This is a genomic window from Serratia symbiotica (assembly GCF_000821185.2).
Classification (GTDB): Bacteria; Pseudomonadota; Gammaproteobacteria; order Enterobacterales; family Enterobacteriaceae; genus Serratia; species Serratia symbiotica.
Genome location: NZ_CP050855.1, coordinates 3,272,927 through 3,330,597, shown reverse-complemented (window position 1 = coordinate 3,330,597; position 57,671 = coordinate 3,272,927). Strand labels below are relative to the sequence as shown.

At 54.7% G+C, this 57,671-nt stretch carries 23 protein-coding genes, 4 tRNA genes, 2 rRNA genes and 11 pseudogenes (2 of these 40 running past the window's edge); 10 read left to right on the top strand and 30 right to left on the bottom strand.

Going from position 1 to position 57,671, the window contains the following annotated elements; all coding sequences use genetic code 11:
• The 5 genes and pseudogenes from SYMBAF_RS16335 to SYMBAF_RS16315 form a co-directional block, all read right to left on the bottom strand.
• Positions 1-522 (bottom strand): annotated as a pseudogene (locus SYMBAF_RS16335) (IS256 family transposase); it reaches 687 nt to the left of the window's first position.
• Between the two features lie 192 nt (positions 523-714).
• Entirely contained in the window at positions 715-999 is a 285-nt protein-coding gene (locus SYMBAF_RS16330) for a type II toxin-antitoxin system RelE/ParE family toxin (protein WP_040264115.1), read from the bottom strand.
• Positions 992-1,234 (bottom strand): type II toxin-antitoxin system ParD family antitoxin, encoded by a 243-nt coding sequence (locus SYMBAF_RS16325; RefSeq protein WP_071837557.1) that lies wholly within the window; start codon positions 1,232-1,234, stop codon positions 992-994. Before SYMBAF_RS16325 ends, SYMBAF_RS16330 begins: the two co-directional genes overlap by 8 nt.
• Positions 1,235-1,633: 399 nt before the next feature.
• Positions 1,634-2,491 (bottom strand): annotated as a pseudogene (locus tag SYMBAF_RS16320) (integrase core domain-containing protein); the annotation flags it as partial.
• A pseudogene (locus SYMBAF_RS16315) lies at positions 2,491-2,715 on the bottom strand (transposase); the annotation flags it as partial. The pseudogenes SYMBAF_RS16315 and SYMBAF_RS16320, both read right to left, overlap by 1 nt.
• Positions 2,716-2,903: 188 nt before the next feature.
• Between SYMBAF_RS16315 and SYMBAF_RS16310 the strand changes: the two are divergent.
• A complete protein-coding gene (locus tag SYMBAF_RS16310; protein WP_040264112.1) occupies positions 2,904-3,872 on the top strand; it encodes an IS110 family RNA-guided transposase in 969 nt (322 codons plus the stop codon).
• A gap of 126 nt (positions 3,873-3,998) precedes the next feature.
• Here the strand turns inward: SYMBAF_RS16310 and SYMBAF_RS16305 are convergent, their stop codons facing one another.
• Genes SYMBAF_RS16305 through tamA form a run of 3 tightly spaced genes read right to left on the bottom strand, consistent with a single transcriptional unit; the run spans position 3,999 to position 9,885 of the window.
• On the bottom strand, positions 3,999-4,349 hold the full coding sequence (locus tag SYMBAF_RS16305; RefSeq protein ID WP_040264111.1) for a gamma-glutamylcyclotransferase family protein: 351 nt from the start codon (positions 4,347-4,349) through the stop codon (positions 3,999-4,001).
• A gap of 2 nt (positions 4,350-4,351) precedes the next feature.
• On the bottom strand, positions 4,352-8,170 hold the full coding sequence (gene tamB / locus SYMBAF_RS16300; protein ID WP_040264109.1) for an autotransporter assembly complex protein TamB: 3,819 nt from the start codon (positions 8,168-8,170) through the stop codon (positions 4,352-4,354).
• Complete coding sequence (gene tamA / locus SYMBAF_RS16295; RefSeq protein ID WP_040264107.1) at positions 8,167-9,885, bottom strand: autotransporter assembly complex protein TamA; 1,719 nt, start codon at positions 9,883-9,885, stop codon at positions 8,167-8,169. Before tamA ends, tamB begins: the two co-directional genes overlap by 4 nt.
• 274 nt (positions 9,886-10,159) lie before the next feature.
• Here tamA and msrA point away from each other — a divergent pair, with 274 nt between their 5' ends.
• Both msrA and paeA read left to right on the top strand, forming a co-directional pair.
• Positions 10,160-10,801 (top strand): peptide-methionine (S)-S-oxide reductase MsrA, encoded by a 642-nt coding sequence (gene msrA, locus SYMBAF_RS16290; RefSeq protein ID WP_040264105.1) that lies wholly within the window; start codon positions 10,160-10,162, stop codon positions 10,799-10,801.
• A gap of 168 nt (positions 10,802-10,969) precedes the next feature.
• Positions 10,970-12,301 carry a polyamine export protein PaeA gene (gene paeA / locus SYMBAF_RS16285; protein WP_040264103.1) on the top strand — a complete coding sequence of 444 codons (1,332 nt, stop codon included), beginning with the start codon at positions 10,970-10,972 and terminating at the stop codon, positions 12,299-12,301.
• A gap of 71 nt (positions 12,302-12,372) precedes the next feature.
• Here the strand turns inward: paeA and SYMBAF_RS16280 are convergent, their stop codons facing one another.
• Positions 12,373-12,579, bottom strand: a complete 207-nt coding sequence (locus tag SYMBAF_RS16280; protein WP_040264101.1) for a DUF1107 domain-containing protein — start codon at positions 12,577-12,579, stop codon at positions 12,373-12,375.
• 781 nt (positions 12,580-13,360) lie between these two features.
• Positions 13,361-14,131, bottom strand: a pseudogene (locus tag SYMBAF_RS16275) (IS3 family transposase); the annotation flags it as partial.
• Here SYMBAF_RS16275 and SYMBAF_RS16270 point away from each other — a divergent pair.
• The 4 genes and pseudogenes from SYMBAF_RS16270 to SYMBAF_RS16260 all read left to right on the top strand — a co-directional run.
• A pseudogene (locus SYMBAF_RS16270) lies at positions 14,121-15,142 on the top strand (IS3 family transposase); the annotation flags it as partial. The pseudogenes SYMBAF_RS16275 and SYMBAF_RS16270 sit on opposite strands and share 11 nt — an antisense overlap.
• 37 nt (positions 15,143-15,179) lie before the next feature.
• A pseudogene (gene pilL2, locus SYMBAF_RS16265) lies at positions 15,180-16,086 on the top strand (PFGI-1 class ICE element type IV pilus protein PilL2); the annotation flags it as partial.
• A 4-nt stretch (positions 16,087-16,090) separates the two neighbouring features.
• A pseudogene (locus SYMBAF_RS17990) lies at positions 16,091-16,228 on the top strand (SAM-dependent DNA methyltransferase); the annotation flags it as partial.
• 604 nt (positions 16,229-16,832) lie between these two features.
• Positions 16,833-33,029, top strand: a complete 16,197-nt coding sequence (locus SYMBAF_RS16260; RefSeq protein ID WP_185899908.1) for a non-ribosomal peptide synthetase — start codon at positions 16,833-16,835, stop codon at positions 33,027-33,029.
• Between the two features lie 117 nt (positions 33,030-33,146).
• Here the strand turns inward: SYMBAF_RS16260 and SYMBAF_RS16255 are convergent.
• Positions 33,147-34,342: pseudogene (locus tag SYMBAF_RS16255) on the bottom strand (IS256 family transposase).
• A 77-nt stretch (positions 34,343-34,419) separates the two neighbouring features.
• Between SYMBAF_RS16255 and SYMBAF_RS17985 the strand changes: the two are divergent.
• Positions 34,420-34,671: pseudogene (locus SYMBAF_RS17985) on the top strand (IS4 family transposase); the annotation flags it as partial.
• 72 nt (positions 34,672-34,743) lie between these two features.
• Here SYMBAF_RS17985 and rpoC read toward each other — a convergent pair.
• From rpoC to SYMBAF_RS16190, 13 genes are all read right to left on the bottom strand, one after another.
• Positions 34,744-38,970 (bottom strand): DNA-directed RNA polymerase subunit beta', encoded by a 4,227-nt coding sequence (gene rpoC / locus SYMBAF_RS16250; protein WP_040264642.1) that lies wholly within the window; start codon positions 38,968-38,970, stop codon positions 34,744-34,746.
• A 118-nt stretch (positions 38,971-39,088) separates the two neighbouring features.
• A complete protein-coding gene (rpoB, locus tag SYMBAF_RS16245) occupies positions 39,089-43,117 on the bottom strand; it encodes a DNA-directed RNA polymerase subunit beta (protein ID WP_040264641.1) in 4,029 nt (1,342 codons plus the stop codon).
• A 331-nt stretch (positions 43,118-43,448) separates the two neighbouring features.
• Positions 43,449-43,814, bottom strand: coding sequence for a 50S ribosomal protein L7/L12 (gene rplL / locus SYMBAF_RS16240; protein WP_006709800.1), 366 nt, complete (start codon positions 43,812-43,814; stop codon positions 43,449-43,451).
• Positions 43,815-43,879: 65 nt separating this feature from the next.
• The gene (rplJ, locus tag SYMBAF_RS16235; protein WP_006709801.1) at positions 43,880-44,377 is read right to left on the bottom strand and encodes a 50S ribosomal protein L10; all 498 of its coding nucleotides are present in this window, start codon (positions 44,375-44,377) and stop codon (positions 43,880-43,882) included.
• Positions 44,378-44,704: 327 nt separating this feature from the next.
• Entirely contained in the window at positions 44,705-45,409 is a 705-nt protein-coding gene (rplA, locus tag SYMBAF_RS16230) for a 50S ribosomal protein L1 (protein WP_040264640.1), read from the bottom strand.
• Positions 45,410-45,412: 3 nt separating this feature from the next.
• On the bottom strand, positions 45,413-45,841 hold the full coding sequence (gene rplK, locus SYMBAF_RS16225; RefSeq protein ID WP_040264639.1) for a 50S ribosomal protein L11: 429 nt from the start codon (positions 45,839-45,841) through the stop codon (positions 45,413-45,415).
• Positions 45,842-46,003: 162 nt separating this feature from the next.
• Positions 46,004-46,549 (bottom strand): transcription termination/antitermination protein NusG, encoded by a 546-nt coding sequence (nusG, locus tag SYMBAF_RS16220; protein WP_006709804.1) that lies wholly within the window; start codon positions 46,547-46,549, stop codon positions 46,004-46,006.
• Position 46,550: 1 nt separating this feature from the next.
• Positions 46,551-46,934 (bottom strand): preprotein translocase subunit SecE, encoded by a 384-nt coding sequence (gene secE / locus SYMBAF_RS16215; RefSeq protein WP_040264638.1) that lies wholly within the window; start codon positions 46,932-46,934, stop codon positions 46,551-46,553.
• A 253-nt stretch (positions 46,935-47,187) separates the two neighbouring features.
• Complete coding sequence (gene tuf, locus SYMBAF_RS16210; RefSeq protein ID WP_040264637.1) at positions 47,188-48,372, bottom strand: elongation factor Tu; 1,185 nt, start codon at positions 48,370-48,372, stop codon at positions 47,188-47,190.
• Positions 48,373-48,481: 109 nt separating this feature from the next.
• Positions 48,482-48,557, bottom strand: a tRNA-Thr gene (locus tag SYMBAF_RS16205).
• A 6-nt stretch (positions 48,558-48,563) separates the two neighbouring features.
• Positions 48,564-48,638, bottom strand: a tRNA-Gly gene (locus SYMBAF_RS16200).
• 202 nt (positions 48,639-48,840) lie between these two features.
• Positions 48,841-48,925: transfer RNA gene (locus tag SYMBAF_RS16195), tRNA-Tyr, on the bottom strand.
• A gap of 24 nt (positions 48,926-48,949) precedes the next feature.
• Positions 48,950-49,025: transfer RNA gene (locus SYMBAF_RS16190), tRNA-Thr, on the bottom strand.
• 403 nt (positions 49,026-49,428) lie between these two features.
• Between SYMBAF_RS16190 and SYMBAF_RS18575 the strand changes: the two genes are divergently transcribed.
• A complete protein-coding gene (locus tag SYMBAF_RS18575) occupies positions 49,429-49,701 on the top strand; it encodes a hypothetical protein (protein ID WP_175576942.1) in 273 nt (90 codons plus the stop codon).
• 380 nt (positions 49,702-50,081) lie between these two features.
• Positions 50,082-51,032 (top strand): type I pantothenate kinase, encoded by a 951-nt coding sequence (gene coaA, locus SYMBAF_RS16180; RefSeq protein WP_040264636.1) that lies wholly within the window; start codon positions 50,082-50,084, stop codon positions 51,030-51,032.
• A 44-nt stretch (positions 51,033-51,076) separates the two neighbouring features.
• Here coaA and birA read toward each other — a convergent pair whose 3' ends face one another.
• The 6 genes and pseudogenes from birA to SYMBAF_RS16150 all read right to left on the bottom strand — a co-directional run.
• Positions 51,077-52,039: a bifunctional biotin--[acetyl-CoA-carboxylase] ligase/biotin operon repressor BirA gene (gene birA / locus SYMBAF_RS16175; RefSeq protein WP_040264635.1), complete on the bottom strand. Its 963-nt coding sequence runs from the start codon at positions 52,037-52,039 to the stop codon at positions 51,077-51,079.
• Positions 52,036-53,073, bottom strand: coding sequence for a UDP-N-acetylmuramate dehydrogenase (murB, locus tag SYMBAF_RS16170; RefSeq protein WP_040264634.1), 1,038 nt, complete (start codon positions 53,071-53,073; stop codon positions 52,036-52,038). The genes birA and murB overlap by 4 nt, the downstream gene beginning before the upstream one ends.
• 401 nt (positions 53,074-53,474) lie before the next feature.
• Positions 53,475-53,765, bottom strand: a pseudogene (locus tag SYMBAF_RS16165) (IS1 family transposase); the annotation flags it as partial.
• Positions 53,764-54,605: pseudogene (locus SYMBAF_RS16160) on the bottom strand (transposase); the annotation flags it as partial. The pseudogenes SYMBAF_RS16165 and SYMBAF_RS16160, both read right to left, overlap by 2 nt.
• 167 nt (positions 54,606-54,772) lie before the next feature.
• A 5S ribosomal RNA gene (gene rrf / locus SYMBAF_RS16155) occupies positions 54,773-54,888 on the bottom strand.
• A 106-nt stretch (positions 54,889-54,994) separates the two neighbouring features.
• Positions 54,995-57,671, bottom strand: a 23S ribosomal RNA gene (locus SYMBAF_RS16150); it runs 235 nt beyond the window's last position.

Genomic DNA, 57,671 nt, shown 5'->3' with positions numbered 1-57,671 from the left:
GTGGCGGACTTTCACGACAATGCAGTCAAGGTAAACAATAGGATACAGGGCATCCAGAGGTCGATTTTGCCATTCAGCGACCTGCTCTTTAACGGCATCGGTCACTTTAGATATCAGCGTTGGCGACACATCGGCGTCGTACATTTCCTTGAACGTGGCGACGATTTCCCGCGTGGTCATGCCTTTGGCGTACAGGGATAAAATCTGGCTGTCCATCTGCGTGATACGCGTCTGGTTTTTCTTTATCAACTGCGGCTCGAAGGTGTTTTCACGGTCACGTGGCGTGTTCAGTTCGATTTCGCCATCGTCGCACAGCAGCGTTTTAGAGGAATAGCCATTACGGGTATTCGAGCCGGATTTTGGGGCATTTTTCTCGTGCCCGAGGTGGTCGGTCAGTTCAGCGTTCAGCGCCGTTTCAACGGTTAGCTTCGTCAACATGCGGGAAAACTGATTGAGATCAGCGTCGGTTTTAAGACCTTTAGCCAGTTCAGCAGCGAGTGCCCTGAGTTTCTTTTCGTCCATAATTTGCCTGTCTCCATTGTTGGAGTGAACATATCAAAAACAGGCAGATACACAATTTAAATTACAGGCTCTATACCCAAAAACGTCATGTAGTAGGAGTTTGAGGGCGTTTTCCCATGTCTATTATACTTTTTATATCATACAGTTAGCTCACTAACGTACGTTTCCGTTCCATTGGCCTTCAAACGCCATTTACAGTAAATGGCGTTTATGGTTCATCTGTTGGTGCAAAATACGCACAATCAGAATATCTGTATCACGAACCGTATAAAAAATGGCATGTCGCTGAAATTCAATGCGCATCACACCAGGGACGGCATGGTAGTCCCGCCCTATATCTGGCATTCCGGCCAGTGTCTCGAACAATGCCTCAAGTGCGTCTGTGTAATGGTCTGCCTGAGCTTCACCAAATTTCAAGAGCGTATAGTCATAAATCCCGGCGAAGTCGTCTGCCGCCCGTTCGGTGAGTTTATACACGGTGTCTCAGCTTTCTTTGTGCTGCAATATCCCGCAGTGATAGCGAGCTTTCACCGCTTTCCAGCCCAGCAGTAACAGCCTGGCGAACAACTTCATCGTTTGTTTCCTGTTGCTCCAGCAATCGCAGAGCAGAGCGCATAACTTCACTCGCAGAGCCGTAACGGCCACTGTCTATTAATCGACTGATAAACGAATCGAGTTGTTCGCCAATCGTAACGCTTGTAGTTCTGGCCATAATGCCCCCGGGTGTTAACTATCAACACAATAATAGGAATACTTACTCCTGGTGTCAACGAATGCACCTAACCGGATTTTGCCCCCTTCCCGCCAGACTGGGTTTTTAGCTTACTTTTAGCGGTGAAGTAGGTAAGGGCGAAAAGCGCCTTTTCGCAGTAGTAGGTTCAGTTAACCCCCTGCCTTCGGGCAAAGACCGGAGGGGCTACTTAAAGTTTCTTGAGGAGCATAGCGACCATGCCGAACCGGCGCGGCCGTCTGGCCGCTGCAAGGGCGGTCATTATTGGTTTTCCCCGTTATCCACAGAACTTATCCAGCGAATAAGTAGATCTTTAATGAAACTAAGTAGATCGAAGACCTGATTGTTTTGCAGTGTATTAGCTCAAACTTAATCTGACATTCACTCATTTTTCAGACCCAAATTTGTCAGTTGAGTCTGACTGTCCGATGCGATAAATAAACTCTCAAGTTGCTTTTCTTTCGCCAAACCCTTGCTGCTTTCCCAAGTCTGCCAAGGCGTTTTTCCATAACAGTATCGTCATGAATGGGGGCGCTCACGGTTGTAAAAATAGAGCCATTGGCTGAGTTCTCGCTGGATTTCATCAGATTTACGGTAAATCTTACGGCGATACATGACATCGTAGCATTCCGTTTTCATTGTCTTGTGAAACCCTTCACAGATGCCGTTTGTCTGCGGGCTGTAAGCCTGGGGTCGTGTATGCTCGATATCTTCAATATTCAAATATAATTCAAACGCATGACTCTCTTTTTTGCCACAGAACGCCGTCCCGCGATCAGTCAATATCCGTAACAACGCTATCCCTTGCTCATCAAAGAACGGCAACACTTGCTCATTGAGCATTTCTGCGGCAATCAATGCATTCTTCTCGGTATAGACTTTGGCAACAGCAACACGGCTATAAGTATCAATAAAGGTTTGCTGATAAATTCTGCCAATCCCTTTGATATTGCCGACATAATAGGTGTCTTGTGCACCCAGATAGCCTGGGTGCTGTGTCTCTATTTCACCGTGAGCTTCTCGTTGGGATTTAGCTTGCTCCAGTGCCTGCAACTGAGCCTCGGTGAGAACACCGCCCTCCTGAGCCATCTTGGTTTCCAACGCAGTGAGCCGCTTTTTAAAGCATTCCAAATCATATCGTCACCAAACAGAACGAACCCCGCTGCCTTGTTCGTAAAGCGTTTTGAAACGATAGTAGCGGTCTCTGCTGTAGCCCATGATTTTACAGGCTTCCCGAACGTACGTTTAAGCTGCGCTTTCAGCCTGAGGATCTCCGTCCTGGCATCCAGTAAATCCTGAGCCTGATGCCCGCTGTTATCAGGTTTTACTGAACGCAGCCATTTATAAAGACTGTGTGCTGAAACACCAAGTCGTTCTGAAACGTCGGCAACGGAATAGCCCCGCTCAGTGATCTGGCGGACAGCTTCTTCCTTAAATTCAGGGGTAAATCGTTGTGCGCCCATAGACTCCTCCTTGTATCTTGAAAGTGGATTACTATGTTCTGGCATAGATTTGGCAAAGCCTGTGTAGTCCGATTCCTCCTGGGGTTATTCAAGCCCGCAGCATAGCGACTGACGCACAGGCTGAGTCGTTCATCTGAAGCCCGAACAGTTGTCTGAACTTCAAATCGTATTTGCAAGGAGGGGTATAGATGAGCGTGTCAAATCAACGTTGTGCAGACATTGATGTTTCGAAAAGCACTCTGGATATTGCAATCAGCAGTATTACCCAGCAATTTACTGTGCCAAATGAAGATGGTGGTATTAATCAGATACTCAAAGAGTTAAAGCGAAATGAAACTCAACTGATCCTGATGGAAGCCACCGGGGGACTTGAGTCTGGTGTGGCTGGCTATCTTCAGTCTGAAGGTTTCGATGTGGTTGTTATCAATCCCCGACAGGCGCGAGATTTTGCCCGCGCAATGGGCTATCTGGCTAAGACCGACCAAATAGATGCCAGAGTCCTGCTACAAATGGCAAAAGTTATTAACCAGCATCCTGAGCGGGAAAAATATATTCGCCCCTTACCTGATGTTCACAGACAGTTGCTGGCAGCAATGGTGGTCAGACGCCGACAATTAACGATCATGCTTACAGCTGAGCGGAACAGGTTGCATCCATCGCATTCTCAGAATCATGAAAGTATCAGATTTATAATTTCGGTATTGAAAAGTGAAATGGCTCGTGTAGAAGCTGAAATGTCAGCCTATATTTCGGAAAATTTCAGTGAATTATCTGCATTATTGAGCGCCGTTAAAGGTGTTGGTGCAGCGACTGTTGCCGTGCTGCTGGCTGAGGTTCCGGAACTTGGAACGTTATCACGACGTGAAATTAGTGCGCTTATTGGGGTTGCTCCAATAAACAGGGATTCCGGCACGATGCGCGGTCGCCGAACGGTATTCGGAGGGCGAGCCTCCGTCCGAACAGCTCTCTATATGTCAGCCCTGGTCGGGACGAGGCACAACCCAGTAATTAAAGAGTTCTATACACGCCTCGTTGCCGCTGGAAAACCCAAAAAGGTTGCACTGACCGCCTGCATCAGAAAACTACTGACCATCCTGAACGCAATGCTGAAAAATAATGAAGCATGGGATCCGTTGTATCACCAACATGCTTCGTAATCGGGCTTGAAGACAGTTGCTATGCTCAAAATATAGGCCAGATTTGTCTACGGGCTCGGGGGCTTTCCAACCCCTAATCATTGGATGTCCAACTTCGGGGGTCACTTCAAGTTGAGCGGTGTTTTTTTATTGTTTTTCGTTGAGACGCTTCAGCCAGTCTCCGCTGTTAATTCGCGGGTACCCATCCACACTGTGTTTATACAGGTAGATCCACGCACTCCCATAAGGCGTATGAATTAACTCACGCTTATAGTCCTTGGTGTTGCTTTTCAGTTCGTCAAGCTCTGCCAGAATCGATGAGTTAATACGATACACCTCGCAATGTATCATGCCCTCTCCTGGGATCGCTGCCGGGTAATGACCCAGATTATAAATCTGATAGCCTGCGAGTTCATGCTCGCCAAGCCATTGGGCGTTGGTCATCCAATGGCTATTCCCCTGTTTGCGCCGCAAGCTACCATAGACAATTATTCGCATCGCTAAAACTCAAACTGATAGAGCAAATCTAATGCCTGATCGAGACCAGAGACTGCTTCAAGATACAACTTAGGCATCAGGCGGTAACGCAACGTCAGCGTGGCCAGCGAGTCGAAAATGCCCACCCCATATTTTACCTGTAAGCCAGGGAGAACATAGCCACTTACCACAACCTGGGAGCTGTCGCCAACCCCTTGGGTATCAAGAGCCAAATCACTCACGCCAAACGCTTCACCAATTTTACCCACAAGTTGACCACTTTGCGCCACCCCCATACCAATTAACATTGAGGTCATGGCGTTGCCGTCGGCACCGGAACTGTGCAACCCCTGGCCGCGTAACAGGTAGGACAACGCTTCCTGTTGCGATTTGGCTGGGTCTGAGAATACTTCCAACTTAGGCGCATCCGCCGAGCCAGTGACACGCACCCCGGCAGTAACATCGTCTTCGGTAGACTCAGGGTTACGGATCGCCTCAATGTTAAGCATTGGCTGATCTGGCGGGCCGGAAAACATCAACTGGCCTTTACGGACAATCAGATCCTGCCCATAAGCATGGAAACGGCCTGAAGGGATATCAATCTGTCCATTAAGACCCAGCCCTTTCTTGTCTTGCACCACTTTCAAGTCGCCCTTCAGCCCGGCTTTCAGACCAAAAGCGTCCAGCCGCACATCGTCACCGATGTGGATCATCAGGTTGCTATTGATCGGGATCGAGGCGGTTTTCGGTTGGATCGGTTTCAATTGGTCATTGAGCATCACCTCATCAGAAGAAATGCCTACCGCGCTTTCCGGCAGTTCCTGCACCGTAATACGCGCCCAGGGGATATCCACCGAACCATTGAGCGAAAAGAGCTGCGGCGTGGCTTCAAATACCAGATCTGGCGAGACGTCAATGCGGATCATCGGCGGCACCGTTACCCTCAGCTTGTTGCCTTTGGCAGTAATGCGCGCGCGCCAAGCGTCGAGTTCACGCCAGTCGGCATCACCCGTCAGGTTAAGCTGCCCACGTGTGGTACTGATCAGCCCTTCCAGCGTCGAGGTCATGCCGTTGAAGTTCATTGCTAGGCGACCATCAATCATGTCAAATGGCATCCAATGCCCCTGAACATTCACCTTATCCAGCGTCAACCGACCAAACACCCGGGGTTTCTGTGCACTGCCACCCAGGCGCAGGTTGGCATTCAGCATGCCTGCTGCTTTTTCGCCCCGCATTAACGCTGGGTTAATCATTGCCAACGAGATATCTGTGATGTTGACGTTGCCGCTGATATTACGTCGTACCTGTGGGTCTGCCACTTGAATGTGGCCGTCAAACTGGCCGTTGTTGTTCAGTTTGATCAGCCAGTCAGCCTGCGCACGGCCATTGTTCAGCCCGGCATTAAGCGTCAATGTATCGAACGCGATCGGCAGCGCGTTACCCTGCACCTGCTGCACCACTTTGACACCGTTACCCACCAACGAAACCTTGGCTTCCGGCAACGCGCCGCCCGGTTTCCAACTGACGTTGGCTCGCCCGGTAAACACGCCACTCAGTGCAGTTTCCGCACCAAGGAACGACTTGAACATTGCCAGATCAAAGCGGTTAAGCACCAGGCTGGCCTCGCCGCTTTGGCCTGCTTCGAGGGTTTTCGGCACACACAGTTCAGCATTCGGGTTCTGCCAGCAGTGCGGGCCAATACTGATTTTCTGTGCGGTATTCAAGTAGTCCAGCGTAATGGCGCGGGTAAGGCGCCATTCGCCAACCGGGGTATCGAAACGGGTATTATTCAGGTTGCCATGCCAGCGCTGCTGCTGACGATCAAAGCCGCCTTGCAGTGCAAGTTGGCCGGAAACTGGCTTGCCGTCAACCTCTAGTTGCATCTGATGCTGCTTCTCACTGCCCTTGGCGTTGAGGGTCAGCAGTCTGACTTCCGACGTATCCTGTTTCAGTTGTTCAACACGAACCGCCAGTTGACCCTGTATCTGGTCAGTAGAGCGCACATCGCCATCGATCTTCACCCGATTGATGCGCAGTGCCTGCCACTGTAAGCCAAAGGCCGTTAGATCGGCCAGCAACTGCGGTGCCTGTAGGTTGCCACGCAGTTTGAGCAATCCCTTCACGGTGCCGCCTAACCCCGGCAACATGCCATCAAGGCGCGGCGCGTCGATATTGGCATCCAAGTTCCAGCTCTTCTCATCCAACTGGCCTGCGACATTCAGTTGGTTGCGCCCCAACATCAAACCGATGCCAGGGATTTTCCATTGCCCGGCGGCGTTGCCGCTCAACATGCCACGCGCCGTGACCTTATTATGTTTCACGTTGCCGTCCAGTTGCAACACCGGCACCTGTAGTTGCCAGTTGCCGCCGTGCAAACTGCCACGGGTAATGATCTTGCCATCCAGCTTCGCCGGCCATTCCGGCCACTGCTTGGCACTGTTAATGCCACTCAGCGTCAACTGCGCATTCCAACTGATGGCGTTGCTCCAATCCACCAACGCGGTGAGATCGGTATTGCCCTGTAGCGCCGCCAATCGCAAGCGCTCCAGCTTGAACTGTTCGATGTTGCCTTTGCCATCTAGCATCAACGCCGCCGGTGGCAAATCATGGCCGCTGATATTGGCGTGGGTAGACAATGCGTAGTCGGCCGCCTTGCCGTTAAAACGCAGGCGGAAATCGTTGACCTGATATTGCGATTCGCCGTTCAGCGGCCATTTCAGTTGCTTGCTCTGTAACGTCATCGCCAAGGGCAAACCCACCTCGGCCAAACGAGCCTGCACGTCAAGCTGCGCACCCACCGGCCCGGACAGGTTGAGCGCCACCTTCAGTACTTCACGCAATCCGCCACCGAGGTTTAGCGTGATCTTCTCGCCCTTTAGCGGCGAGATGTTCAGCGTGCTGTTAGCCACCATATTTATCGGCAAATCACCGGTCAGCGTCGCCTGCCCTTGTACAGACAGCGTGCCCTGCGGCAACTCAACGTCGAAATTATCCAACTGGATGTGCTGATCCTTGGTGCTGGCCTGGAGCAATAGGTGGGTGATCAGCACATTGGTATCACCAACAAACCGCAGGTGTTCACCGTTGATTTCCTTAACGGTGATATCCAGCGGCAAACGAATTTCCGGCAAATCCGGCAGCAACGGTTTGGCGAATAACGCTTTCAGCGTTTCTCCTAGCGGCACTTCTGCCGACTGCGGTGCCGATTTCGCTGTCTTATCGACCTGCTCACCAACCTTTTTCGTCACTTCCCCCCCTGACAGTACCGCTTGCGGCCGCGGGTTGTGCGAGGTTTTCGGCAACGCGATCAGCAGCGAGTTGATTTTGGTCGGCATCAGCGTCAACGCGTGTGCTTGCCATTGCGCCCCAGTGCGCAACTCGGCCAGCGAAATCGCCGTATCATCGACGCTGACTTTGACGTTATCCAGCGCCAGCATACGCAGGACAATCGGGTATGGCGTACTGAGATGAGTGGCGGGTGCCCTGGTTTCTTTGGCCGGTGTGGACGGCACCCTCTCTTTGGTGTTAAGCGCCACATCCACATCCTGCGCAGTTAAAGCATTGACGCACAGCGAGCTGTGTTTAAAACAGGACAGATCGAGCGATAGATGGAACTGCCCAACAGCCACCGCCATGCCTGGCATCTGGTACTTCACGCCTTTCAGTGTCAGATCACGCCAGCCGCCGCTGACGCTGGCGATGTCCAACCCTGGTACCCAGCGCGCCGCGCCGTTGAGCGCCATATGTAGTCCGTTGGTGGTGCCGAGCAAGAAGGCCCCCCCCCCTATCAGCAACAACAGAACGCCCATGGCTCCGAGACAAATCTTTTTCACCAGGCTCATAGCTCAGGCCCCAAACCGATGTAGAACTGCACCCCATGGGTCTCTTTGTCTCCCACAGGCGCGGCAATATCCAGCTTCACCGGCCCCACCGGCGACTGCCAGCGCACGCCTATGCCCGCGCCGGTTTTGACATTGCTCTGTTTGATGTCGTCCACCGCTTCGCCGGAATCAACAAACACCGCACCCCACCACTTGCCGGTCACGTTATATTGATATTCCAGCGAACCGGTCAGCATTTTGGAAGCACCGATCAACTTGCCCTCGTTGTCACGCGGTGAAATGCCTTTGTACTTATAGCCGCGAATACTGCGATCGCCCCCGGCGAAGAAACGCAGATCCGGCGGCACTTTGTTGAAGTCATTGGTTTCGATCCACCCCACCTGCCCACGTACCACGAAGCGGTGTTTGTCGACCAGAGTGCGGATCCAAACGTTCTGCGCCTGCATTAGCGCAAAGTCCACGCCGGAACCCCAAGTGGTATTGGACACATCAATGGAATAGCGCTGGCTGTCACCCCAGGTTGGCATCAAACCGCCACGCGAGCGGGTGCGGTTAACGCTGACACCGGGGTACAGCAGCATGGTGGTGTTGGTGACAGTACCCTGGGTAAAGTGATCCAGACGCCAGGTCAAGTTCACCGCCCGCTGCCAGCCGCTGGAAAGATCCCAGTTACGCGACACCACCACTTTGGAAGTAACGGACTTGGTATCGTTGAGATCGACGTTCTTGAAGCCACCCTGCAACAGGTAGTATTGCTCAAGCGGGTTCTTCAGCAGTGGGATCTTATAGGTCAAATCTAGCTGCTGCTCCGGTGCCGAAACGCTAGCACTGCTTTCTAGACTATGGCCGCGATCATTGAGCCAAGGCTTTTTCCAGGAACCTTTCACGCGCGGACCAACATCGGTGGAATAACCGACCCCAGTCTCGATAGTATTGCGGGTGCGCGGCGTGACCCATGCATCTAGCGGCAACACCCTATTTTCTTTTGAATTTTTGAAGTCAGGAGACACCACCACCGAATTAAACCAGTTGGTGGCGGACAAACGCCGATTCAGCTCGGCCAAGTCTTCCGAACTGTAATAATCTCCCTGATGAAAGGGCACTAAATTTTGCAGATAGTCTTCTCGGATTTGCGAACCTTCAAACTTTACCTCGCCAAAACGGTAACGCGATCCGCTGTTAAAATCGATATCCCAAAAGGCTCTATGCAAATCTTCAGCCACGCCGAGCTGGCTCTCGAGCATGTCGGCATCAAAGTAACCCTTACGCAGCGCCAGGCTGGTCAAAGAATTTTTAAAGCTGTCGTACTTGCCGTGGTTGAGGATCTCGCCAAGGGTCGGACGGCCTTGCTTGACCAGCGTCAGGTAATCCTCATCGGTGAGAGCGCCGCCCTTCAGCATGATATTGTCACCGGCAATGCGCACCGGCTCACCTGGGTTCACCTTAGCATGTAACACCTGGCGCGATAGACCTGGCCGATCGTCCAGCGTAAAATCGATGGTTGGCTGGTAATAACCTAATGCCCTCAACCCCTGACGTACCGCTTCGTCCACGCGCGCCCGGAAGTGACCATCGTTACCGACCTCTTCAGGCGTGATAGAAGACAGCCGCACCCGGACGTTTTTCTCCAGCTCACCACTCAGACCTTCCACCTTGAGCCGCACATTCGCCGCATAGGTCGAAGTTGCCACAAAAAACAAATAAAACAAGCACATGAACGGATATCGTAGCACGCATTCCCCTTGTTCATTTTACCTTTCTATTGGTATTCGCTCTGCGCTATCAGGCAGGCAGCCCATATAGCCCTATTCCAGGCGCTGCTATGAAGGTTTGGCTGTCACTGTTCACCTGGCGCATTCTTCACTTTTGGCATACAAAATACTGCGTTAAGCTTATACATAAACCCAACCAATCGCTTATTGTGAGCAAAGACGCGGTTGGATACAACTCTAGGGCCAATTCTTACCGTGATAACAGGAGTCCATCATTGTGGTGCCATTTTTTAATAAACCACTCACCGCCGATGGGGGGAACGTGCTACCAGGCCGCACCACCCCCATGCCGGTGACTACATTAAACGTGGTCACCGGACATTCGATGACCCAGGTGCCAAGCGGCATGGAAGTGGCGATCTTCGCCATGGGCTGTTTCTGGGGCGTGGAGCGTCTGTTCTGGCAGCAACCGGGCGTTTACAGCACTGCCGCTGGCTACAGCGGCGGTTATACGCCGAACCCAACCTACAGTGAGGTGTGCAGCGGCCAAACCGGCCATGCCGAAGTAGTGCGCGTCGTGTTCGATCCCAAAATCATCAGCTACAAACAATTGCTACAGATGTTTTGGGAAAACCACGATCCGAGGCAGGGTATGCGTCAAGGCGGCGACATTGGCACGCAGTACCGCTCAGCGATTTTCACGCTGAACCAGGAACAACACACCGAGGCCGAGCGCAGCCAGCAACGCTTCCAGCAGGCGATGGAGGCAGCAGGCGACAAGCGCATCATTACCACTGATGTGGTGCCAGCGTTGCCGTTCTACTATGCCGAGGATGAGCACCAACAATACCTGTACAAAAATCCACAAGGTTATTGCGGACTTGGCGGTATCGGCATATGCCTGCCACCACAGGGCTAACCACTGGCCGGTTGTAATTTTTTTAACCACTGGCGACCCCTGTGGCGCAACTGCTATACTATGCGAGTCGCACCTGTGGCCTGGTAGCTTCCTTTCTGGTTGTTATCACTAATTTTTTACAATGCACACCCCTTCCCTAAAAGCGCTGTAGGCAACTATGGATAGATTATGTTAAACAGTATTTTACTGATCCTTTTACTGATCGCGGTGAGTGCATTTTTCTCACTGTCTGAAATATCTCTGGCTGCATCACGCAAAATCAAACTAAAATTGATGGCTGACGAAGGTAACATCAATGCCAGCAAAGTGCTCAAACTGCAAGAAACCCCAGGCCTCTTCTTCACTGTGGTACAAATCGGCCTGAATGCCGTGGCCATTCTCGGCGGTATTATCGGCGATGCAGCCTTTTCCCCTTACTTTAAACTGATATTCGATCGCTTTCTGTCGCCAGAACTGGCGGAACAAGTCAGCTTTATCTGCTCCTTCGTGCTGGTGACCAGCCTGTTTATTTTGTTAGCAGATTTGACCCCGAAGCGCATCGGTATGATTGCGCCAGAGAGGGTCGCCGTCCGGATCATCAATCCGATGCGTTTCTCGATCATGATTTTTCGGCCACTGGTTTGGTTCTTCAACGGCATGGCCAATCTGATCTTCCGCTTGTTCAAACTGCCTATGGTGCGCAAGGATGACATCACCTCTGACGATATCTATGCGGTGGTGGAAGCTGGCGCATTGGCGGGCGTGCTGCGTAAGCAGGAACATGAACTGATTGAAAACGTCTTTGAGCTGGAATCGCGTACGGTACCTTCTTCAATGACTTCGCGAGAAAGCGTGGTGTACTTCGACTTGCACGAGAGTGAAACGAGCATTATCGAGAAGGTATCGACTCATCCACACTCCAAGTTCCTGGTGTGCGATGGCCATATCGATAAAGTGATCGGCTATGTCGATTCCAAAGATCTGCTGAACCGTGTGCTGGGCAATCAAAGCCTGGTACTGAGCAGCGGTATGCAGATCCGTTCGGCGCTAATCGTGCCAGATACGCTGACGTTGTCAGAAGCATTGGAAAGCTTTAAAACTGCTGACGAAGACTTTGCCGTGATCCTCAATGAATATGCGTTGGTCGTCGGCATTATCACGCTCAGCGATGTAATGACCACGCTGATGGGCGATCTGGTTGGTCAGGGCCAGGAAGAGCAGATCGTAGCGCGCGATGAAAATTCATGGTTGATCGAGGGTGGCACACCGATCGAAGACGTAATGCGTGTGCTGGATATCGATGAGTTTCCACAAGCAGGCAACTACGAGACCATGGGCGGCTTTATGATGTACATGTTGCGCAAGATCCCTAAGCGCACCGACTTCGTCAAATACGCTGGCTACAAGTTTGAAGTGGTGGATATCGTCAGCTACAAGATTGATCAGTTGTTGGTCACACCGCTAAGTGACAAACCGATAGTAACGCTGCCAAAGGTGCCTGATGAAGCCCCGCTGGCTTAGCGGCTTCTACCGCAGAAACATCAGCGGCCCTAAAGCAGGGCCGCAATTTTTTACCCAGGTTCAGTTCCCGATCACCCCATTTCGGATTGCAGCAGTAATACCTGGCGATTGACCTCTGACATCACGCTGAAGTGACGCTTATCGTGGATTTTCGGCATCAGGATTTTCCCTTTGTCGAATTCAAATGCGCCTATATCCTTAATATACAGCCGACCACGAAATAGAGTCTTAACATATTTCGCCACTTTCAAAGGGTTATAATACTGGAAGATTTTCATTCTTTTACGCCCCTCCCGTTCGATCCATACGTTCAGCGAGCCGCCAAGATGGCAACCTCGGTATTCAGAACGCAACGTGAGCATTATAGACCCAGTAAAATTCGAATCGTTCACTTCCGCTCAGATATCCACACTGGGACTACACTTTTTAATAGAATTTTATATTGTTATTTGTAGCATTAACGATATACCTATTTAAAAAGATTGATGATTAGCAAACCGAGGAGAAACGGCGATCTGCGTTTAATATGGCAGCGCGCTGACCAAAATCTATGTTTAGGCCGTTAACTGTTGCCCCATTACGTTGCTCGCCCCCTTTTGGCCTACGAGCACAATTTTCAGCTCTCGCAGTCTTTAACTGCCAACCGATACAAACAATCAGATAGAGTTAAATTATATTAATGATATTTTTAACCATAAAAACTGCCGTAATGCACACTTAAGTGGGGGATCTTGAGAAATAACCTATTCCTCTCGCCACGTACTCCTCAAAGCAATAAATGCCCCTATCGCCATAATACATTAGAAAAATTAAACTAACACATTATTGTTCTCAAACATTGATCCACATCAATACTAACGATGTTCTGATGGGAGCCGCATAGGAAACCGCAGGAAAAGGCATTCCCATGGTCGCGGTTTCTCTTCGCCAGCAACGCTTGGGATCTCAGTCGAAAGGCTATGGCTGTAGTGATGTGATGGACTCCCCTGCCTAACGTAGCCGGTGCCATACTTTTACTGACTGCATTAATCTGGGAGTAACATTGTAAGCACACCCGTTTTAGTGCCAAATACTTTTTGAGACTTCCGGTTTTTCGGCCATCAGTCGGTACTCTTCCAACGTCAGGTTATTCAGGGATTCATGAGGTCGTTCGCTGTTATATTCCATTAGCCAGCGTTCTGTGATTTCTCGTGCTTCATTCAGCGTCCTGAACAGATAAAAATCAAGTATTTCATTTCGGTATGTCCGGTTAAAACATTCAATAAAGGCATTTTGCGTGGGTTTTCCCGGTTTAATAAATTCCAGCAACACACCGTGCTCTTCGGTCCATTGCGCAAGAGCCAGCAATACCCGTTCTGGCCCGTTATCCATCCGCATTTTCAAAGGATATCCACGATTTGCCACTATCCTGCCCAGCACCCTGACAACCCGTTGGGCTGGGATATTCAGGTCAATTTCAATCGCCAGTGCTTCACGATTAAAGTCATCTACCACGTTGAACGTTCGAAAACGTCGGCCACAGACCAGTGCATCATGCATAAAGTCAAGCGACCAGCTTTGATTAAGTGCCTCCAGTGTGGTCAGTGGGGCCGGGTTACGTACCGGCAGACGCTACTTTCCCTTACGACGAAAATTCAGTTTTAGCAGACAATAAATTCGGTGTACTCACTTATGATTCCAGACGTTTCCCTGCCTGCGAATGACCTGAAAAAGCTTCTTGAAGCCGTATCGCGGATAGCGTTCCGCCGCATCCGTCAGCGCCTGAATCACGGGTTCGTCACGCCGGGTATCGGGCTGATAGAAAAATACTGTCCTCGACTTATGTAATGATGGTGGTCAATCTGCGATCGCCGCTGGCGATGAAGTTGTCAGTGTCTCTGAAATTAAGGCCCTGGAGAAAAAGGTAAAACAGCGTGAGCAGATGCTGGGCCGCAAAACCATGGAAGCCGAAATCCTTCGCGATGCGCTGGAGATAGCGCAGTCAAAAAAGTTGATATCGCGTATGCCATTGCTGCCCCCGGACGATATCCGCTCATCCGAATAACGCAGGTACTGAAGGTGTCACGGTCTAACCTTTATGAACGCCTGAGTGGGCTGCGACAGCCACGCACTGTGCGTTACAGTAAAGAAGCCGAGGAGGCGTTGCTGTCATTCATCCGTCAGATATGCAGCCGACGTGCAACCAACGGCTATCGGAGGGTGACTGCACATCTGAACCGGGAGTTGAAGGAGGCACGTCGCCGGGTAAATCCCAAACGGCTATACCGGATCATGAAACTCAATAAGCTGCGACTGGCAAAGTCGGGGTATGAGAAAAAACACCGAAACCATACAGGCAACGTGATCACGCTGAAACCGGATACCCGGTGGTGGTCTGACGGCTTTGAAATCCGCTGGTGGAACCGTGAAGTGGTACGGGTGGTGTTCAGTCTGGACTGCTGCGATCGCGAAGCCATCAGTTGGAGTGCCACCACCGGGGGTATCAGCAGCGAAATAGTGCAGGATCTGCTGACAGAAAATCTGGAAAAACGGTTCGGAAACACGCTGAAGGTTCCCCATCCGATAGAATGGCTGACGGATAACGGCAGCTACTACATAGCTGATGCTACGCGTACGTTCGCCAGGTCACTGGGGTTCATCGTATGCACAACACCGGTGCGCAGCCCGGAAAGTAGCGGCATGGCAGAATCGTTCGTGAAGACATTCAAGCGGGATTATGTCTACGTAAATGATCTGCCGGATGCGGCATCAATGCTGGAAAAGCTGGCTGAGTGGATGGCAGATTATAACAACTGGCATCCGCATAAGGGGCTGAAAATGAGATCCCCACGCGAATACCGTGAAGCCGTATTAGCGGTTTTAGCAGGGGCAACTCCAGCTTGTCAGTACGCGTCCAGCCGATGCGCAGCGCGATCCACTTAATCAGATTATGGATATTACCATGCCAACGCAACTGGTCAGCAGCGTCGGTGAGGGATTTCGCTATCTGCTGCTGGAGTCGGGCTATTCACTGTGCTCCGCCACTTCTTCAGCATTTTCGGCGCTTCTCAGTCGGCCATTACCCGCCGTACAGCGTGACATTGGCCCGCTAAAGCTCAGCGAGGCGTTACAGGTTTTGGCCGGTCTCACCTGGCGACTGAAAGTCGATGAAGTCAACGGCGAGGTCTATTTTGAACTTCGCGATCAGTATCGCAGCTTCTCTGCTCCTGCACGGGTCATCACATCACCGGCACCGCGCGGCGTACCCGTAACTCGCACTTCTGGAACCCCTGCCAGTCTGCCGGTTCCGCCCATCGCTGCTGTCGTGGCGTCATCTACTGCACCGCGTAATCCCTTTGCGGCGCTCACGGTGGATAAGCCTCAAGTGTCACAGAGCGCGTCTGGCACAGCGGCAGCAAACACCAAGTCGACATCCGTACTTGCGCCAGCAGTTGGCATCCCTGAGAAAACAGCCCCCGCCTCTATGGTTCGCTCTTCCGCTGCACTGTTGACGACAGTGAACCCTTCCTCATCTCGCCCGGTTCGCCCTGTTACCACGCTGCCACCGGCTCTGCCTGTTGACAGTCATGTCTCTCCGACAGGGGCACCGGTAACCGTGTTTCCTGTTGGTCAGACTTGACGCGCAGAACCGGACTCCACACTGAAAGAAACCCTGACCAGGTAGGCATCAAAGACCAACTGCAGCAATGGGGGGGAACTGGGTTGTCATCTGGCCTGTGACGCTCGATTACCGCATCGATGCACCACTGGTTTTTCACGGCAACTTTGAGTTGGTGCTGACAAAACGCTATCAACCATGAAAAGGCCTTCATTTCTCTTTTTAACCAGACGGCCAGTTATCATCACCAGCATCAGGTCTTTGAGGATTTCATCAGTTGCAGCGTTATCGCGTTACAAAACGGTCTACATTTCTGCGACAAACGTGAATTGTGGGTGGTTGCAAGTCTAGTTATATGCATACTTCTTTGTAATTGTTTGATTTTTATTTCATTACTTTTGGGTGTTGATGCGGTGGTGAGTATTTTCTTCTAGGTTAGAATTGAATGTTTTGAAACACTGTCTATTATCAGTAAGTGATGTTTGTGCAGGTTGACGTATGTCAATGGAGTTTTTCCTGAAGTTGTAAGGTCATATGTATGTTGCATGTTAAGCAGTGTGGCTTTATGGTTTTTTCTTTTCTTAATAGCTCCACTCTCTTCGCCGAAAAATACATTCTCGAGTCTCTTATCTTCAGTGTAAAAATATATTTTCAACTGCTCACGGTGCATCCCCCATTACCCGTCACAGCGTTTTAAAAATCAACAGGCCAGAGAACGCTTCTCATTTTCGCAGCGCAAAACTGGCGTGTTCGCAACACCAACATAGCGTTCCCGGGCCTATTTTAACCGTGACTTCAGTTATTCACCCGTTCCTGCTCTCACCTGATGGTGAGGGTATCAGTTAGCTTGCTTTATATACGTGACACTTTACTCCCTCAGTAAACCCGTCGCAGTCACACCACTTTTGATATTACGAACAATGGAGCCGTCTCATGATTGACAAGAACGAAGGAACTAAGGGTTATACGGAAAGTAATTCAGAACAGTTCTTCCGTGAAATGCTGAGTAGTGTGACCGAGGCTGTACTGGCATTTGGCCAGAGTAGCACCCCACCAGGAGAGTTAATCATGACGGCATCGGGGTTTATGCTCAGGCAGGAGCTGAATACCCGGTTACGTCGTCAGGCAGCGCGCCTCGGGGTCAGTCTGGAAAGCCTCTGTCACCTGGGCTGGGCGCTGGTGCTGTCACGCAGCAGCCACTGTGAGCAGGTGGTGTTTGGCACAGGACTGCGGGCGCACAGGGGCATATTACCTATTCGTGTGGATATCCGTGAGACGGGGACAGAAGAGGCTGCTCGCCAGGTATTTGCGCGGCTGGAGGCATTACAGACCCATCAGCAGACGCCCCTGTCGCTGGCGCTCCGGTGCAGTGGCGTGGGAGGAGAAGCCCCGCTGTTCAATGCCCTGCTGAACTACCGCCATAGCCAGAGCAACGAGACCACCGTTGAAATAGAGGACGCCCAGTGGCTGGATGAACAGGCGCGAACCCATTACCCGGTAACCCTGTCGGTTGACGACGACGGCGAGACCCTGGGGGTCACGGTACAGGCCGTGTCCCCGCTGGAGCCGGCCCGGGTGGGCGACTATATGGCGCAGGCGCTGCTGTCGCTGGTGACGGCACTGGAAACCACACCGCAAAAAGCGGTGTGTGAGCTGCCCATTCTGCCGGCGGCCGAGCGTAAGTGCGTGCTGTATGACTGGAATGCCACCGGGGTGGACTACCCGCAGGGCGAATGCCTGCACACACTGTTTGAGCAGCAGGTGCAGCGTACACCGCATGCAATGGCCGTGACAGCGGAAGGGGAGACGCTCAGCTATGCGGCCCTGAATAACCGCGCCAACCGCCTGGCGCATTACCTGCGGGCGCAGGGGGTGGGGCCGGATGAACGGGTGGCGGTGTGTGCCGAACGCAGCAGCGCGATGGTGGTCGCCCTGCTGGGGATCCTGAAGGCCGGGGGCGCTTATGTGCCGCTCGATCCGGGCTACCCGCGTGAGCGCCTGAACTATATTCTCGGGGATGCGGCCCCGGCGCTGCTGCTGGCTGACGCGCACGGGCTACAGGTGCTGGACACCCCGTCGGTGCCGGTGATCCCGCTGGACGACCTCGCCGCACTGACCGACGGGCTGCCGGAAGATAACCTGGCACCGGCAACCCTGAGTTTGTCTGAACGTCACCTGGCGTATGTGATTTACACCTCGGGATCTAGCGGTCAGCCGAAGGGGGTAATGAACGAGCACTCCGGGATTGTGAACCGCCTGCGCTGGATGCAGGAACGTTACGGGTTAACGGCCGATGATGCGGTCTTGCAGAAAACCCCGTTCAGTTTTGATGTGTCGGTGTGGGAGTTCTTCTGGCCGCTGATGACGGGGGCGATGCTGGTGATGGCGCGGCCGCTGGGGCACCGGGATCCGGCTTATCTGAGTCAGGTGATCGCCGACGCGGGCATTACCACGCTGCACTTCGTCCCCTCCATGCTGTCGGAGTTCCTGGCGTCAGACAGCGTGCGCACAGCGGCGATGCACATTAAACGGGTGATCTGCAGCGGGGAAGCGCTACCGCTCCCGACGGTGCAGCTTTTCCACCGGCTGCTGCCGGATGTGGAGTTACATAACCTCTACGGGCCTACAGAGGCGGCGGTCGATGTAACGGCCTGGATGTGCGAGTGGGACAGCCCACGGGCGCTGGTTCCGATCGGCAAACCGATAGCCAACACGCGGATTTATCTGCTGGATCCGCAGGGGGAGCCGGTGCCGGTGGGGGCTGTCGGCGAGCTGTATATCGGCGGTGTGCAGGTGGCACGGGGTTACCTGAACCGGCCGGCGTTGACCGCCGAACGCTTTCTGGCGGATCCGTTCAGTGCCGAGCCGGGGGCGCGGATGTACCGCAGCGGCGACCTGGCGCGCTGGCTGCCGGACGGGACGGTAGAATACCTGGGGCGTAATGACGAGCAGGTGAAGATCCGCGGGTTCCGTGTGGAGCCAGGCGAGGTGGCGGCACGGCTGGCGGCACACCCGCAGATCCGCGAAGCGGTGGTGCTGGCCCGGGGCGAGGGGGAGGCCCGTCACCTGGCCGCCTGGTGGGTGCCGGAAACGGAGGAGACGGCCTGTGATGCCGCGTCACTGCATGCCTGGTTGGCGGGAGCGTTGCCTGATTATATGGTGCCGCGCAGCTATGTGCGGCTGGACGCCCTGCCGCTGACGCCAAACGGCAAGCTGGACAAACGAGCGTTACCGGTGCCGACGGAGGACGCCCGGGTGCGCGGGGAGTATGAAGCGCCGCAGGGTGACGTGGAGACGATCCTGGCAGCACAGTGGTGCGCGCTGCTGGGTCTCGACCAGGTGGGACGCCACGACAACTTCTTTATGCTGGGCGGGCATTCACTGCTGGCGGTGCGCCTGATCAGTCATTTACAGAGGCAGGGTTATGCCCTGAGTCTGCAAGCGGTATTTGCCGCCCCGCTGCTGGCAGAGATGGCAGCGGCCTGTGGCGCAGGGCACCGGGAGGTGCCAGTCCCGCCGAACGTCATTACCCCGCAGGTAACCGCCCTTACCCCGGAGATGTTACCGCTGGCCACCCTGACGCAGGCCGAGATCGACAGTATTGTCGCCCGGGTGCCGGGGGGGATAGCGAATATCCAGGACATCTACGCCCTGTCGGCGTTGCAGGAGGGGATGCTGTTTCACCGCCTGCTCGATGAAGACCATGACCCTTACGTGCTGCGGCTGTTGTTGCATTTTGACACTCAGGCGGCACTGACGCGTTATATCGGCACCCTGCAGTTCAGTATCGACCGGCATGACAGCCTGCGCACGGCGATATTCCATGAAGGGCTGCAGGAGCCGGTTCAGGTGGTGCTGCGTACGGCCAGACTGGACGTTGAACAGTTCCGGCCTGATGCTGAGGGTGAAGCGGTAGCGGTACAGCTGCTGCAGTATGCACAAGGCACGCCATTGAGGCTGGAGCAGGCCCCGTTGCTGCACCTGGTGGTTGCCGACGGCGATCAGGGTGAGTGTGTCGGGGTTCTGAAGCTGCATCACCTGATAGCTGACCATGTTTCGCTAGATATATTGCACCGTGAAGGGGGATTAACGGCATCAGCGCGGGCAGCGCTGCCGCCACCGCCGCCGTTCCGTAATCTGATTGCCGCAGGGCGACAGAAAGGTTTGCGGGCGCGTTCACAGCGCTTCTTCCGTGAGATGCTGGGCGATGTGACCGAGCCGGTACTGGCCTTCGGGCTGAATGATGTCCGGCTGGACGGGGCCGACACCACCGAGTCGCGGCAGAGGTTGCCGGCGGCGCTGAACCGCCGGCTGCGCGCCCAGGCGGCCCGCCTCGGGGTGAGCCTGGCCAGCCTGTGTCACCTGGGCTGGGCGCTGGTGCTGTCACGCAGCAGCCACTGCGAACAGGGGGTGTTTGGCACGGTACTGCTGGGTCGCAGCGGGGCAGAGAGCGAACATCTGATGGGGCTGCTGATCAACACCCTGCCGATCCGGGTCGATATCAACGGCACGGGAACGCAAGAGGCCGTCCGTGCGGTGCATGCCCGGCTGGGGGCGCTGCTGGCCCATGAGCAGGCCACATTGCCGCTGGCCCAGCAGTGCAGTGGCGTGGCGGGTGAAGCCCCGCTGTTCAATGCCCTGCTGAACTACCGCCATAACCAGAGCAACGAGACCACCACTGAAATAAAGGGCGTCCAGTGGCTGGATGAGCAGGAGCGAACCAATTACCCGGTGACGCTGTCGGTTGAAGACGACGGCGAGACCCTGGGGGTCACGGTACAGGCCGTGGCCCCGCTGGAGCCGGCCCGGGTGGGCGGCTATATGGCGCAGGCGCTGCTGTCGCTGGTGACGGCACTGGAAACCACACCGCAAAAAGCGGTGTGTGAGCTGCCCATTCTGCCGGCGGCCGAGCGTAAGCGCGTGCTGTATGACTGGAACGCCACCGGGGTGGACTACCCGCAGGGCGAATGCCTGCACACACTGTTTGAGCAGCAGGTGCAACGCACGCCGCATGCAATGGCCGTGACGGCAGATGATGGCGTGCTCAGCTATGCGGCCCTGAATGACCGCGCCAACCGCCTGGCGCACTACCTGCGGGCGCAGGGGGTGGGGCCGGATGAACGGGTGGCGGTGTGTGCCGAACGCAGCAGCGCGATGGTGGTCGCCCTGCTGGGGATCCTGAAGGCCGGGGGCGCTTATGTGCCGCTCGATCCGGGCTACCCGCGTGAGCGCCTGAACTATATTCTCGGGGATGCGGCCCCGACGCTGCTGCTGGCTGACGCGCGCGGGCTGCAGGTGCTGGACACCCCGTCGGTGCCGGTGATCCCGCTGGACGACCTCGCCGCACTGACCGGCGGGCTGCCGGAAGATAACCTGGCACCGGCAGCCCTGAGCCTGTCTGAACGTCACCTGGCGTATGTGATTTACACCTCGGGATCTAGCGGTCAGCCGAAGGGGGTGATGGTGGAGCACCGGCAGGTGGTCAATCTCTGCCAGGCACAGGGGACGCTGTTCAGCGTGACGACAGACAGCCGTGTCCTGCAGTTCGCTTCGGCCTGTTTTGATGCGAGTATTTTCGAGATCGTGATAACGCTGGGCCATGGTGGCACCCTGATCATCGTGCCGGATGATATCCGTCAGGACAGGCAGCGTCTTGCCGGCTTTATCAGGCAGTACGGGGTGACGCATGCGACCTTCCCACCGGCCCTGTTCGGCCAGCGCTATCCGGATGACTTCAGCACACTGCAATACGTTGTCTTCGCCGGTGAGTCCCCGTCGGCAGCCCTGCTGCAGGGCGCGGCGGAAACGGCGGTGGTCTTTAATGCCTACGGCCCGACCGAGACTGCGGTGTGTGCGACGGCATTACGCTATGAGCCGGCCAACCCGCTGCACAGTGAAAGAGCCATCGGTACACCGATAGCCAACACGCGGATTTATCTGCTGGATCCGCAGGGGGAGCCGGTGCCGGTGGGGGCTGTCGGCGAGCTGTATATCGGCGGTGTGCAGGTGGCACGGGGTTACCTGAACCGGCCAGCGCTGACCGCCGAACGCTTTCTGGCGGATCCGTTCAGTGCCGAGCCGGAGGCGCGGATGTACCGCAGCGGCGACCTGGCGCGCTGGCTGCCGGACGGGACGGTGGAATACCTGGGGCGTAATGACGAGCAGGTGAAGATCCGCGGGTTCCGTGTGGAGCCAGGCGAGGTGGCGGCACGGCTGGCGGCACACCCGCAGATCCGCGAAGCGGTGGTGCTGGCCCGGGGCGAGGGGGAGGCCCGTCACCTGGCCGCCTGGTGGGTGCCGGAAACGGAGGAGACGGCCTGTGATGCCGCGTCACTGCGTGCCTGGTTGGCGGGAGCGCTGCCTGATTACATGGTGCCGCGCAGCTATGTGCGGCTGGACGCCCTGCCGCTGACGCCAAACGGCAAGCTGGATAGACGGGCGCTGCCGGCACCGACGGAGGACGCCCGGGTGCGCGGGGAGTATGAAGCGCCGCAAGGTGACGTGGAGACGATCCTGGCGGCACAGTGGTGCGCGCTGCTGGGTCTCGACCAGGTGGGACGCCACGACAGCTTCTTTATGCTGGGCGGGCATTCACTGCTGGCGGTGCGCCTGATCAGTCATTTACAGAGGCAGGGTTATGCCCTGAGTCTGCAAGCGGTATTTGCCGCCCCGCTGCTGGCAGAGATGGCAGCGGCCTGTGACACAGGGCACCGGGAGGTGCCAGTCCCGCCGAACGTCATTACCCCGCAGGTGACCGCCCTTACCCCGGAGATGTTACCGCTGGCCACCCTGACGCAGGCCGAGATCGACAGTATTGTCGCCCGGGTGCCGGGGGGGATAGCGAATATCCAGGACATCTACGCCCTGTCGGCGTTGCAGGAGGGGATGCTGTTTCACCGCCTGCTCGATGAAGACCATGACCCTTACGTGCTGCGGCTGTTGTTGCGTTTTGACACTCAGGCAGCGCTGACGCGTTATATCAGCACCCTGCAGTTCAGTATCGACCGGCATGACAGCCTGCGCACGGCGATATTCCATGAAGGGCTGCAAGAGCCGGTTCAGGTGGTGCTGCGTACGGCCAGACTGGACGTTGAACAGTTCCGGCCTGATGCTGAGGGTGAAGCGGTAGCGGTACAGCTGCTGCAGTATGCACAAGGCACGCCATTGAGGCTGGAGCAGGCCCCGTTGCTGCACCTGGTGGTTGCCGACGGCGATCAGGGTGAGTGTGTCGGGGTTATGAAGCTGCATCACCTGATAGCTGACCATGTTTCGCTAGATATATTGCACCGTGAAGGGGTGTTAACGGCATCAGCGCGGGCAGCGCTGCCGCCACCGCCGCCGTTCCGTAAGCTGATTGCCGCAGGGCGACAGAAAGGTTTGCGGGCGCGTTCACAGCGCTTCTTCCGTGAGATGCTGGGCGATGTGACCGAGCCGGTACTGGCCTTCGGGCTGAATGATGTCCGGCTGGATGGGGCCGACACCACCGAGTCGCGGCAGAGGTTGCCGGCGGCGCTGAACCGCCGGCTGCGCGCCCAGGCGGCCCGCCTCGGGGTGAGCCTGGCCAGCCTGTGTCACCTGGGCTGGGCGCTGGTGCTGTCACGCAGCAGCCACTGCGAACAGGGGGTGTTTGGCACGGTACTGCTGGGTCGCAGCGGGGCGGAAAGCGAAGACATGGTGGGGCTGCTGATCAACACCCTGCCGATCCGGATCGATATCAACGGCACGGGAGCGCAAGAGGCCGTCCGTGCGGTACATGCCCGGCTGGGGGCGCTGCTGGCCCATGAGCAGGCCACATTGCCGCTGGCCCAGCAGTGCAGTGGCGTGGTGGGTGAAGCCCCGCTGTTCAATGCCCTGCTGAACTACCGCCATAACCAGAGCAACGAGACCACCACTGAAATAGAGGGCGTCCAGTGGCTGGATGAGCAGGAGCGGAGCAACTACCCGGTGACGCTGTCGGTTGAAGACGACGGCGAGACCCTGGGGGTCACGGTACAGGCCGTGGCCCCGCTGGAGCCAGCCCGGGTGGGCGGCTATATGGCGCAGGCGCTGCTGTCGCTGGTGACGGCACTGGAAACCACACCGCAAAAAGCGGTGTGTGAGCTGCCCATTCTGCCGACGGCCGAGCGTAAGCGCGTGCTGTATGACTGGAATGCCACCGGGGTGGACTACCCGCAGGGCGAATGCCTGCATAGGCTGTTTGAGCAGCAGGTGCAGCGCACGCCGCATGCAATGGCCGTGACGGCAGATGATGGCGTGCTCAGCTATGCGGCCCTGAATGACCGCGCCAACCGCCTGGCGCACTACCTGCGGGCGCAGGGGGTGGGGCCGGATGAACGGGTGGCGGTGTGTGCCGAACGCAGCAGCGCGATGGTGGTCGCCCTGCTGGGGATCCTGAAGGCCGGGGGCGCTTATGTGCCGCTCGATCCGGGCTACCCGCGTGAGCGCCTGAACTATATTCTCGGGGATGCGGTGCCGACGCTGCTGCTGGCTGACGCGCGCGGGCTGCAGGTGCTGGGCACCCCGTCAGTGTCGGTGATCCCGCTGGAGGATGTACCGCTACTGACGGGGGAATTACCCGCCGGGGATCTGACGCCAGCAAGCGCCGGGCTGTCGGCAAATCACCTGGCGTATGTGATTTACACCTCGGGATCTAGCGGTCAGCCGAAAGGGGTGATGGTGGAGCACCGGCAGGTGGTCAATCTCTGCCAGGCACAGGGGGCGCTGTTCAGCCTGACGACAGACAGCCGTGTCCTGCAGTTCGCTTCGGCCTGTTTTGATGCGAGTATTTTCGAGATCGTGATGGCGCTGGGCCATGGTGGCACCCTGATCATCGTGCCGGATGATATCCGTCAGGACAGGCAGCGCCTTGCCGGCTTTATCAGGCAGTACGGGGTGACGCATGCGACCTTCCCACCGGCCCTGTTCGGCCAGCGCTATCCGGATGACTTCAGCACACTGCAATACGTTGTCTTCGCCGGTGAGTCCCCGTCGGCAGCCCTGCTGCAGGGTGCGGCGGAAACGGCGGTGGTCTTTAATGCCTACGGCCCGACCGAGACCGCGGTGTGTGCGACGGCATTACGCTATGAGCCGGCCAACCCGCTGCACAGTGAAAGAGCCATCGGTACACCGATAGCCAACACGCGGATTTATCTGCTGGATCCGCAGGGGGAGCCGGTGCCGGTGGGGGCTGTCGGCGAGCTGTATATCGGCGGTGTGCAGGTGGCACGGGGTTACCTGAACCGGCCAGCGCTGACCGCCGAACGCTTTCTGGCGGATCCGTTCAGTGCCGAGCCGGGGGCGCGGATGTACCGCAGTGGCGACCTGGCGCGCTGGCTGCCGGACGGGACGGTAGAATACCTGGGGCGTAATGACGAGCAGGTGAAGATCCGCGGGTTCCGTGTGGAGCCGGGCGAGGTGGCGGCACGGTTGGCGGCACACCCACAGGTTCGCGAGGCGGTGGTGCTGGCCCGGGGTGAGGGGGCGTTACGTCACCTGGCCGCCTGGTGGGTGCCGAAAACGGAGGAGACGGCCTGTGATGCCGCAGCGCTGCATGCCTGGCTGGCGGGAGCGCTGCCTGATTATATGGTGCCGCGCAGCTATGTGCGGCTGGACGCCCTGCCGCTGACGCCAAACGGCAAGCTGGACAAACGGGCGCTGCCGGCACCGACGGAGGACGCCCGGGTGCGCGGGGAGTATGAAGCGCCGCAGGGTGACATGGAGACGGCCCTGGCGGCGCAGTGGTGCGCGCTGCTGGGTCTCGACCAGGTGGGACGCCACGACAGCTTCTTTATGCTGGGCGGGCATTCACTGCTGGCGATGAGGCTGGTGAGCCGACTGCGCCGCGCGGGGTATGCCCTGAGTCTGCAGGCGGTGTTTGCCGCCCCGCTGCTGGCGGAGATGGCGGCGGCCTGTGGCACAGGGCACCGGGAGGTGCCAGTCCCGCCGAACGTCATTACCCCGCAGGTGACCGCCCTTACCCCGGAGATGTTGCCGTTGGCCACCCTGACGCAGGCCGAGATTGACAGTATTGTCGCCCGGGTACCGGGGGGGATAGCGAATATCCAGGACATCTACGCCCTGTCGGTGCTGCAGGAGGGGATGCTGTTTCACCGTCTGCTTTCTGCAGAGGATGATCCTTATGTACTGACCGTATCGCTGCATTTTGACACTCAGGCGGCGCTAACGCGTTATATCGACACCCTGCAGTTCAGTATCGACCGGCATGACAGCCTGCGCACGGCGATATTCCATGAAGGGCTGCAAGAGCCGGTCCAGGTGGTGCTGCGTACGGCCAGACTGGACGTTGAACAGTTCCAGCCCGATGCCGGGGACGAGCCGGTGGTGGCACAGTTGCTGCGGCATGCACGCCGTCAGCGGGTAAACTTTGAACTTGAAAAAGCCCCGCAATTGCACCTGACGACCTCGTGGGAAGAGAATGGTGAGCTTGTCGGAGTGCTGCAGTTGCACCATCTGGTAGCTGACCATGTTTCGCTAGATATATTGCACCGTGAAGGGGTGTTAACGGCATCAGCGCGGGCAGCGCTGCCGCCGCCGCCGCCGTTCCGTAATCTGGTTGCCACAGGGCGACAGGAAGGTTTGCGGGCGCGTTCACAGCGCTTCTTCCGTGAGATGCTGGGCGATGTGACCGAGCCGGTACTGGCCTTCGGGCTGAATGATGTCCGGCTGGACGGGGCCGACACCACCGAGTCACGGCAGAGGTTGCCGGCGGCGCTGAACCGCCGGTTGCGCGCCCAGGCGGCCCGCCTCGGGGTGAGCCTAGCCAGCCTGTGTCACCTGGGCTGGGCGCTGGTGCTGTCACGCAGCAGCCACTGCGAACAGGTGGTGTTTGGCACGGTACTGCTGGGTCGCAGCGGGGCGGAAAGCGAAGACATGGTGGGGCTGCTGATCAACACCCTGCCGGTACGGGTCGATATCAACGGCACGGGGACGGAAGAGGCCGTCCGTGCAGTACATGCCCGGCTGGGGACGCTGCTGGCCCATGAGCAGGCCACGTTGTCGCTGGCCCAGCAGTGCAGTGGCGTGGCGGGTGAAGCCCCGCTGTTCAATGCCCTGCTGAACTACCGTCATAACCAGAGCCATGCGGATACTGCTGAAATACAGGGTGTCCAGCTGCTGGGAGGGCGGGAGCGAACCAATTATCCCATCACCTTGTCAGTTGAAGACGACGGCGAGACCCTGGGGGTCACGGTACAGGCCGTGTCCCCGCTGGAGCCGGCCCGGGTGGGCGACTATATGGCGCAGGCGCTGCTGTCGCTGGTGACGGCACTGGAAACCACACCGCAAAAAGCGGTGTGTGAGCTGCCCATTCTGCCGGCGGCCGAGCGTAAGCGCGTGCTGTATGACTGGAATGCCACCGGGGTGGACTACCCGCAGGGCGAATGCCTGCACAGGCTGTTTGAGCAGCAGGTGCAGCGCACGCCGCATGCAATGGCCGTGACAGCGGAAGGGGAGACGCTCAGCTATGCGGCCCTGAATGACCGCGCCAACCGCCTGGCACATTACCTGCGGGCGAAGGGGGTGGGGCCGGATGAACGGGTGGCGGTGTGTGCCGAACGCAGCAGCGCGATGGTGGTCGCCCTGCTGGGGATCCTGAAGGCCGGGGGCGCTTATGTACCGCTCGATCCGGGCTACCCGCGTGAGCGCCTGAACTATATTCTCGGGGATGCGGCCCCGGCGCTGCTGCTGGCTGACGCGCACGGGCTGCAGGTGCTGGACACCCCGTCGGTGCCGGTGATCCTGCTGGAGGATGTGCCGTTACTGACGGGGGAATTACCCGCCGGGGATCTGACGCCAGCGAGCGCCGGGCTGTCGGCAAGTCACCTGGCGTATGTGATTTACACCTCGGGATCTACCGGCCAGCCGAAGGGGGTGATGGTGGAGCACCGGCAGGTGACCAACCTGTGCCGGACGCAAAGTGAGGTGTTCAGCGTGATGGCAGACAGCCGTGTCCTGCAATTCGCTTCCATCTGTTTTGATGCCAGTGTCTTTGAAATCAGCATTGCGCTCTGCACCGGAGCCTGCCTGGTTGTAGTACCGGATGATATCCGTCAGGACAGGCAGCGCCTTGCCGGCTTTATCAACCAGCATGGGGCCACGCACGCGCTTTTCCCGCCAGCCCTGTTCGGCCAGCGCTATCCGGATGACTTCAGCACGCTGCAGTATGTTGCTTTCGGCGGTGAGTCCCCGTCGGCAGCCCTGCTGCAGAGCGCGGCGGAAACGGCGGTGGTCTTTAATGCCTACGGCCCGACCGAGACCACGGTGTGTGCGACGTTATTGCGCTATGAGCCGGCCAACCCGCTGCACAGTGAAAGAGCCATCGGCAAACCGTTAGCCAACACACAGATTTATCTGCTGGATCCGCAGGGGGAGCCGGTGCCGGTGGGGGCTGTCGGCGAGCTGTATATCGGCGGTGTGCAGGTGGCACGGGGTTACCTGAACCGGCCGGCGTTGACCGCCGAACGCTTTCTGGCGGATCCGTTCAGTGCCGAGCCGGGGGCGCGGATGTACCGCAGCGGCGACCTGGCGCGCTGGCTGCCGGACGGGACGGTAGAATACCTGGGGCGTAATGACGAGCAGGTGAAGATCCGCGGGTTCCGTGTGGAGCCAGGCGAGGTGGCGGCACGGCTGGCGGCACACCCGCAGATCCGCGAAGCGGTGGTGCTGGCCCGGGGTGAGGGGGCGTTACGTCACCTGGCCGCCTGGTGGGTGCCGGAAACGGAGGAGACGGCCTGTGATGCTGCGGCGCTGCATGCCTGGCTGGCGGGAGCGCTGCCTGATTATATGGTGCCGCGCAGCTATGTGCGGTTGGACGCCCTGCCGCTGACGCCAAACGGCAAGCTGGACAAACGGGCGCTGCCGGCACCGACGGAGGACGCCCGGGTGCGCGGGGAGTATGAAGCGCCGCAGGGTGACGTGGAGACGGCCCTGGCAGCACAGTGGTGCGCGCTGCTGGGTCTCGACCAGGTGGGACGCCACGACAGCTTCTTTATGCTGGGCGGGCATTCACTGCTGGCGATGAGGCTGGTGAGCCGACTGCGCCGCGCGGGGTATGCCCTGAGTCTGCAGACGATATTTGCCGCCCCGCTGCTGGCGGAGATGGCGGCGGCCTGTGGCGCGGGGTACCAGGAGGTGCCAGTCCCGCCGAACGTCATTACCCCGCAGGTAACCGCCCTTACCCCGGAGATGTTACCGCTGGCCACCCTGACGCAGGCCGAGATCGACAGTATTGTCGCCCGGGTGCCGGGGGGGATAGCGAATATCCAGGACATCTACGCCCTGTCGGCGTTGCAGGAGGGGATGCTGTTTCACCGTCTGCTTTCTGCAGAGGATGATCCTTATGTACTGACCGGGTCGCTGCATTTTGACACTCAGGCGGCGCTGACGCGTTATATCGACACCCTGCAGTTCAGTATCGACCGGCATGACAGCCTGCGCACGGCGATATTCCATGAAGGGCTGCAAGAGCCGGTTCAGGTGGTGCTGCGTGCGGCCAGACTGGACGTTGAACAGTTCCGGCCTGATGCTGAGGGTGAAGCAGTGGCGGTACAACTGCTGCAGTATGCACAAGGCACGCCATTGAGGCTGGAGCAGGCCCCGTTGCTGCACCTGGTGGTTGCCGACGGCGATCAGGGTGAGTGTGTCGGGGTTATGAAGCTGCATCACCTGATAGCTGACCATGTTTCGCTAGATATATTGCACCGTGAAGGGGGGTTAACGGCATCAGCGCGGGCAGCGCTGCCGCCACCGCCGCCGTTCCGTAAGCTGATTGCCGCAGGGCGACAGAAAGGTTTGCGGGCGCGTTCACAGCGCTTCTTCCGTGAGATGCTGGGCGATGTGACCGAGCCGGTACTGGCCTTCGGGCTGAATGATGTCCGGCTGGACGGGGCCGACACCACCGAGTCACGGCAGAGGTTGCCGGCGGCGCTGAACCGCCGGCTGCGCGCCCAGGCGGCCCGCCTCGGGGTGAGCCTGGCCAGCCTGTGTCACCTGGGCTGGGCGCTGGTGCTGTCACGCAGCAGCCACTGCGAGCAGGTGGTGTTTGGCACGGTGCTGCTGGGTCGCAGCGGGGCGGAAAGCGAAGACATGGTGGGACTGCTGATCAACACCCTGCCGGTACGGGTCGATATCAACGGCACGGGAGCGCAAGAGGCCGTCCGTGCGGTGCATGCCCGGCTGGGGGCGCTGCTGGCCCATGAGCAGGCCACGTTGTCGCTGGCCCAGCAGTGCAGCGGCGTGGCGGGCGAGGCTCCGCTGTTCAATGCCCTGCTGAACTACCGCCATAACCAGAGCAACGAGACGCTCTTTGAAATACAGGACGCCGATCAGTTAGGGGGCCAGGAGCGAACCAATTATCCCATCACCCTGTCGGTTGACGACGACGGCGAGACCCTGGGGGTCACGGTACAGGCTGTGGCCCCGCTGGAGCCATCCCGGGTGGGCGGCTATATGGCGCAGGCGCTGCTGTCGCTGGTGACGGCACTGGAAACCACACCGCAAAAAGCGGTGTGTGAGCTGCCCATTCTGCCGGCGGCCGAGCGTAAGCGCGTGCTGTATGACTGGAACGCCACCGGGGTGGACTACCCGCAGGGCGAATGCCTGCACACACTGTTTGAGCAGCAGGTGCAGCGCACGCCGCATGCAATGGCCGTGACGGCAGATGATGGCGTGCTCAGCTATGCGGCCCTGAATGACCGCGCTAACCGCCTGGCGCACTACCTGCGGGCGCAGGGGGTGGGGCCGGATGAACGGGTGGCGGTGTGTGCCGAACGTAGTGCGGCGATAATGGTTGCCCTGCTGGGGATCCTGAAGGCCGGGGGCGCTTATGTGCCGCTCGATCCGGGTTACCCACGTGAGCGCCTGAACTATATTCTCGGGGATGCGGCCCCGGCGCTGCTGCTGGCTGACGCGCACGGGCTGCAGGTGCTGGACACCCCGTCGGTGCCGGTGATCCTGCTGGAGGATGTGCCGTTATTGACGGGGGAATTACCCGCCGGGGATCTGACGCCAGCAAGCGCCGGGCTGTCAGCAAATCACCTGGCGTATGTGATTTACACTTCGGGATCTACCGGTCAGCCGAAGGGGGTGATGGTGGAGCACCGGCAGGTGGTCAATCTCTGCCAGGCACAGGGGGAGCAGTTCAGCGTGACGACAGACAGCCGCGTCCTGCAGTTCGCTTCAGCCTGTTTTGATACGAGTATTTCCGAGATCGTGATGACACTCGGCCATGGTGGCAACCTGATCATCGTGCCGGATGATATCCGTCAGGACAGGCAGCGCCTTGCCGGCTTTATCAGGCAATACGGGGTGACACACGCGACCTTCCCGCCGACCCTGTTCGGCCAGCGCTATCCGGATGACTTCAGCACACTGCAATACGTTGTCTTCGCCGGTGAGTCCCCGTCGGCAGCCCTGCTGCAGGGTGCGGCGGAAACGGCGGTGGTCTTTAATGACTACGGCCCGACCGAGACCGCAGTGTGTGTGACGGCATTACGCTATGAGCCGGCCAACCCGCTGCACAGTGAAAGAACCATCGGCAAACCGTTAGCCAACACGCGGATTTATCTGCTGGATCCGCAGGGGGAGCCGGTGCCGGTGGGGGCTGTGGGCGAGCTGTATATCGGCGGTGTGCAGGTGGCACGGGGTTACCTGAACCGGCCGGCGCTGACCGCCGAACGCTTTCTGGCGGATCCGTTCAGTGCCGAGCCGGGGGCGCGGATGTACCGCAGTGGCGACCTGGCGCGCTGGCTGCCGGACGGGACGGTGGAATACCTGGGGCGTAATGACGAGCAGGTGAAGATCCGCGGGTTCCGTGTGGAGCCGGGCGAGGTGGCGGCACGGCTGGCGGCACACCCACAGGTTCGCGAGGCGGTGGTGCTGGCCCAGGGTGAGGGGGCGTTACGTCACCTGGCCGCCTGGTGGGTGCCGGAAACGGAGGAGACGGCCTGTGATGCTGCGGCGCTGCATGCCTGGTTGGCGGGAGCGCTGCCTGATTACATGGTGCCGCGCAGCTATGTGCGGCTGGACGCCCTGCCGCTGACGCCAAATGACAAGCTGGACAAACGGGCGCTGCCGGCACCGACGGAGGACGCCCGGGTGCGCGGGGAGTATGAAGCGCCGCAGGGTGACGTGGAGACGGCCCTGGCGGCACAGTGGTGCGCACTGCTGGGTCTCGGCCAGGTGGGGCGTTACGACAGCTTCTTTATGTTGGGCGGGCATTCACTGCTGGCGGTGAGGCTGGTGAGCCGGCTGCGCCGCGCGGGGTATGCCCTGAGCCTGCAGGCGGTGTTTGCTGCGCCGGTATTAACGGATATGGCGAAGTGCATTTATGGCGCACCGGCATACCCGTCTGATAAGGCAATTGCAGTCAGAACTGAAGGTCACCAGGCACCTTTGTTCTTCCTGCCTTCAGGTTTTGGTGATTATTCGTATGTCTACGAACTGGCCCGTTTTATTGATAATGAGTCCCCCATTTACGCCCTGCCATGGCCGGCGGGCCTGGCGGAAAAAGGGTTCACTCTGGCGAAGGTGGTCGGGTATGCCGTGGCTATGCTCCGCAGGGTTCAGCCACACGGGCCTTACCATCTTGCGGGGTATTCATCGGGCGGGCTTTTAGCCTGGTCTATAGCCAGACATCTGCGGGAGAATGGAGAGAAGATCGCCTTTGTTGGCCTGATAGATACGTTACTGCCGGAGATGAGACATTCAGCTTCTGAGGCATTCGCCGGTGAGGCGCAGTCCCCTTCTGCTGCGGAGATAAGAGAGGAGGCGGACAGAATCGGGCTGAATATGGATTTGATTAACGCAGCCAGTATTCAGCATCACGCCCGGCTAGTGGCGGACGTGGACGTGACCCCGACGGATATTGATGTGTATTTGTTCAAGGCGAAAGAAGAGTATATGGATGAAAATACGTCATGGTTCAAAAGGATAACGCAGCGGGGATATACCCGTGAGGATGCGTCCGCCCTTCTCTGGGATACGGTGCTTGAGCCTGAAAGGATAACGGTGACGCGGGTTAACGGAAACCATGTGACTTTATTAACCGATGCCGGTAACCGGCAGGCGCTGGGTGCCCATATTTCGGCGTCGTTAAAGGCGTGTCGGGAATGATGGGTAATAACTGACTGGCGGATCGTTTAACCCCTGTATTATCCGTTGTTATTAATTTTACTGTTAACAGTAAGACAGGCAACGAGCTTGTACTGGATCCTGTGTAAATGTCTTTTCTCAGAAGTGACCGTCCAGGCGGTCACCAAACTTGATAATAAAACGGCTCATCGCCATGCGACAGTCCCTCAGCGGCATCGTCCATTTTTGCGAGGCCGCCTGGATTGCCAGCCACACCACCTTTTTCACTGGGTCATCCGTCGGGAACACCTTACGTTTTTTGATGGCATGCAGGATCACGCTGTTCAGCGACTCGATGGCGTTGGTTGTGTAGAGTACCTTGCGGATGTCCGTTGGGTAGGCGAAGAACGTGGCCAGATTGGCCCAGTTTGCCTGCCAGCTTCGGCTTATTTGTGGATACCGCCTGTCCCAGGCTCCACCGAACGCTTCCAGCGCCTGCAACCCCGCTTCTTCCGTGGGTGCCTGATAGATGGCTTTCAGGTCACGGGTGACGGCCTTGTACTCCTTCCAGGAGACGAACCACAGACTGTTGCGCACTCTATGGACGATACACAGTTGGATACATGCCTGCGGATACGCCGCGTTGATGGCATCAGGGAAGCCTTTCAGGCCGTCAACGCAGGCGATGAGAATGTCGTTCCGCCCGCAGTTTTTTAGCTCTGTCAGCACGTTCAGCCAGAACTTCGCGCCTTCATTTTCGGCCAGCCACATACCCAGCAACTCTTTCTGACCTTCAATATTGATACCCAGCGCCAGGAACACGGATTTGTTGATGACGCAGTTGTCCTGCCGGACTCTCAGGACGATACAGTCAAGATAAACAATAGGATAGACTGCATCCAGTGGTCGGTTTTGCCATTCGACAACCTGCTCCATGACGGCATCGGTGACCTTTGAGACCCGCGTCGGCGAGACATCGGCGTCTACAGCTCTTTGAAGGCGGCGGCGAACTCGCGGGTGGTCATCCCTTTGGCGTACAACGATAAAATCTGGTTATCTATCCCGGTGATCCGGGTCTGGTTTTTCTTCACCCGTTGTGGTTCAAAGGAACTGTCACGATCGCGTGGAGTACGCAGTTCCAGCGGGCCATCGCCAGTTCGCGGAATAGCCGTTGCGGGCATTAGAACCGACCTTAGGTTGATTTTTATTGTAGCCGAGGTGATGGGTCATTTTGGCATTGAGAGCGGCCTCAACGCTGATTTTTTCAGCAGCCGATCGAACTGGTTGAGAGCCTTAGGGGTTTTGAGATTTTTGGCTAATTCGTTAGCCAGAGCCTGCAACTGTTTTTCGTCCATAAACTAACCTGTTTTTGATGTTGGATTGAACATATCAAAATCAGGCAGATACACAAATTTCTAAACAGGCTCTTCCACGGCTTGCCGTGTTATACCTGTTGGCAACGCTTAGTACAATAGTGCTGTGGTTAATGGGATATCATCTTGAAAATAAAGGATTATATCTACGATATCAGGCAAATAGCACAAAACATCGGCGTGTTATTTCCTCGCTGACATTAGCGGAGAATGTCTTACGACACTCTCCGCTATTAGTAAGGCGGATAGAGCTGAGAGCTATCCTCATCCATCTATCTAAAACATACCGAAGTAGGGTGCTGATCTATTGATGAGGGATTTCTGGAGATCCTCAGCCCTAAAGGTGCGGCTTATCAGTCCAGCCGGTGCAATGCATGCAGCGGTTACTCGTCGTTGCCACCGCCCAGATTGCCTGCATTGAGTAGTTCGGCCAGGTTGGCTGTTGCTTCTTCCGCGCTGACCTGCGGAACAATCGGCGTTTCATCCTGCGCACGACGACGCATACGATCCTGATGATAAGCGTAACCCGTACCGGCTGGGATCAGACGGCCCACGATGACGTTCTCTTTCAGACCACGCAGTTCATCACGCTTGCCAGCAACGGCCGCTTCGGTCAGAACGCGCGTCGTTTCCTGGAACGATGCTGCAGAAATGAAGGATTCGGTCGCCAGGGAAGCCTTGGTGATACCCAACAAGTCACGTGAGAAGGTTGCCGGGATCTTACCGTCAGCTTCAAGCTGACGGTTGGCAATCTTAACGCGTGAAACTTCAGCTTGCTCGCCTTCCAAGAATTCGCTCCCCCCCGCACTGACAATGGTGCCTTTACGCAGCATCTGACGAACGATAACTTCGATATGCTTATCGTTAATCTTAACACCTTGTAGGCGGTAAACTTCCTGCACTTCGTTGGTGATATAGCGGGTAACCGCATTCACACCACGCAAACGCAGAATGTCGTGCGGAGACTCTGGGCCGTCGGAAACAACATCACCACGCTCTACAATTTCCCCTTCAAATACGTTGAGCTGACGCCATTTCGGGATCATCTCTTCGTAAGCGTCGCTGCCGTCCAGCGGAGAAATTACCAGCCGACGTTTGCCTTTGGTCTCTTTACCGAACGAGATAATCCCGCTGATTTCAGCCAGGATTGCCGGCTCTTTCGGACGACGTGCTTCGAACAAGTCCGCAACGCGTGGCAGACCACCGGTGATATCCTTAGTACCGCCCGATTCTTGAGGAATACGCGCCAAGGTATCACCTGCACCGATCTGAATGCCGTCTTCTAGTTGCACAATCGCTTTGCCTGGCAGGAAGTATTGAGCAGGCATATCAGTACCTGGGATCAACACGTCGTCGCCTTTGGCATCAACGATTTTCAGCGCCGGACGCAAATCTTTACCGCTACCGGTACGCTCTGCGCTATCCAGCACCACCAGGGAAGACAAACCGGTCAGTTCGTCGGTCTGGCGAGTAATGGTCTGGCCGTCAACCATGTCAGCGAAACGAATAAAACCACTCACTTCACTGATAACTGGCATAGTGTGCGGATCCCAGTTAGCCACCGTTTCGCCGCCGTTAACTTCTGCACCGTCACCTTTGCCCATCACGGCACCGTAAGGCACTTTGTAGCTTTCTTTGGTACGGCCAAACTCGTCGATCAGCTTCAACTCGGTATTACGAGAAGTAATCACCAGCTTGCCTGCTGCATTCATAACGAACTTAACATTGTTCAGCTTCAGACTACCTCTATTCTTAACCTGAATGCTGGACTCTGCTGCCGCACGCGATGCCGCACCACCGATGTGGAAAGTACGCATCGTCAACTGGGTACCCGGCTCACCGATGGATTGTGCCGCGATAACGCCGATGGCTTCGCCCTTGTTGATGATATGACCACGCGCCAAGTCACGACCATAGCAGTTGGCACACACACCAAAGTCAGTTTCGCAGCTCACTACTGAACGAACTTTAACGCTATCGACAGAGTTCTCTTCCAACAGGTCACAAGTCTTCTCATTCAGCAAGGTATTGCGTGGCACCAAGATATCAGCCGTACCCGGCTTGATGATATCTTCCGCTGTTACACGACCCAGAACGCGTTCACGCAGTGGCTCTTTAACATCGCCACCTTCAATAACCGGCGTCATCAGGATGCCGTTGTGCGTGCCGCAGTCATCTTCAGTGACCACCAGATCCTGTGCAACGTCTACCAGACGACGAGTCAAATAACCAGAGTTAGCGGTTTTCAGTGCAGTATCCGCCAAGCCTTTACGCGCACCGTGCGTCGAGATGAAGTACTGGAGTACATTCAGACCTTCACGGAAGTTGGCGGTGATTGGCGTTTCAATGATCGAGCCGTCCGGTTTCGCCATCAGGCCACGCATACCAGCTAACTGACGGATCTGAGCAGCAGAGCCACGCGCACCGGAATCGGCCATCATAAAGATGCTGTTGAAGGAAACTTGCTGTTCCACCACGCCATCACGGTTAACCACGTCTTCGACCGATAGGTTTTCCATCATCGCTTTCGCAACACGCTCGTTCGCCGCAGCCCAAATATCGATCACTTTGTTGTAGCGTTCACCCGCAGTAACCAGACCAGACTGGAACTGCTCCTGGATCTCGGCAACTTCGGTTTCCGCCTCTTCGATGATCTCCGCTTTCTTGGCCGGAATAACCATGTCATCGATACCCACTGAAGCACCAGAACGAGCCGCATAGGCAAAACCGGTGTACATGATCTGGTCAGCAAAGATAACGGTCGGCTTCAGACCCAGGATGCGGTAACAGGTGTTCAGCATCTTGGAAATCGCTTTCTTACCCAGAGGCTGGTTAACGATCGAGTATGGCAGACCTTTTGGCACAATCATCCACAGGATAGCTCGGCCAATAGTGGTATCCACGATGTTGGTCTGTGTCGTCCATTCGCCTTCGGCGGTTTTGACGTCTTCGGTAATACGCACTTTAACCCGCGCATGCAGTGACGCCAGACCGGCGCGGTAAACACGCTCAGCTTCTTTCGAACCATTTAGCACCATGCCTTCGCCTTTGGCGTTAACACAGTCGCGGGTCATGTAGTACAGACCCAATACCACGTCTTGTGAAGGAACGATGATTGGTTCGCCGTTCGCGGGTGACAGGATGTTGTTGGTAGACATCATCAGCGCACGCGCTTCCAGCTGGGCTTCTAGCGTCAACGGTACGTGAACAGCCATCTGGTCACCATCGAAGTCGGCGTTGTATGCCGCACAAACCAGCGGATGCAGTTGGATCGCTTTGCCTTCGATCAAAACAGGTTCAAACGCCTGGATACCCAGACGGTGCAGGGTTGGTGCACGGTTCAGCAATACCGGGTGTTCGCGGATCACTTCGTCCAGGATATCCCAAACTACAGCTTCTTCACGCTCAACCATTTTCTTGGCGGCTTTGATGGTGGTGGCTAGGCCACGCAGTTCCAGCTTGCCGTAGATGAACGGTTTGAACAGCTCCAGCGCCATTTTCTTCGGCAGGCCGCACTGATGCAGACGCAGGTAGGGGCCGACGGTGATGACAGAACGGCCAGAGTAGTCAACACGTTTACCCAACAGGTTCTGACGGAAACGACCCTGCTTACCTTTGATCATATCGGCCAAAGATTTCAGAGGACGTTTGTTAGAACCGGTGATCGCACGACCACGACGGCCGTTATCCAGCAGGGCATCTACCGCTTCTTGCAGCATACGCTTTTCGTTGCGCACAATGATGTCAGGCGCAGCCAGATCCAGCAGGCGTTTCAGACGGTTGTTACGGTTGATCACGCGGCGGTACAGATCGTTAAGATCTGATGTCGCGAAACGACCGCCATCCAGCGGAACCAGTGGCCGCAAGTCTGGCGGCAGTACCGGCAGCACAGTCAGGATCATCCACTCCGGTTTGTTGCCAGACTGCACGAACGCTTCCAGCAACTTGATACGCTTGGTCAGCTTTTTGCGCTTGGTTTCGGAGTTGGTTTCGTTTAACTCTTCACGCAGTTGCTCGCACTCGACTTCCAGATCCATGTTTTTCAACAGGGCCTGAATAGCCTCGGCACCCATTCTGGCGTCAAATTCGTCGCCGAACTCTTCCAGCGCATCCAGATATTGCTCTTCAGTCAAGATCTGACGGCGCTCAAGGTTGGTCATGCCGCCTTCAACCACCACGTAGGATTCGAAGTACAGCACGCGTTCGATATCACGCAGCGGCATATCCAGCAGCAAACCGATGCGCGAAGGCAACGATTTCAGGAACCAGATGTGCGCAGTCGGCGAGGCTAGCTCAATGTGGCCCATGCGCTCACGGCGCACTTTGGTTTGGGTCACTTCAACGCCACACTTCTCACAGATTACACCGCGGTGTTTTAAGCGCTTGTACTTACCGCACAGGCACTCGTAGTCTTTTACCGGCCCAAAGATACGGGCGCAGAAAAGGCCGTCACGCTCAGGTTTGAACGTACGGTAGTTAATGGTTTCCGGCTTCTTAACTTCACCGAACGACCATGAACGGATCATGTCTGGCGAGGCCAGAGCAATCTTGATCGCATCAAACTCTTCGGTCTTGGTTTGCGCTTTTAAAAACTTCAATAAGTCTTTCACGGATTGGCTCCTGTCGGAGTTAAACCTGTTGGGTATCCACAACCGCAGTAGATACCCGTGTGACCTGAACAACCACCCTCAGGCCCCCTAAGGCCGGGAGCCTGAGCTGGAAAAACGATTACTCGTCTTCCAGTTCGATATTGATACCGAGCGAGCGAATTTCCTTCAACAGTACATTGAAGGACTCCGGCATGCCTGGTTCCATACGGTGATCGCCATCCACGATGTTTTTGTACATCTTGGTACGGCCATTAACGTCATCCGACTTAACGGTGAGCATTTCTTGTAAGGTGTAAGCTGCGCCGTAGGCTTCCAGTGCCCACACTTCCATCTCACCGAAGCGTTGACCACCAAACTGCGCCTTGCCACCCAGCGGCTGCTGCGTCACCAAGCTGTAAGAACCGGTTGAACGGGCATGCATTTTATCGTCAACCAAGTGGTTCAGTTTCAACATGTACATGTAACCGACAGTAACCTGGCGTTCGAACTGCTCCCCAGTACGGCCATCGTACAGCGTAATCTGACCAGAGGTTGGGATGCCGCCCATTTCCAGCAGTTGTTTGATTTCCGTCTCTTTCGCACCATCGAACACTGGCGTTGCGATCGGCATTCCATTTTTCAGGTTCTCTGCCAGACGCAATACTTCATCGTCAGTGAAAGTGTTCAGGTCAACTTTCTGGCAAACGTCATCACCCAGATCGTAGGCCTTCTGGATGAACTCACGCAGTCTGGCCACTTCCTGTTGCTGCTTGAGCATTTGGTTGATCTTCTCACCAATGCCTTTTGCAGCCATACCCAGGTGAGTTTCCAGGATTTGGCCAATGTTCATACGTGATGGTACGCCCAGTGGATTCAGTACGATGTCTACCGGCGTGCCGTTTTCATCGTAAGGCATATCTTCGATCGGGTTGATCTTGGAAATAACACCTTTGTTACCGTGGCGACCTGCCATCTTGTCACCCGGTTGGATCTGACGTTTAACCGCCAAATAGACCTTAACGATTTTCAGCACGCCGGGTGCCAAATCATCGCCCTGAGTGATCTTGCGACGCTTGGCTTCCAGCTTCTTCTCGAAATCGGATTTCAGTTCGTCATATTGCTCCGCCAACTGTTCCAGTTGGTTTTGCTTCTCTTCCTCGGTCAAGCCCAGTTCCAGCCAGCGATCGCGTGGCAGCTTACTCAATTTCTCAGCTTCAACACCGCCAGCAACCAGCACCGCGTGGATACGTGCAAACAGGCCTGCTTCCAAGATCTGTAATTCTTCAGTCAGATCTTTCTTCACCTGTTTGAGCTGCATCTCTTCAATTTCCAACGCACGTTTGTCTTTTTCCACGCCATCGCGGGTGAAGACTTGCACATCGATAATCGTACCAGAGACGCCGTTGGGGACACGCAGTGAAGAGTCTTTAACGTCGGAGGCTTTCTCCCCGAAGATCGCACGCAGCAGCTTCTCTTCCGGTGTCAGTTGAGTTTCACCCTTCGGCGTTACCTTACCAACCAGAATGTCGCCACCGGTCACTTCAGCACCGATATAAACAATCCCGGATTCATCCAGTTTGGAGAGTGCGGCTTCACCCACGTTAGGGATGTCGGCAGTGATCTCTTCAGGCCCCAGCTTGGTATCACGAGATACGCATGCCAGTTCCTGAATGTGGATAGTGGTGAAGCGATCTTCCTGCACCACGCGTTCGGAGACCAAGATGGAATCTTCAAAGTTGTAGCCATTCCACGGCATGAAAGCGACACGCATGTTTTGACCCAGCGCCAGTTCACCCAGATCTGTAGATGGGCCATCCGCCAGCACGTCGCCACGCTCAATTGGCTCCCCCAGATTCACACAAGGCATCTGGTTGATGCAGGTGTTCTGGTTGGAACGCGTGTACTTAGTCAGGTTATAAATATCGATACCTGCTTCGCCTGGATACATCTCGTCTTCGTTAACTTTGATAACGATACGGGAAGCATCCACGTACTGGATCACTCCGCCGCGTTTAGCTACGGCGGTAACGCCGGAATCAACCGCTACAGCACGTTCCATACCGGTACCGACCAGCGGCTTGTCCGCACGCAGGGTTGGTACCGCCTGACGTTGCATGTTCGCACCCATCAATGCACGGTTGGCATCATCGTGTTCCAGGAATGGGATCAGTGAAGCACCAACGGAGACAACCTGCTGGGTGGATACGTCCATATAGTCAACCTGGTCACGGCTGAACAGGCTTGATTCGCCTTTGCTGCGACAGGTCACCAGATCTTCCACGAAGCGGCCATCATCATCCAAGTTGGAGTTCGCCTGAGCGATAACAAAGTTGCCTTCTTCAATAGCAGACAGATAGTTGATTTCATCGGTCACCATACCGTCACGCACGCGGCGGTACGGGGTTTCCAGGAAGCCATACTCGTTAGTCTGTGCGTACACGGACAAGGAGTTAATCAGACCGATGTTCGGCCCTTCCGGCGTCTCGATTGGGCATACGCGGCCATAGTGAGTCGGGTGGACGTCTCGAACTTCAAAGCCCGCACGTTCGCGAGTCAGACCACCTGGACCCAGTGCGGAAATACGACGCTTATGCGTGATCTCGGACAACGGGTTGTTCTGATCCATAAATTGAGACAGTTGGCTAGAGCCGAAGAACTCTTTCACCGCCGCCGAAATCGGCTTGGCGTTGATCATATCTTGAGGCATCAGGGTGTCCAGATCGCCCAGAGACAGACGTTCTTTAACCGCACGCTCAACACGCACCAGGCCGACACGGAACTGATTCTCAGCCATTTCGCCAACGGAACGGATACGACGGTTACCCAAGTGGTCGATGTCGTCTACTTCGCCTTTACCGTTACGGATATCAATGAGCTTCTTCATCACTTCAATGATGTCGTTTTTGCTCAAGATGCCCGAGCCTTCGATCTCGTCACGCAGCAGAGAACGGTTGAACTTCATACGGCCAACCGCAGACAGATCGTAGCGGTCTTCAGAGAAGAACAGGTTCTCGAACAGGCTTTCGGCAGCTTCGCGCGTTGGCGGCTCACCAGGGCGCATCATGCGGTAAATTTCTACCAGCGCGCTCAAGCGATCGCTGCTCGGATCGACGCGTAGAGTCTCAGAGATATAGGCACCGTGATCCAGATCGTTGGTGAACAGCGTTTCGATACATTTGTGTCCCGCCTGGCTCAGTTTGGCCAGCAGATCCAGTGACAACTCCATGTTGGCGGTACAGATCAGTTCACCGGTATTGGTATCAATATAGTCCTGCGCGACCACTTTGCCCGCGATGTACTCAACCGGTACTTCAATACTGTAAATTTCATCTTTTTCGAGCTGACGGATATGACGAGCGGTGATGCGACGGCCTTTCTCTACGTAGATTTTGCCGTTAGCTTCGATATCGAAGGAAGCGGTTTCACCACGCAGGCGCTCTGGAACTAGCTCCATTTGCAGCTTGTTACCACGGATCTCGAAAGTGATTTTGTCAAAGAACAGGTCAAGGATCTGTTCAGTGGTGTAGTTCAATGCCCGTAGGATGATGGTCGCTGGCAGCTTGCGGCGACGGTCAATACGCACGAACAGGTTGTCTTTCGGATCAAACTCAAAATCCAACCATGAACCACGGTAAGGGATGATGCGTGCGTTATACAGCACTTTACCCGATGAGTGAGTTTTCCCCTTATCGCTGTCAAAGAATACACCAGGACTGCGGTGCAACTGAGAGACGATAACCCGCTCAGTACCGTTGATCACAAAGGTACCGTTTTCGGTCATGAGCGGTATTTCGCCCATATAGACTTCTTGTTCCTTGATGTCTTTAACCGTACCTTCCGGGGCTTCACGCTCATAGATTACCAGACGCAGTTTTACGCGCAGCGGTGCAGAGAACGTTACACCACGGATCTGGCACTCTTTGACGTCGAACACCGGCTCACCAAGACGGTAGCTAACGTATTGCAGCTCCGAATTGCCACTGTAGCTTTGGATAGGGAAAACAGAACGGAAGGCGGCTTCTAGGCCGTACTGCCCCTCTGGATCTTGCTCGATAAACTTCTGGAACGAGTCAAGCTGGATAGAAAGGAGATAAGGTATGTCCAGAACTTGTGGACGCTTACCAAAATCCTTACGAATACGTTTTTTCTCGGTATAGGAGTAAACCATAGGGTTCCTCAGCTCGCTGGAAAGTCGAACCACTTTGTCCGCCCGAATAGGGAACGGCTCATGCAACACCATTTTGTCGACCGGAAAGCGGGAACACTTTCCGCAATACCTCTTTTCTATCACGCTTAAATCATTTCATTGCGCCGTGCGGCAGATTCAACTGAAGCAAAAGGGGCAGTATATTAAGTCGTCGATAGAAAAAGATATTAGGGTTAGCCAGTAGCCAAACAATGTGAAACTCTACCGACGCCCAACAGCGCAAAAAGGCTGGTGACCAAAAAGTCACCAGCCATCAGTCTGTTAAGCCAGACTGTACTCTGAAAAGTCAAACTTATTTAACTTCAACAGAAGCACCCGCTTCTTCCAGAGATTTTTTCAAAGCATCAGCATCGTCTTTGCTGATGCCTTCTTTCAGTACTGCTGGAGCAGATTCTACTAGGTCTTTAGCTTCTTTCAGACCCAGACCAGTTGCGCCACGTACTGCTTTGATAACAGCAACTTTGTTACCGCCAACAGCAGAAAGTACAACGTCGAACTCAGTTTTTTCTTCAGCAACTTCGGCTGGACCAGCAGCAACAGCCACGGCGGCAGCAGCAGAAACACCGAATTTTTCTTCCATAGCGGAAACCAGCTCAACAACATCCATGACGGACATAGCGGCAACGGCTTCCAAGATTTGGTCTTTAGTGATAGACATAACAATTGTTCCTAAAATTCAGAAATAGTTTAAATACGTTAGCAAAGGCTAAGAAAGAGAGTGGCTTATGCCGCTTCTTTCTGATCGCGCAGTGCAGCCAGAGTGCGAACCAGTTTGCCAGCAGCGGCTTCTTTCATGGTTGCCATCAGGCGTGCGATCGCTTCATCGTAAGTAGGCAGTGTCGCCAAGCGGTCAATTTGTGCCGCAGGGATCAACTCACCTTCAAAGGCCGCAGCTTTAACCTCGAATTCTGCATTCGCTTTTGCGAACTCTTTGAACAGACGAGCAGCAGCGCCCGGGTGTTCACTAGAGAATGCTATCAAGGTAGGACCGACAAACGTGTCTTTCAGGCATTCGAATGGAGTGCCCTCAACTACGCGACGCATCAGAGTGTTGCGAACAACACGCATGTAAACGCCAGCTTCACGACCTGCTTTACGCAGTTCAGTCATTTTATCAACGGTAACGCCGCGAGAATCCGCAACAACCGCAGACAGCGCGCCTTTGGCTACTTCGTTGACTTCAGCAACAATCGCTTGTTTGTCTTGAAGATTTAATGCCATTAGCTTTTTGCTCCTGGATTAGCCGGGGAACATCCCCGGGAACTCACTTCACTCAGCACCCGGTGAAAAATAAGGCGTTGAGCGCTTTAATACGGTGAGCAGAATCCAGTAAAGACCATAAAAAAATTCTTTAGGCTCTGTCACCGTCTACGCAGGAAGGATTAAGTACCTTTCGATACACCTGCGGTCTTGGACGGAGGCCTGGATAGGCCAGGCTCCAACCGAAAATTATTTTTGCTTCACTATGGAAAGGCTAATAGCGAAACCTTGGGGCATAGGATTCTAGACAAAACCCAACCCCAAGTCAAAGCGATAATCGCGAGGCGATCAGTTCGCTACAGCAGTCAAGCCGCTTTGATCGATAGCAACGCCAGCACCCATGGTGGTGGAAAGGCTAACTTTCTTGATGTACGTACCTTTAGCCTGAGATGGTTTTGCTTTTTTCAGCGCAACCAGCAGGGCCTCCAGGTTTTCTTTTAGCTTGTCTGACTCGAAATCAACCTTACCGATAGTGGTATGGATGATGCCATTTTTATCGTTACGGTAACGAACCTGCCCTGCTTTAGCGTTTTTCACCGCTTCAGCAACGTTCGGAGTCACAGTACCTACTTTCGGGTTTGGCATCAGGCCACGTGGCCCCAGGATCTGGCCCAATTGACCAACAACGCGCATTGCATCCGGAGAAGCAATAACAACGTCGAAGTTCATTTCGCCTTTCTTGATCGAGTCTGCCAGATCGTCCATACCTACCAGCTCTGCGCCAGCGGCTTTAGCTGCTTCGGCGTTAGGGCCTTGAGTAAATACTGCAACGCGAACGCTACGACCAGTGCCGTGTGGCAAAACGGTAGCGCCACGGACGTTTTGATCAGATTTACGCGCGTCGATACCCAGATTAACGGATACATCAACGCTTTCTACAAATTTAGCGGTGGCCAGCTCTTTCAGCAGAGCAACGGCTTCAGTGATGTCATACTGTTTAGTCGCATCAACTTTGTCACGGATCACACGCATGCGCTTGGTCAGCTTAGCCATCTCTTAATCCTCCACTACCAAACCCATGGAATGAGCAGTACCTTCGATGGAGCGAATCATCGCTTCAACGTCTGAACCAGTCATATCCGCAGCTTTGGTTTCTGCGATTTCACGTACCTGAGTACGCGTCACTTTACCGACTTTGTCTTTGTTCGGCTTGCCGGAACCAGACTTGATACCAGCCGCTTTTTTCAGCAAAACTGCTGCTGGCGGGGTTTTAGTCACAAAAGTGAAGGAGCGATCAGAATAAACGGTAATAACAACCGGGATCGGCAGACCTTTTTCAATGCTGTCAGTCTTAGCATTGAACGCCTTACAGAACTCCATGATGTTAACACCTTGCTGACCCAGAGCAGGGCCGACTGGCGGGCTTGGGTTAGCCATACCGGCTGCGACTTGCAGCTTAACGTAGGCTTGTACTTTCTTGGCCATTTAAACTTCCTCGATTTGGGTAGTATCGCCTCTTAAGAGGCTCCCCGTGTTCACCTCGCTCAAGACCATCAAGCAAGGCATCTAAAAACAAGAGGCGCGAAATTGTAGTTGAATTTCGTGCCCCTGACAAGTGGGAAAACGCCGCCAGCTATTGATCAACTCTCAACCTTTTTCAACCTGGCTAAAGTCCAGTTCCACCGGTGTCGCACGGCCAAAGATAGAAACAGAAACTTTCAGGCGGCTCTTCTCGTAATCCACTTCTTCGACCACACCGTTAAAGTCAGCAAACGGGCCATCGTTAACGCGAACCAGTTCACCTGGTTCAAACAGTGTTTTCGGACGCGGCTTATCACCCACCTGTTGCAGGCGATTCATGATCGCATCCACTTCTTTATCGCTGATCGGTGCCGGACGGTCTGAAGTACCGCCGATAAAGCCCATGACGCGTGGAACGCTACGCACCAAGTGCCAACTGGCGTCATTCATCACCATCTGCACCAATACATAGCCAGGGAAGAACTTGCGCTCGCTCTTACGACGTTGACCACCACGGATTTCAACCACTTCTTCCGTAGGCACCATCACTTCGCCGAACAGCTCTTCCATATCGTACAGTTTGATATGTTCACGCAGCGATTGCGCTACGCGACCTTCAAAACCGGAAAACGCCTGAACGACGTACCAGCGTTTTTTTGGAGCTTCAGACATTTTAGAACCTCAGGCCAGTAATAAACGAGACCAAACGAACCAGAACACCATCCAGCCCCCACAGAATCATTGACATCACGGCAGTTACCGCAGCAACAATCAACGTAGTATGTAGCGTTTCCTGACGAGTTGGCCAAATCACTTTACGCACTTCGGTTCGCGCTTCGCGCGCAAACGCAACTGTGGCTTTGCCTTTGGTGGTCATCAGCGCCACTGCACCTGCAACGGTGATGATCAGCACAACTGCCAGCGCACGCAATGGCAGGCTTAAATCACGATAGTAATAATTACCGACGATAGCCACAACCAACAGAATGGCAACGATCAGCCACTTAACCGCTTCCAGGCAGCGCCCGCTCCCTTGAGCCTCGGTATTCGCACTCATAAACCAACCTGTTACAATAATCCAAAACAAACCACTTTGCCTCGCAATGCGAGGCAAACCAAACCGATCAGATACTGTTTTGCCAGTATCTCGGCGTATACGCTATGACACATTAGCCACACACTTTAAGAGCCTATCTCACCAATGATTGTGACTGCAAGATCGCTGGTGAGATAGGTTCTTGTTCACAGCGTAGAAAAAGGGCATCAAATGATGCCCTTTTACCGCGCGTCGCGTCAAACGTTATCAGCGATTAAGCGATAACTTTAGCAACAACACCGGCACCAACGGTACGACCGCCTTCACGGATGGCAAAACGCAGGCCGTCATCCATCGCGATTGGGTGGATCAGGGTGACTTTCATGTTCACGTTATCACCTGGCATGACCATCTCGACACCTTCTGGCAGCTCAATGGTGCCGGTTACGTCAGTGGTACGGAAGTAGAACTGCGGGCGGTAACCTTTGAAGAATGGCGTGTGTCGGCCACCTTCCTCTTTGCTCAGGATGTACACTTCTGAATCAAACTGAGTGTGAGGCTTAATGGAGCCTGGTTTAGCCAGAACTTGACCACGTTCGATATCTTCACGCTTGATACCACGTAGCAGAACACCCACGTTCTCACCCGCACGGCCTTCGTCCAGCAGTTTGCGGAACATTTCAACGCCGGTACAGGTAGACTTAACGGTGTCTTTGATACCAACGATTTCAACTTCTTCGCCAACTTTGATGATGCCGCGCTCAACACGACCAGTAACAACGGTACCACGACCAGAGATGGAGAATACATCTTCGATCGGCAGCAGGAACGGCTTGTCGATAGCACGCTCTGGCTCTGGGATATAAGAATCCAGTGCTTCAGCCAGCTCAATAATTTTAGCTTCCCACTCCGCATCGCCTTCCAGTGCTTTCAGCGCAGAGCCACGAATCACCGGCAAGTCATCACCAGGGAAGTCGTAAGCAGACAGCAGTTCACGAACTTCCATTTCTACCAATTCCAACAATTCTTCATCATCAACCATATCGCACTTGTTCATGAATACGATGATGAAAGGAACGCCAACCTGACGACCCAGCAGGATGTGCTCACGGGTCTGAGGCATTGGGCCGTCAGTCGCAGCAACTACCAAGATAGCACCGTCCATCTGAGCAGCACCGGTGATCATGTTTTTCACGTAATCGGCGTGCCCTGGGCAGTCAACGTGCGCGTAGTGGCGTGTCGGGGTGTCATATTCAACGTGAGAAGTGTTGATGGTGATACCACGCGCTTTTTCTTCTGGTGCGTTATCAATCTGGTCGAAAGCGCGTGCGGAACCGCCGTAAGTTTTAGCCAAAACGGTGGTGATCGCGGCAGTCAAGGTGGTTTTACCGTGGTCAACGTGGCCGATAGTACCGACGTTAACGTGCGGTTTTGTACGTTCAAACTTTTCTTTAGACATCGATTGTCCCTCTAAGACACGGATAAATCGGTGGTATCACCACATCAACCAAGCATTTGCTCATTGAATTCAGAACAGAAAGAAAATCATAGGCGAGAAGAGTGAGAAGTGGTGCTAATAGGCAGATTCGAACTGCCGACCTCACCCTTACCAAGGGTGCGCTCTACCAACTGAGCTATATCAGCACGTCTTGGAGCGGGCAGTGGGAATCGAACCCACATCATCAGCTTGGAAGGCTGAGGTAATAGCCATTATACGATGCCCGCATCCTGGAACTCGGCTACCAGATTTTTCTGTAAAATTTAGGAATAGAGCAAGATTGTTTGTCACTTGGCTCTTATCTTTCGAGCCGACTGTGTTTAGCGCAGCAAAACCTAACCTCGCTAAATATTTTTCGCCTTTCCCTTTCGCATTGAACTAACTGCTGCGAGATTTACCGCGCTTTAGTCAATTGCCAAAGGCAAGATTTGGTGGTGGGGGAAGGATTCGAACCTTCGAAGTCTGTGACGGCAGATTTACAGTCTGCTCCCTTTGGCCGCTCGGGAACCCCACCAACTTTTAATTATTGCAACTTGAATGGTGCCGGCTACCGGAATCGAACTGGTGACCTACTGATTACAAGTCAGTTGCTCTACCAACTGAGCTAAGCCGGCATCAAGTGCAGCGCATTCTAGGTAGAGCTGGCGGCCTATGCAACAAAAAAATTGCGTTACGCGCACTTTCGCTCATAAATCAGCCAATTTTGCATACTATCTTGCAATTCATTGTCCACGACGTACAAACATTCATCAATCGCAGTCATCACTCTGTACAATTTTGCTCACCTTTTACCAGCGTTGCACCACCTCGTATTATCCGTATTGGTCGTCCCAAATCGATTAAGTCGGGGTGCCAAACCGTGAACGGGATCAATACACCAGAAAAGTGAAATCTACCCTGCGCCAAAGCATTAACGGCCATAAAACCCCACCTCTGTTACCACCGCCGCGCGCTTTAACATTCTGGCTCAGTTATTGCTTTCTTCATGATGCCCCTTTCATCTAGGAGAAATGACCGATGAAAAGTGTGTTGATAAACGCCGCCACGCTGCCCATTTACCACGATATACTGTCCCACCTGTTGACTGATGCAGTCACACATGGCACTTCGATGGGCTATGACACGCAGATCCTGCATGAAGATACCGAAAGCTATTTCCACAACCTGAAACTGACGCTCACCAAGGGGAGAATGCTGCTATGGATCGCTAGAGCCGAACGCAGTGTCATCGGTACCATGCAACTGGCACTGTGTCCAAAGCCCAACAGCCCCAACCATGTGAAGGTTTAAAAGCTGTTGGTTCATAGCCACACGCAACATCACAGCCTGTTGCACCGGCTCCGCCTCAGAAACGCTGTACCACTGCTGTCTGGGAGATCTGCCCGACTATGCCGCCATCCCGATGGCTACTATCACCCGACGGTGATTTATTACCAATGTCTGTTCGTGATTAACCAGCTTTCCCGCACTATCTATCACCAACTAGTGCGAAAACGGTATCATGGTTCCTGGATACCGCTGCACAATTGACATAAACTGCTGCAATCGACAACTTTTCGAAAAAAGTCTACGCCAAATACGCAGCTATCTATAATATGCAGTTTGTTTATTATCTGGAGTTGGCGTCCTACCGCCTTTCCCAACCTGCGTTAACAGGCAGAATTTGGCTTATGATAAAAAGAGATCAATCTTTAGCGACGCCTTATCTTCAGTTCGATCGTACCCAGTGGGCTGCATTGCGAGATTCGGTGCCGCTGACGTTGTCAGAAGAAGAGATCCTTAAACTGAAAGGGATAAACGAAGATCTCTCTTTGGATGAAGTGGCGCAGATTTATCTGCCGCTGTCGCGACTGCTGGACTTCTATATCAGCTCTAACCTACGCCGACAGGCGGTTCTCGAACAATTCCTCGGCACCGACGGGCAAAAAATTCCCTATATCATTGGCATTGCTGGCAGCGTCGCCGTGGGTAAGAGCACCACCGCACGCCTGTTGCAGGCGCTACTCAGCAGCTGGCCGGAGCACCGCAGCGTAGAGCTGATCACTACCGACGGATTCTTGCACCCCAACAAGGTGCTGAATGAACGCGGACTAATGAAGAAAAAGGGGTTCCCGCAATCTTACGATATGCGTAGTATGGTAAAATTCGTTTCAGAAGTGAAATCCGGTGCCAAACACGTAACGGCTCCGGTTTATTCGCATCTGATTTATGATGTAGTGCCTGATGGCAATAAGGTTATCGAACAACCGGATATTCTTATTCTGGAAGGACTCAACGTATTGCAGAGTGGGATGGATTATCCCCACGATCCGCACCGTGTATTTGTTTCCGACTTCGTTGATTTTTCAATCTACGTCGATGCGCCGGAAACATTACTGCAAAACTGGTATATCAACCGCTTCCTAAAATTCCGTCAGGGGGCGTTCTCCAACCCTGATTCTTATTTCCATAACTACTCTAAACTACCGGAGCCTGAAGCAGTCAATATCGCTACACAGCTATGGAATGAGATTAATGGCTTGAATTTGCAGCAAAACATACTGCCGACGCGTGAGCGAGCAAGCCTGATTATGACCAAGAGCGCCAACCATGCGGTAAAGAGCGTACGCTTAAGAAAATAATCCTGAGAAATACGAGGGGACTTCTGTCCCCTTAATTAAAATCTTTATTCCGCGCTGCGCAGAGATATTTCCCCACCAATAAAGGTTTTAATCACCCCCTGTTGATCGAGCAATAAAGCCCCCTGCTGATCGATGCCTCTAGCAATGCCAAAGATCTGCTGATCACCAATCAGCAACTTGACCGGCCGATCAATAAAGTTATCTAATGAGTGCCAACGCGCTACAAATGGCGTCAGTCCATCATTTTCAAACTGCTTCAACGACTGTCGCAGCTCATTGAGCAGGGTAGCGGCAAGCTCATTGCGATCGATGCTAATCCCTGCCTCCTGTAGGTTGATCCACCCCTGATTAATGGCGTCAGCATTGGTACCGCACATCGCCAAGTTTATGCCAGCTCCCATCACCAGATGAGCCGCATCACCAGTTTTTCCTGTCAATTCGACCAGGATACCCGCCAATTTGCGATCGTTAAGATACAAATCATTCGGCCACTTAACCCGAACATCCTCCGCACCTAGACGCTGTAAGACTTCGGCCATCACAATACCAATCACCAGGCTAAGCCCCATAGCAGCAGCTGGCCCCTGTTCCAAACGCCAGAACATCGATAGATATAGGTTAGTGCCAAAAGGTGAGACCCACTGCCGCCCGCGGCGGCCGCGGCCAGCCTGCTGATACTCGGCAATACAGGCGTCACCGGACTGAAGCATACAGATACGATCCAGCAAATATTGATTGGTTGAATCCACTACCGGCAACACAGTCACGCGTTTGTCTTCCAGCAGCTTGAGAATACGATCGGCTTCCAGCAATTGAATCGGGTTTGGAAGACTGTATCCCTTACCTGGCACGGTGAATACATCCACCCCCCACTCGCGGATAGTCTGGATATGCTTGTTAATCGCCGCCCGACTCATACCCAACGACTCACCGAGATGTTCCCCTGAATGGGAGCCGCCATCAGCTAACAGCGCAATCAGCTTCAACGGCACCTTGCTGTCTTTCATGACAACACCTCCACTGCATTCAACTCACCCATCACGCCGATAAAACGCACCTCAGGCTCCAACCATACATCGAATCTGGACGCTACTGTGTTACGCACATGGCGCGCCAGAGCGACGACATCCTGGCTGGTAGCATTATCCGCATTTACCAACACTAACGCCTGATGGCGATGTACGGCAGCCCCACCTACCCGATATCCCTTCAACTCGCATTGATCGATTAGCCAACCCGCAGCCAACTTAACCTGTCCATCTGCCTGCGGATAATGTGGCATACCCGGATACTGAGATATCAGTGATGCAGATTTCTCTGCACTCACCAGCGGATTTTTGAAGAAGCTGCCAGCATTCCCGATCTCACGGGGATCAGGCAGCTTACTGCGACGCATCGCACAAACGGAATCGAATATTTGACTCGGTGTCACAGTTACCGGATCCAGCTTAGTTAAATCTCCATACTCAAGCATTGGCCGCCACTTCTTGCTCAAGCACAAGCCAAGACCAACGATAATGTGTCCAGTCTGAAATTGATGTTTAAAAATGCTCTCACGGTAACCAAAACCACACTCAGCTACCGGAATACGATCAATAGCGCCGGTAAATAAATCCAAAAGATCGACATATTCACAAACGTTTTTCAATTCGATGCCGTAAGCACCGATATTCTGAATCGGTGCAGACCCCACTAAACCCGGGATCAGCGCCAGGTTTTCCAACCCGGCAATACCAACTTGCAGAGTGTGACAAACCAGATCGTGCCAATTCTCACCAGAGCCGACATGGAGGTGCCACGTATCCAGTTCCTCTCTGATATCTATGCCTTTTAATTGGTTGACCATCACCGTACCGGCAAAGTCTTCAAGAAACAGCACGTTGCTTCCCTCGCCGAGCACCAGCAGTGGCATCTGGCGCTTTTGCGTTTGTTGCCAGACTTTGAGCATTAATTCAATTCTATCTGCCAGAACCAGATGCGCTGCGTTGACCGGGAGCGCAAAAGTATTGTGATGTTTTAAAGACGCGCTTTCAATAGACATAATGTTCAATACCCATACGGAAATAATCTTCCACCTAGTCTACTCGATTCGACGCTTGTCGCTAATATTTGTTTTTAACTACTGCTATTTTAATCAGAATAATATCTGATGGAATACGGACTTTTCTTATTTAATCAGCGTTTTTTATATAAGGTAGGAGCGCTATAGATATAATTAATTATAAATCAATAAGTTATAAGATGTATCGCCATCAATATATATACTTCAGTTTATTTAAATATATTAAATATCTTATTATTATGGATAGATACCAGTCTTAATATTCCTTAAATAAATAGATAAATACCGATTAGCTTATTTTTATCATAACAAAAAAACCATGGTAATGCCGATCGTTTAAGAGTACTTGAACGATCCTGCCAGTAAGAGACAATCCGGGATCAGTCCTCTGCTCCAGGATTTAGTGATGCCTCCAATGAGTTGAACATGTATTTTTCAATGAAAGCCCTGATGACCTTTTCGTGGAATTCGACAGAGCGCGAAAAACAAATTATCTTGCGAGTCAGTCGTTTGATGCGGGTGTGCAATGTCAGATTATTGCGTTCAATACGCTGAGTAAAAATCTTTCCCGTCAGAGGCTTATCCTTCGGGACTGCTCTGCCATAACTGCCCCAGTCATCGCTGGTAAACATACCGACAGTAAATGGAACCAGTAACGCCAGTCGCTCCCGGTGGAGTTGCCAGGGCATTACGCCACTGCCCGACACACTCCATCAGCATCAGCAGTTAGTGAGAGGGCTGAACCGATAATTCGGTGTGCATATAAATCAACGACAAGTGCGAGATAGCCTCATTTGTCCTACAGGCGAATAAAACTGATATCGCCGTACCAGACGCGATTTAGTGCGACTGGGTTAAACTGCCGACGCAATAAGTTTGGCAAGGCCGGGCTGCTGTCATGGTTTATCCGGTCGCGGTGTTTAACCGGCTGACTACGTGTCAGCGTGCATTCCTTCCATCAGGCGTCGAACCAGCCATCGGCCTGCATCAACCCCACTCTGTCGCAGCATCTGGCTGATTGTTCGGCTACCTGCGGCACCACAACTGAGAACATGACATGTTCTCACCCGACTTCTTATTCCGACTCGTCGTACATCAATGGGCCGCTTCACCTGTGCCTAATCAACGCTACAGTGAACACCGAACAAATTACAGAGAACCCATATGGGCCACTTTGCTTTCAGCCATGTGATTAGCGCGAGCGTTTTCCGGGGGGGAGTGCTCATCAGCACGGCAGCCTGCTTTAGTATTGCTTTTTCCATCTCAAGACGCTATATCTGCGCTTTAAGCTGCTGAATTTCACGTTACTCAGGCGTAATAGCATTCCCAACCGACTCAATACCCTGAAGCGCTTGCTTATACAGTCGTATCCATTGACGCAAAGGATCAGGATTGAGTTCGTGTGCCTGGACGACTTCACCGGCATCGCGCTAGTCATTAACAACCTGCTCGATAGCGTCGAGTTTGAACTCCGGGGAAAATGTGCGTTTGGTTCGACGAGTTTTGATCATTCATCACCTCATGTTCACTGTTTAACACTAACAGGATTTAGACGTGTCCTGAATTACTGATCCACTACAGTTCCGACTCCAAACTGCCACAGTAAACCGTTCACTCTCGGTAACTCACAAAGCAAAAAGCCCCATGCTTTCGCATGAGGCTTTCTACTTTATTTGATGCCTGGCAGTGTCCTACTCTCACATGGGGAGACCCCACACTACCATCGGCGCTACGGCGTTTCACTGCTGAGTTCGGCATGGAATCAGGTGGGACCACCGCGCTATCGCCGCCAGGCAAAGTCTGTTTCATTCTCGGCCGTTACTCACGTAACCACCAGAACCAATCTCGGAACTCGCTGAAAATAACTCCACCCCTGCCTATAACACACCTTCGGTGTTGTAAGGTTAAGCCTCACGGCTCATTAGTACTGGTTAGCTCAAAGCATCGCTGCTCTTACACACCCAGCCTATCCACGTCTTCGTCTTAAACGTGCCTTCAGGGACCTCTCAGACCCAGGGAAGACTCATCTCGAGGCCAGTTTCGCGCTTAGATGCTTTCAGCGCTTATCTGTTCCGCACTTAGCTACCGGGCAATGCCATTGGCATGACAACCCGAACACCAGCGGTGCGTTCACTCCGGTCCTCTCGTACTAGGAGCAATCCCTCTCAATCTTCCTACGCCCACGGCAGATAGGGACCGAACTGTCTCACGACGTTCTAAACCCAGCTCGCGTACCACTTTAAATGGCGAACAGCCATACCCTTGGGACCTACTTCAGCCCCAGGATGTGATGAGCCGACATCGAGGTGCCAAACACCGCCGTCGATATGAACTCTTGGGCGGTATCAGCCTGTTATCCCCGGAGTACCTTTTATCCGTTGAGCGATGGCCCTTCCATTCAGAACCACCGGATCACTAAGACCTACTTTCGTACCTGCTCGAGCCGTCACTCTCGCAGTCAAGCCAGCTTATGCCTTTGCACTAAACTCACGATGTCCGACCGTGATTAGCTGACCTTCGTGCTCCTCCGTTACTCTTTGGGAGGAGACCGCCCCAGTCAAACTACCCACCAGACACTGTCCTCACCCCGGGTCACGGGGCAAAGTTAGAACATCAAACATTAAAGGGTGGTATTTCAAGGGTGGCTCCTCGCAGACTGGCGTCCACGATTCACTGCCTCCCACCTATCCTACACATCAAGGCTCCATGTTCAGTGTCAAGCTATAGTAAAGGTTCACGGGGTCTTTCCGTCTTGCCGCGGGTACACTGCATCTTCACAGCGAGTTCAATTTCACTGAGTCTCGGGTGGAGACAGCCTGGCCATCATTACGCCATTCGTGCAGGTCGGAACTTACCCGACAAGGAATTTCGCTACCTTAGGACCGTTATAGTTACGGCCGCCGTTTACTGGGGCTTCGATCAAGAGCTTCGCCTTGCGGCTAACCCCATCAATTAACCTTCCAGCACCGGGCAGGCGTCACACCGTATACGTCCACTTTCGTGTTGGCACAGTGCTGTGTTTTTATTAAACAGTTGCAGCCAGCTGGTCTCTGCGACTGGCTTCAGCTCCCTCCGATACGGAGTTCACCTACATGCCAGCGTGCCTTCTCCCGAAGTTACGGCACCATTTTGCCTAGTTCCTTCACCCGAGTTCTCTCAAGCGCCTCGGTATTCTCTACCTGACCACCTGTGTCGGTTTGGGGTACGATTAAAGGTGACCTGATGCTTAGAGGCTTTTCCTGGAAGCAGGGCATCAACAGCTTCTGCACCTTGGTGCATCGTCATCACGCCTCAGGGTTTCTGTATGGCGTTCCGGATTTACCCAAAACGCCCCCCTACACGCTTAAACCGGGACAACCGTCGCCCGGCCTGCCTAGCCTTCTCCGTCCCCCCTTCGCAGTCACACCCAGTACAGGAATATTAACCTGTTGCCCATCGACTACGCTTTTCAGCCTCGCCTTAGGGGTCGACTCACCCTGCCCCGATTAACGTTGGACAGGAACCCTTGGTCTTCCGGCGAGCGGGTTTTTCACCCGCTTTATCGTTACTTATGTCAGCATTCGCACTTCTGATACCTCCAGCACCCCTCACAGGACACCTTCAACGGCTTACAGAACGCTCCCCTACCCAACAACGCATCAGCGCCGCTGCCGCAGCTTCGGTGCATGGTTTAGCCCCGTTACATCTTCCGCGCAGGCCGACTCGACCAGTGAGCTATTACGCTTTCTTTCAATGATGGCTGCTTCTAAGCCAACATCCTGGCTGTCTGGGCCTTCCCACATCGTTTCCCACTTAACCATGACTTTGGGACCTTAGCTGGCGGTCTGGGTTGTTTCCCTCTTCACGACGGACGTTAGCACCCGCCGTGTGTCTCCCGTGATAACATGCTTCGGTATTCGCAGTTTGCATCGGGTTGGTAAGCCGGGATGGCCCCCTAGCCGAAACAGTGCTCTACCCCCGAAGATGAATTCACGAGGCGCTACCTAAATAGCTTTCGGGGAGAACCAGCTATCTCCCGGTTTGATTGGCCTTTCACCCCCAGCCACAGGTCATCCGCTAATTTTTCAACATTAGTCGGTTCGGTCCTCCAGGTGGTGTTACCCAACCTTCAACCTGCCCATGGCTAGATCACCGGGTTTCGGGTCTATACCTTGCAACTCTTCGCCCAGTTAAGACTCGGTTTCCCTACGGCTCCCCTATGCGGTTAACCTTGCTACAAAATATAAGTCGCTGACCCATTATACAAAAGGTACGCAGTCACACCTCAACGGTGCTCCCACTGCTTGTACGTACACGGTTTCAGGTTCTTTTTCACTCCCCTCGCCGGGGTTCTTTTCGCCTTTCCCTCACGGTACTGGTTCACTATCGGTCAGTCAGGAGTATTTAGCCTTGGAGGATGGTCCCCCCATATTCAGACAGGATGTCACGTGTCCCGCCCTACTCATCGAACTCACAGCCAGTGCATTTTTGTGTACGGGGCTATCACCCTTTACTGCGCGACTTTCCAGACGCTTCCACTAACACACCCGCTGATTCAGGTTCTGGGCTGGCCCCCGTTCGCTCGCCGCTACTGGGGG

Excerpts from the sequence above, each read along its gene's own strand:
- rplK (WP_040264639.1), bottom strand. The coding sequence starts at position 45,841 with ATGGCCAAGAAAGTACAAGCCTACGTTAAGCTGCAAGTCGCAGCCGGT.
- tuf (WP_040264637.1), bottom strand. The coding sequence starts at position 48,372 with ATGTCTAAAGAAAAGTTTGAACGTACAAAACCGCACGTTAACGTCGGT.
- nusG (WP_006709804.1), bottom strand. The coding sequence starts at position 46,549 with ATGTCTGAAGCTCCAAAAAAACGCTGGTACGTCGTTCAGGCGTTTTCC.
- rpoB (WP_040264641.1), bottom strand. The coding sequence starts at position 43,117 with ATGGTTTACTCCTATACCGAGAAAAAACGTATTCGTAAGGATTTTGGT.
- tamA (WP_040264107.1), bottom strand. The coding sequence starts at position 9,885 with ATGTGCTTGTTTTATTTGTTTTTTGTGGCAACTTCGACCTATGCGGCG.
- SYMBAF_RS16280 (WP_040264101.1), bottom strand. The coding sequence starts at position 12,579 with ATGAAAATCTTCCAGTATTATAACCCTTTGAAAGTGGCGAAATATGTT.
- rplL (WP_006709800.1), bottom strand. The coding sequence starts at position 43,814 with ATGTCTATCACTAAAGACCAAATCTTGGAAGCCGTTGCCGCTATGTCC.
- SYMBAF_RS16325 (WP_071837557.1), bottom strand. The coding sequence starts at position 1,234 with ATGGCCAGAACTACAAGCGTTACGATTGGCGAACAACTCGATTCGTTT.
- SYMBAF_RS16310 (WP_040264112.1), top strand. The coding sequence starts at position 2,904 with ATGAGCGTGTCAAATCAACGTTGTGCAGACATTGATGTTTCGAAAAGC.
- murB (WP_040264634.1), bottom strand. The coding sequence starts at position 53,073 with ATGTCTATTGAAAGCGCGTCTTTAAAACATCACAATACTTTTGCGCTC.
- secE (WP_040264638.1), bottom strand. The coding sequence starts at position 46,934 with ATGAGTGCGAATACCGAGGCTCAAGGGAGCGGGCGCTGCCTGGAAGCG.
- coaA (WP_040264636.1), top strand. The coding sequence starts at position 50,082 with ATGATAAAAAGAGATCAATCTTTAGCGACGCCTTATCTTCAGTTCGAT.
- SYMBAF_RS16305 (WP_040264111.1), bottom strand. The coding sequence starts at position 4,349 with ATGCGAATAATTGTCTATGGTAGCTTGCGGCGCAAACAGGGGAATAGC.
- rplA (WP_040264640.1), bottom strand. The coding sequence starts at position 45,409 with ATGGCTAAGCTGACCAAGCGCATGCGTGTGATCCGTGACAAAGTTGAT.
- SYMBAF_RS18575 (WP_175576942.1), top strand. The coding sequence starts at position 49,429 with ATGAAAAGTGTGTTGATAAACGCCGCCACGCTGCCCATTTACCACGAT.
- tamB (WP_040264109.1), bottom strand. The coding sequence starts at position 8,170 with ATGAGCCTGGTGAAAAAGATTTGTCTCGGAGCCATGGGCGTTCTGTTG.
- birA (WP_040264635.1), bottom strand. The coding sequence starts at position 52,039 with ATGAAAGACAGCAAGGTGCCGTTGAAGCTGATTGCGCTGTTAGCTGAT.
- SYMBAF_RS16260 (WP_185899908.1), top strand. The coding sequence starts at position 16,833 with ATGATTGACAAGAACGAAGGAACTAAGGGTTATACGGAAAGTAATTCA.
- paeA (WP_040264103.1), top strand. The coding sequence starts at position 10,970 with ATGTTAAACAGTATTTTACTGATCCTTTTACTGATCGCGGTGAGTGCA.
- rplJ (WP_006709801.1), bottom strand. The coding sequence starts at position 44,377 with ATGGCATTAAATCTTCAAGACAAACAAGCGATTGTTGCTGAAGTCAAC.